This is a genomic window from Sphingobium sp. (assembly GCF_041987595.1).
Taxonomy (GTDB): domain Bacteria; phylum Pseudomonadota; class Alphaproteobacteria; order Sphingomonadales; family Sphingomonadaceae; genus Sphingobium.
Genome location: NZ_JBHIWJ010000004.1, coordinates 1 through 55,568 on the forward strand (window position 1 = coordinate 1; position 55,568 = coordinate 55,568).

Genomic DNA, 55,568 nt, shown 5'->3' on the forward strand with positions numbered 1-55,568 from the left:
AGATTTCAATGTGCCGATGCAGGATAATCTGCTGTGGGTCTATGAAGGGCAGACGCAATTCTGGGGCTATGTGCTGGGCGCCCGATCGGGCCTGTTCACCAAGCAGGAGACGCTGGACGCCTACGCCCATATCGCGGCCAAGCTGGACACCGCGCGCGGCCGCGAATGGCGGCCGATGGAGGACACCACCCACGACCCGATCATCTCCGCCCGCCGCCCCAAGGGCTGGTCGAGCTGGCAGCGGTCGGAGGATTATTATAATGAAGGGCTGATGATCTGGCTGGAGGCGGACGCGATCATCCGCCAGCAGACCAAGGGCGCCAAGGGTCTCGACGATTTCGCCCAGGCGTTTTTCGGCATCAATCCCGGTGATTGGGGCCAGGTCGTCTATAATCGCGGCGACGTCGTCAAGACGCTGAACGCGGTTGCGCCCTATGACTGGGCGGGCTTCTTCCAGAAATATGTCGACAGCACGACCAAGGAAACGCCCAAGGGCGGCTTCACGCTGGGCGGCTACAAACTGGTCTATGGCGATACGCCCGGCGCCATCACCAAGGCGGCCGAGGGGTCGGGCAAGTTCACCGACCAGAGCTTCGGCATCGGCATGATCGTCAAGAATGACGGCGAGATCAGCAACGTCGTCTGGGACAGTCCGGCCTTCAAGGCTGGCCTTGCCACGGGTGCGAAGATCGTCGCGATCAACGGCGACGAATATTCGGGCGATGTGTTCAAGGCCGCGATAAAGAGCGGAAAGCCGCTCCAGATCATCCTGAAGCAGGATAAATACTATCGCACTTTGACCCTCGCTTATTCGGGCGGGCTGCGCTATCCGCGCCTCGAAAAGACAGGAGAGGGTGAAGGCAGCCTCGATCGGCTGCTGAAACCGAAAACATAATCGTTTCAAATGCCAACGCGTAGGTAAAGGCTTTCAAGTCCATGAATATCGAACTGATTCCCGTCGGCGACGATCCGCCCAACAGCCTGAATGTCATCATCGAGGTTCCCGTTGGCGGCGAGCCGGTGAAATATGAGTTCGACAAGGCTTCGGGCGCGCTGTTCGTGGACCGCATCCTGCATACGCCGATGCGCTATCCGGCCAATTACGGCTTCGTGCCGCATACGCTGTCGCCCGACGGCGATCCGCTGGACGCGCTGGTCATCGCCCGTTCGCCCTTCGTGCCCGGTTCGGTCGTGCGCGCCCGACCCATCGCCGTGCTGAATCTGGAAGATGAAGCCGGCGGCGACGAAAAGCTGGTCTGCGTGCCCGACAACAAGACTTTCCCCTATTACCACAATGTGGATGAGAAGGACGATCTGCCCGGCATCGTGATGGAGCAGATCGAGCATTTCTTCACCCACTATAAGGATCTGGAAAAGCAGAAGTGGGTGCGGATCGGCACCTGGGGCGGCGCCGAAGATGCCCGCCGCATCACGCTGGAAGCGATCGACCGCTACAAGGCCGGGAAGCCGGCCGCCTGATTTCTAGACTACGAAGGCCGCGGAGAACACCTCCGCGGCCCTTTTTATATTCCGGTGACGCCCCGCTTGGGTGAAAGCGGTAATCCACTTTCTTTCACCCGTTTGCTCCGCCTCAGGTCCAAAATGACCGATATTGGCCCGGCCAATCGGCATTAAATCAACCGATCCGCCTCCAGCGCAGCAGCCAGCGAATCGCGCCCACGGGGGATTCGGGCATGGAGCCGCGCATCAGCCTCCGCCAGCCGCTCGACGCCCGCCGTCAATTGCTCCTCCGACAGGGTGAAGGGCAGACGCAGGAACCGCTCAAACGCCCCGCTCACGCCGAAGCGCGGCCCCGGAGCGACGCGCACACCATGACTTTCCGCCAGCGCCGCCAGCGCGGTCGCCTCCGCCCGCGGCAGTTCCGCCCAGAGCGACAGCCCCCCCGCAGGCGATTCGACCCGCCAGTGCGGCAGATGCCGCTCGATCAGCCCCAGCAGATGATCCCGCCGACCGCGCAGCATTTCGGCCCGCGCCCCCAGCCCTTCGTCGCTGTCGATGAGTTGCGCCACGGCAAGCTGCTCGATCACCGGACTGGCCATGTCCATCGTCGTACGCAGCCGCCCCAAAGCCGCGATCGTCTGCGCATCGGCGCGGATCCAGCCCACGCGCAAGCCGCCCCAGAAAATCTTGCTTGCAGAACCGAGGCTGATCACCTGCCGCCCCGACGGATCATGCACCGCGACCGGCGGCGGCGGCATATTATCCAACCCCATCTGCGCCATCGTCTCGTCGATGATCAGCGGCGTATGGCTGCGCGTCGCGGCCGCCACCAGCGCGCGGCGGGTCGCCGGGTCCATGCTGCGCCCGGTGGGGTTGTGGAAATCGGCAATGATATAGGCAAAGCGCGGGCTTGTCTGGCGGAAGGCCGCCTCCATCGCGTCGATATCCCAGCCCTGAGCGGGCAGGCCGACCGGCACCGGGACGATATGGGCACGCTGCAACGCCTGAATCGCATTGTGATAGGTGGGATGATCGATCACCGCCCGGTCGCCCGGCCCCGCCAGCCATTGCAACAGCAGCGAAAGCCCCTGTTGCGCGCCATTGGTGACGATGATCTGGTCCGGGCTGGTCGGGCAACCGCGCCGCTCATAATAGGCCGCGATCGACCGGCGCAGCGGCGCGAGGCCCAGCGGATCATAGCCCAGCTCCCCGAGATAGGCGGGCAAGGCCTCCACCGCCGCCTGATAGGCGCGACCCACGCCGGGCGCCGCGGGCAAGGCGGCATGAGTCCAGTTCAGGATATTGCCATGACTGGCCGTATCGATCTCCGGCATGTCCTGCTCGATCCGGCCGGGCGGCAGGCGGGTGACGCTGCCCGATCCCTGCCGGCTTTCGAGATAGCCTTCGTCGCGCAGTCGGTCGAAGGCCGCCGCGATGGTCGTCCGGCTGAGGCCCAGCGCGGCCGCCAGTTCCCGCTCCCCCGGCAGCCGGACATTCAGGCCGATCCGCCCGTCCAGCACCAGCATCCGCAGCGCCTGCGCCAATTGGCGATAGGCAGGCTCGGCGCTGTCCTCGGCGCGCCAGGCGCCGAGCAGGCGAAGCAGAGAGGGGGGCCGGAGGAGAGAAGTGGACATGGCCGTCAGTTCCAATTTTGCAGATATCAAGGCCACTTACCCGGTAATGGCTGTTTTGTAAAAGGCCATTTCGGGGGATTACCCGCACCATGATGATGCACCGCCGCCTGTTTCAGCTCTTCTGGGGCCTTGGCCTCTATGGTTTCGCCATGGCGCTCATGCTGCGCGCCAATCTGGGACTGGACCCCTGGGACGTGCTGCATCAGGGACTGGCGCCGCGTCTGGGCCTCAGCTTCGGCATGACGGTCAATCTGATCGGCGCGTTGGTGCTGCTGCTCTGGTGGCCGCTGCGGCAAAGGCCCGGCATCGGCACCGTCTGCAACATAATGGTGATCGGGACGGCGGTGGACCTGAGCCTCCTGATCCTGCCGACCCCGGAGGGCTACGCAATGCGTTGCGGCTGGCTGGTGGCCGGGATCATTCTCAACGGCGTTGCCGGGGGCGCCTATATCGGCGCGGGGCTGGGGCCGGGGCCGCGCGACGGGCTGATGACGGGATTTTGCCGCCGCAGCGGCCTGCCGGTCAAATGGGTGCGGACCGGGATCGAGATCGCCGTGCTGGCCCTTGGCTGGCTGCTGGGCGGCACGGTTGGTCTTGGGACCCTGCTCTATGCGGCGACGATCGGCTGGATCGTCCACCATGCGCTGCCCTTCTTCACCATCGCCCCGCGAGAAGCGTCCGCGCTCGCCTGAACCGCTTGCCCCCTGACCGGCCGGCACGAAGACCCGCCGGCCGGTCCTTTTATTTCGCCCCGGTATCGACAGCGGCGGCGGCCACCATATCTATGGCATCCTATCGGCACGATATGAGGAGAGCCTGGTGGCCACCGACCTGTATGATCTGACCGTTCCCGCCTTCATCCGGGGTCTGCGCAACCTGTCCGCGATTCTGGACAAGGCCGCCGCCCATGCCGAGGAAAAGGGCATCGATCCGCTGACCCTGACCAGCGCAAGGCTGATCGATGATATGGCGCCCCTCACCGCCCAGGTCCAGTTCGCCAGCGACAGCGCCAAGGGCGCGATCATCCGCATCGGCGAACTTGACCCGCTACCCATGCCCGATACCGAACAGAGCTTTGCGCAGTTGCAGGAGCGGATCGCGAAAACCATCGCTTTCCTCGAATCCGTGCCCCGCGAACGCATTGACGGGCGGGAGGATGCGCAGGTCGTGCTCAAGACCCCGCGCGGCGATTTCTCCTTTACCGGCCGCAGCCATGCGCTGGGCTTTGCGCTGCCCAATTTCTATTTTCATGTGACCACCGCCTATGCCCTGCTGCGGCAGGCGGGCGTACCGATCGGCAAGCTGGATTATCTCGGCGGAATCTAGCGGTCCGCCAAGGCTGGATTGGGCCAGTTCCCGTCATTCCGGCGAAGGCTGGAATCTCGGGAGGGGCGCGCAATCTGGCCAGAGACCCCAGCCTTCGCGGGGGTGACGGATTTGTGGGGCGTGGTTTGAAACCCCCTAACCGGCAATCAGCCTGATCCCCGCGCTCGACACCCAGCCACTGAGGCACGGGCCGTCATAGGACTGCTTGCGGTCCACCGGCTCCGACACGCCGCAATCGGCTGGTTCGGAGGCGTTATCGGAAGAGGGTTCGGCGGCAAGAACCACGCCCAGCCATTTCTGGTCAAGGCTGCGCGTGCACACCCAGGCGCGGCCGCCTTCGCTCATGCGCGCGATTTCCTTCGCATCGGCAAAGGGCGCGGCCCGCACCGGCAACCCCTTGGCTCCCACCCGCACCGCCTGCCCCATCGCGCCGCAGGCGTCGAGGCGAGGGCCGTCCTCCCCGATCGTCACCGGGCGGGCGAGGCTCGATTCCAGCCGGGTTTCGGGCACATCTTCGCGCGCCGCGCCAGCGAGCGAACTGTTCGGCAATTCCTCCAGCACGTCGCTGCTTTTCGAGCAGGCGGCGAGCATCAGGACTGCCAGTGCGATGGAGACGGGAACGGCGCGCATAGAGCCTGATAGACCGTGCTTGGGCCGCGCGGAAGACGGCATGTTTCGCTTTAGTTTCGCGGGCCTTTTCCCTATATGCTCGGGCATGAGCGAGGAAATCCAGAACAGCCCCAACAGCAACGCCTATGGCGCCGACAGCATCAAGGTCCTGAAAGGGCTGGATGCCGTTCGCAAGCGGCCCGGCATGTATATCGGCGACACCGATGATGGCTCTGGCCTGCACCATATGGTGTTCGAGGTCAGCGACAATGCGATCGACGAAGCGCTGGCCGGGCATTGCGACCGCATCCTGATCACGCTCAACCCCGATGGGTCCGTCAGCGTCGAGGATAATGGCCGCGGCATCCCGACGGACATCCACAGGGAAGAAGGCGTGTCTGCGGCCGAGGTCATCATGACCCAGCTCCATGCCGGGGGCAAGTTCGAGAACACCAGCGACGACAATGCCTATAAGGTGTCGGGCGGCCTGCACGGCGTGGGCGTTTCCGTGGTGAACGCGCTCAGCGAATATCTGGACCTCAATATCTGGCGGGACGGCAAGGAGCATTATATGCGCTTTGCCTATGGCGATGCCGTCGCGCCGCTGAAGGTCATCGGCGATGCGCCTGTCAAGGAAGACGGGAGCTTCAAGAAGGGCACGCGCGTCACCTTCCTCCCTTCGACCGAGAAGGTTCCCGGCGATGGCGGCACCTTCAAGAATCACACCGATTTCGATTTCGAGAAGCTGGAGCATCGCTATCGCGAGCTGGCCTTCCTGAACTCGGGCGTGCGGCTGTTTCTGGCCGATGCGCGACATGAGGAGAAGAAAGAGGTCGAGCTGTTCTACGAAGGCGGCATCGCAGCCTTCGTGAAGTGGCTGGACCGCAACAAGCAGCCGCTGATGCCCGATCCCATCGCGATTTCGGGCAGCCGCGACGATGTCACCATCGACGTCGCGCTGGAGTGGAACGACAGCTATTACGAAAACGTCCTCTGTTTCACGAACAATATTCCGCAACGCGACGGCGGCACCCACCTCGCTGCCTTCCGCGCGGCGCTGACGCGGACGCTCAACAATTATGCCGACAAGTCGGGCATGCTGAAGAAGGAAAAGGTGTCGCTGACCGGCGAGGACATGCGCGAAGGCCTGACCGCCATCGTGTCGGTGAAACTGCCCGATCCCAAATTCTCGTCGCAGACCAAGGACAAGCTGGTTTCGTCCGAAGTCCGCCAGCCGCTCGAAAGCCTGATGGCCGACAAGATGGCGGAATGGCTGGAGGAAAATCCCCAGCACGGCAAGATGATCATCCAGAAGGTGATCGACGCCGCCGCCGCCCGCGAGGCCGCGAAGAAGGCGCGTGAACTCACCCGGCGCAAGGGCGTGATGGACATCGCCTCGCTGCCCGGTAAGCTCGCCGACTGTCAGGAGCGCGATCCCGCCAAGTCCGAACTGTTTCTGGTCGAAGGTGACTCGGCCGGCGGATCGGCCAAGCAGGGGCGCAACCGGCACAATCAGGCGATCCTGCCGCTGAAGGGCAAGATCCTGAACGTCGAGCGCGCCCGGTTCGACCGGATGCTGTCGTCCAAGGAAGTCGGCACGCTCATTCAGGCGATGGGCACCGGCATCCGCGACGATTTCAATCTGGAAAAGCTGCGCTACCACAAGATCGTCATCATGACCGACGCCGACGTCGACGGCGCGCATATCCGCACGCTGCTCCTGACCTTCTTCTACCGCCAGATGCCGCAGATCATCGAGGCGGGGCATCTCTATATCGCCCAGCCGCCGCTCTACAAGGCGACGCGGGGCCGGTCGGAGGTCTATCTCAAGAACGAGGCGGCGCTGGAACAATATCTGGTCGACAATGGCGTCGAATCGATGGCGCTGGAAACGACCGGCGGCATGCGATCGGGCGAGGATCTGCGCCACCTGATCGAACATGGCCGGCGGATGCGCGCGGTGATGCGCTATGTGCCGCGCCGCTACAATCCCGCGATCATCGAGGCGCTGGCGATCAACGGCGCGCTCGATCCGGAACTGAGCCATGACGCGCAGGCCGGGCGGCTGGCCGCCACGGTCCAGTGGATGGATGCGCAGGACTCCGAAGGCAAATGGAGCGGACGCATCGCGGAGGAAGGCGGCTTTCATTTCGAGCGGCTATGGCGCGGCGTGACCGATCATCACATGATCGAACATGGCTTCATCGGCTCGGCCGAAGCGCGCAAGCTGCACGCCATCGCCGCCGAAGAGGCGGACAGCTATCGCACCACCAGCCGTCTGGTGACGGCCAAGGCGGCCGCCGCCGCCGAGGAAGCCGGGGACGACGATATGCCCATCGCTTCGAAAGGCGCGGTCAATGTCACGCGGCCCAGCGAATTGCTGGAGGCGATCCTTGCCTCCGGTCGCAAGGGGCTGGCGATCCAGCGCTATAAAGGTCTGGGCGAGATGAACGCGGAACAGCTTTGGGAAACCACGCTGGACCCCGACAATCGTTCGATGCTGCGGGTCGAGGTCGAGCAGGCCGACGTGGCCGACGAAATCTTCACCCGTCTCATGGGCGATGTGGTCGAACCGCGGCGCGAGTTCATTCAGGACAACGCGCTGAACGTCGCCAATCTGGACGTCTGAAGCCATGGAGCGGGTCCGTTGCGGCTGGGCCGGGACCGACCCGCTTTACTGCGCCTATCATGACGAAGAATGGGGCGTGCCGGAGCGCGATTCGCGCATGCTCTGGGAAACGCTGATGCTGGAGGGCTTTCAGGCGGGCCTCAGCTGGATCACCATCTTGCGCAAGCGAGAGGGGTTTCGCGCCGCCTTCGCCGGGTTCGATCCGGACAGGGTGGCCGCCTTCGGCGAGGCGGATGTCGGGCGGCTGATGGCCGATCCCGGCATCGTCCGGGCGCGGGCAAAGATCGAGGCGACGATCCGGGGCGCTCAAATCTTCTGCGCCATGCGGGATCGGGGGGAGGATTTTTCCGCCTATGCCTGGGGCTTTGTGAACGGCAAGCCGATTCGCAACGACGGGGTGACGGTCCCGGCGAAGACTGATCTGTCGGAAACGATTTCCCGCGATCTCAAGCGGCGCGGCTTCAAATTTGTGGGACCCACCATCGTCTATGCCTGGATGCAGGCGGTGGGCATGGTCGACGACCATGCGCAGACCTGCTTCCGGCGTGATCCGATCGCCCCGTGAGACCGTTCTTCCCCCTTGTCCTGGCGCTTACGGTCACGGGATGCGGCAGCGATACGGAGGTCCCGGCCGCCAACATCGCCCAGCCTGACGCCCCTGCGCCGATCGCCCAGCCTGAAAACACAGGCCAAGGGACTGAAAATGTTTCGGAAACGGTTTCACGTGAAACAGGGACCGAACAGACCATCCCTCCCCCGCCTCCTTATCGACCGGCCCCCGATTCCGCTGCCGGAGACCGCTATCGGGCAATCGGAACTGAACCCTTCTGGGCGGTCACGGTAAAAGGATCCGCGCTCACGCTGGAACGGCCGGACAGGGCGCCCGTTCGCTACGCCGTTTCACGCCATGACGACAAGCGTGCGATCCGCTATCTTGGAGAGGGCTTTTCCATGACCGTGACCGAAGGCCCATGCAGCGACGGGATGAGCGATTCGGTCTGGTCGGATCGCGTTGCCGTCGCCTTCGGCGAGGGAACCTTGACCGGATGCGGCGGCGTTCGGGATGATCAGAACGAGCGCTGAGACCGTCGGCTTACGCTCAGGGTTCGCCCTTAGACTCCTGCATCCGCCGTTCGGCGAACCATTGTTCCAGCGCCTTGGCCGCGCAGCCGGTAAAGCCGTTGCTGCCGATCGCCGAACAGCTGCCCGGCAGGGTCTGCCGCTGGACCTGTTCCATGGTCGCGACCTGGCTCCCCCAACCGGGTCCACCCATCGGCTCGGGCTTTTCGCGCAGCTTTTTGGGGATGCGATAGCGTTCGGATTCCGGCCGGTGCGCACAAACCACGATTTCGTCCCCCTCGCCTTTGGGGCAAGGATCATTGCCATATACGACCAGATTGGTGATGCGTTGCGGCGGCTCTGCCCTGGCGGGCGACAGCGGGAGGGCGGGCGAGAGCAGCAGAACTGCCATGGCAAGGCGGGACGGGGGGATGCGCATCGAATCAAATTCCTCGTTGGTCCCTCTTCCCGCCGCCCGGATTGCCCGGTTCCGGCAGCCATTTTGCTGACGCCGCCACGCGGCGATAGCCGTCAGGGTTTGGGCGCGCTTTCCGGCGCAGGGCTGGAGGCAGGCGCCTGATTCTGCGGCTGCGCCGCCTGCGCCTTTTCCTCGGCCACGGCGCGGGCCTCGATCGCCTTGCTGTCGGCATCGATGGTGGACAGGCGCCGGGCGCGCTCCGCTTCAACCAGATCCTTCCAGCTTGCGTTGTCGGCGGCCTGCCGCTCCGCCTTCGCCAGACGGGCCAATTCCGCGAAGCAGCCCGTCGCACCGCCACCCCCCACCGGCGAGCAGCTCTCGGTGCCGGTGCGGCCGACATATTCCATCGACTTGACCCGCTCGCCCCAGGCCTGATGACTGGGCTGGTTCGGATCGCCCCTCAACGGTTCGGGAATGCGATAGCGTTCCTCCTCGCCCTTGCGTGCGCAGACGACGATGTCGCTTCCCTGACTCTGCGGACAAGGATCGTCGCCATAGACGATCACCAGATTGACGCGCTCCGAACCGGATTGGGCGGCAGGCGCCTGTTCACCCGGTTGGGCAGGCCCCTGCTGCGCCAGCGCCGGGGATAGGGTGCCCAGCAAAAGCATGGCTGCGATCATCTTCTTCATCATGCTTCTCCCAAGACCATCCTATATCCGTTTCGACCCTAGATCCGTTTTGACAGGGCAATGGCGGCACGGCATCCCAGCCTTATGGCTCCGGACAAGAGCGGGTAGGCCACCGCCTGCTCTGCGCCGTGCGCAAGAGCGGTATCGCGATGCTCGACTTCCTCCGCCTGAAAATCCGTGATGGCGGTGGCAAGTTCCGGATCATCCTGCCCCAATCGGGCAAGCTGTTCGGAATAATGCCGGTCGATTTCCGTTTCGATGGCGGCGGTGCAGGCCATGGCGGCGCGCGGCCCGATCGCCGCAGTCACCGCGCCCAGAGCAAAGCCCGCCACATTCCAGATCGGCTGCAGCGCCGTCGGCCGCACGCCGCGCCGGGCGATCATCGCGTCGAAATGCTTGCGGTGGCGTTCTTCCTGCGCAGCCATGCCCGCGATGATCCGGGAATCGGGATGGCGGTCGCCCATCACGGCGAGTTGTCCGGCATAGATGCGGGTCGCGCCAAACTCGCCCGCCTGATCGACGCGCAGCATGGACGCGCGCTCACCATCCGTCACGCGCCGGCCGGGTCTGGGAAAATCGGGCCGGGGGAAGTCAGGCCGGGGAAAGTTCTTTGCGCTCACGCCTTGCTCCCTTTTCCGAGCAGCAGCATCAAGATGAGAAGCGCGGCTCCCCCCGACAAGAGGCCATTATAGCCCGCCATCGAAATGCCGAACAGGTGCCACGGCGCCACGTCGCAACGGGTTATGGGCGTCGCCATGATCTGGTTCAATATGTCCGCCGTGCTGCCGCCGGCCGGGCTGGTGGAGCAAGCGGTCAGCCCCTGCCACCAGCCATATTCGACGCCGGCATGGAACAGGCCGATGCCGCCGCTGACGCCGATGGCGATCCCAGCCAAACCGACAAACAATCCGCTGACGCACGCCCGGCCCCGCGCCGCATAGGCGATCAGCGCCAGCGGGATCGCGGCCATATGCGCGTAACGCTGCCACCAGCACATTTCGCAGGGGTGCAGACCGCCGATGAACTGAAAGGCATAGGCGCCCCCCAGCATCAACAACGGCACGGCGAGCGCGAGAGCGCGGGCAAGGGGCAGACTTTTCATATCGCTCGCTTAAACCGCGCAAAGCCTTTCGTCATGCTGAACTTGCGCCCGCTTGACGAAAGGACAGATGTTCACCGCGTCGCAGGCTTGCGCGCAGGCTGGGCCTGGGCGACCGCGCTGCCCGGCCTGGCCGCCAGACGGGAAATGGTCTTCAGCGCATAATCGAGCTGAAAGTCTTCGATCCCCTTCTTCTTCAGCTCCTCCGCCGTCGCGCTGAAGCGGGGATCCTCCTTGTTGTCCTCTTCCAGCGCGGCATTGTCCGTCTTGATCTCGTTGATCAGGTGACGGCGCAGGTCGCTCTCCCTGAATTTCGGCCGATTCTTGTAATCCGGATCGGACAGCTGCGGCACCTTCACGTCGGGTTCGATCCCACCCTCCTGCACGGAGCGGCCCGAAGGCGTGTAATAGCGCGCCGTCGTCAGCTTGAGCGCCGTGGTATTGCTGAGCGGCAGCATGGTCTGCACGCTGCCCTTGCCGAAGCTGCGCTCGCCCATCACCAGCGCGCGATGCTGGTCCTGAAGCGCGCCCGCAACGATTTCAGAGGCCGAGGCGGATCCCGCATCGACCAGCACGATCATCGGCAGGCCCTTCGCATCGTCGCCGGGCTTGGCATAATAACGCTCGACATCGCCCTTGTTGCGGCCGCGCTGCGACACGATTTCGCCGCGCTCCAGGAAGGTGTCGCTGACCGACACGGCTTCGTCCAGCAGGCCGCCCGGATTGGAGCGCAGGTCGAGGATATAGCCGGTCGGCTTGCGGCCGAGCGACTTGTCGATGCTGCGGATCGCCTGCCGGACGTCGGCGCCGGTATTGGCCGAGAAGCTGACGATGTTGATGATCCCGACATCATTCTTCACTTCCCATTTGACGGGCTTGAGCTGAATAATTTCGCGAGTCAGGGTCAGGTCGATCGGCTTGTCGCGGCCGGGCCGGACGATGGTGAGCTTGATCGAGGTGCCGGGCGCGCCGCGCATCTTGTCGACCGCCTCGTCCAGCGTGCCGCCATAGATCAACTGCCCGTCGAGATGGGTGATATAGTCGCCCGCCTTGATCCCGGCGCGCCAGGCCGGCGTGTCCTGCGTGGGGGCGATCACCTTGACCGCGCCATCCTCCTGCGTGACCGAGAGACCCAGACCGCCATAGCTGCCCTCCGTCTGGGTGCGCAGATTCTGGAAATCGCGGGCATCGAGGAAGCTCGAATGCGGGTCGAGGCTGGCCAGCATGCCGTCGATCGCACCCTTGATCAGCTTTTCGTCGTCAACCTTCTCGACATAGTCGCTGCGGACTTTCTGGAACACGTCCATGAACTCGTCGAGCGCCTTGTAGCTGCTGGCCTCCCCGTCGGCGAGCGCGGCGGTGGTGGCGGGAATGAGCGCGAGCGCGCCGAGGGCAATGGCTCCCCGGAAGAAATTGGATTTCATCGCTGTCCTTGAGTCCTGCATCGATGGGTCAGTATAGGCGTATTTCCGGGCGGACGCAAAAGCGCGTGTCGATAAACGGTCAATCGGTCCGCATCGCCTCCGCCACCAGCGCTTCGGCCTCGATCAGCAGTGCGTCCTCCACCTCATGCTGGGCGACCTGTTCGCGGCCGATGAGGATCAAGACGGGCACCGCCAGCGGGCTGACGCGATCCAGATCGATATGCAGCATGGTGGCCGAAGCGCGGTCGATGAGGTCGCCCAGACGCCCCACATCGGTCATCCGCGCGCGGGCATCGGCCCAGGCGGCTTTCAGCAGCAGATGGTCGGGCTGATATTTGCGCAGCACGTCATAGATCAGGTCGGTCGAGAAAGTGACCTGCCGCCCGGTCTTGCGCTTGCCGGGATGCTGGCGTTCGATCAGGCCGGAAATCACCGCCACGTCGCGGAAGGCGCGCTTGAGCAGGCTCGACTGTTCGACCCAGTCGACAAATTCATGGTCGAGAATGTCGGCGGAAAAGAGGCTGGCGGGGTCCGTGACCGGCTTCAGCCCATAGACCGCCAGCGCATAGTCGTTGGACACGAAGCCCATCGGCATCAGCCCCTGCGCGTCCATGCGGCGGGTCAGCAGCATGCCGAGCGACTGGTGCGCATTCCACCCTTCGAAACTGTAGCAGACGAGATAATGCCGCCCCTCATGCGGGAAGGTTTCGATGAGCAGCTGGCCCGGCTCCGGCAGGGCCGAGCGATATTTCTGGACCTCCAACCATTCGCGCACATCTTCGGGAAAGCGCGACCATTGATCGGGTTCGGCCAGGAAATGGCGCACCCGGTCGGCAAGGCGCGTCGACATGGCCATGCGGGTGCCGCCCCAGCTGGGGATGCGCGCGCTTCTGGAGGTGGCGCGCACGATCAGGTCGGTGGTGTCCATCCGCACCACCTCCAGCGCGGTGCCGGAGAAGAAGAAGCAGTCGCCGGGGCTGAGCGTCGCCGCGAACCCCTCCTCCACCGTGCCCAGTTTGCGGCCATTGGCGAAGCGGACGGCGAGCGCGGGCTGGTCGACGATGATGCCGGCGTTCAGGCGATGCTGCTGGATGAAGCGGGGATGGGAGACGCGCCATGTGCCGCCGGAATCGCGGGTCAGCCGCTTGAAGCGGTCATAGGCGCGCAGGGCATAGCCGCCGCCCTCGATGAAATGGAGGACGTTGGCGAACCCCTCTTCGCTGAGCGCGCCATAGGGCATGGAGGAGCGGATTTCGGCCAGCAGCTCCGCCTCGCGGAAGGGCGCGGCGCAGGCGAGTCCCATGACATGCTGGGCAAGGACGTCGAGGCTGCCGGGGCGGAAGTCGTCGGCGTCGCGTTCGCCCGCCTCGACCGCATCGAGGGCGGCGCGGGCTTCGAGATATTCGAAGCGGTTGCCCGGAATGAGGATGGCTTCGCTGGGCGTGTCGAGCCGGTGATTGGCGCGGCCGATGCGCTGGAGCAGACGCGAGCTTCCCTTGGGCGCCCCCATCTGGATCACGCAGTCGACATTGCCCCAGTCGACGCCCAGATCGAGCGAGGCCGTGGCGACCAGAGCGCGCAGCCTGCCCTCCGCCATCGCCGCCTCCACCTTGCGCCGGGCCTCGATCGACAGGCTGCCATGATGGATGGCGATCGGCAGGTTGGCGTCGTTCACCGACCAGAGTTCCTGAAAGATCAGCTCGGCCAGACCCCGCGTGTTGCAGAAGACCAATGTGGTGGCGCGGCGCTCGATCTCCGCCATCACCTGCTTCGCGGCATATTTGCCCGAATGACCGGACCAGGGAATGCGGCCTTCGGGGATCAGGATGGCGACATTGGGATCGGCGCCCTGTTCGCCGATGACCGGCCTGACGGCGTTGATGTCCCCGTCGGGCGCGAGCCAGGCGCGGTAGGCGTCGACATCCGCGACCGTGGCGGACAGCGCCACGCGGCGCAGGCCGGGGTTGATCGCCTGCAGGCGCGACAGCGAGAGGTTGAGCAGGTCGCCGCGCTTCTGGGTGGCGAAGGCGTGGACTTCGTCGACGATGACGGTCTGCAGGCCCGCGAACATCAGGAAGCTGTCGGGATAGCTCAGCAGCAGCGACAGGGATTCCGGCGTCGTGAGCAGAATCTGCGGCGGACGGGCGCGCTGGCGGGCCTTACGGTCGGAAGGCGTGTCGCCCGTCCGCGTCTCGACGCGGATCGTCAGGCCCATTTCCTCGATCGGCGTCAGCAGGTTGCGGCGAACGTCGACCGCCAGCGCCTTGAGCGGCGAGACATAGAGGGTGTGAAGACCCTCGGCCGGACGTTCGATCAGATCGGCGAGGGTCGGCAGGAATCCCGCCAGCGTCTTGCCCGCGCCGGTGGGGGCGACGAGCAGCGCATGCTCGCCCGATCGGGCGGCAGCCAGCATGTCGAGCTGATGGCGGCGGGGCGTCCAGCCGCGCAAGGTGAACCATTGCTCCAGCGGCTCGGGTAGGCGTTGGCTCATGAGGCTGATGTAGGAAGAAGACGGGGGCTTCGACAAGCGCAACGGGAATGGTAATATAAGTTTAGCGTTGAGGAATAAAATTACCTCTTGGCTATGGCCCCCTCCCCTCGAAAGGCGTTACACTCTTCCGATCGGAGCGGCGCAGCAGATGCCGCGAACATGCAGGAGAACAGGAATGACCGGCGAAACCGAAGCCGACCTCACCGGCGCGGAGCCCACGCGCAACCGGCGCCGTCCCAAGCAGCCCATCATGGAAATCGATGGCCGCAAGCTGAAGCCCGCCACCCTGATGATGGGGCACGGCTATGACCCGACCCTGTCCGAAGGCTCGCTCAAGCCGCCCATCTTTCTCACCTCGACCTTCGCCTTTGAAAGCGCGGCGGCGGGCAAGCGGCATTTCGAGGGCGTGACCGGCATCAGGCCCGGCGGCGCCGAAGGTCTCGTCTATTCGCGCTTCAACGGTCCCAATCAGGAGATTGCCGAGGACCGGCTGTCGGTCTGGGAGGAAGCGGAGGACGCCCTGCTCTTTTCCAGCGGCATGTCGGCCATCGCCACGACCCTGCTCGCGCTGGTGCAACCCGGCGACGTGATCGTCCATTCCGCGCCGCTCTATGCCGCGACCGAAGCGCTGATCGGCCGCATCCTGGGGCGTTTCGGCGTCCAGTGGCTGGATTTCCCGGCGGGCGCGACCGAGGAGGAGATCGGCGCGGTCATCGAAAAGGCGAAGACGTTGGGCCGCGTCGCGCTGATCTACCTCGAAAGCCCGGCCAATCCGACCAATGTTCTGGTCGATCTGGAGGCGGTAGTTGCGCGGCGCGACTTTTCCTTCGCAGGCGAAGAATATCGGCCGCCCATCGCCATCGACAACACCTTCCTCGGGCCGCTCTGGCATCATCCGCTCAAGCATGGCGCCGATCTGGTCATCTACAGCCTCACCAAATATGCGGGCGGGCATAGCGATCTGGTAGCGGGCGGCGTGCTGGGACCCAATGGTCTCATCAACACGATCCGCCTGATGCGCAACACTATCGGCACCATCCTCGACCCCCATTCGGCGTGGATGCTGCTGCGGAGTCTGGAGACGCTGGAACTGCGGATGAGCCGGGCGGGCGAGAATGCGGCCAGGGTCTGCGCCTGGCTGAAGGACCAGCCGCAGGTGGAAAAAATCGTCTATCTCGGCTTTCCTGAGACGGAACGGCAGGCGGATATCTACAGGCGCCATTGCACCGGGGCGGGATCGACCTTCTCGCTCTATCTCAAGGGCGGCGAAGAGGAGGCCTTCGCCTTTCTCGACGCGCTCAAGATCGCCAAGCTGGCGGTCAGTCTGGGCGGGACGGAGACGCTGGCGAGCCATCCTGCGGCCATGACGCATCTCTCCGTACCCGCGGAGCGGAAGAAGGCGCTGGCAATCAGCGACAATATGGTGCGCATCTCGATCGGCTGCGAGGATGCGGACGATCTGATCGCCGACTTTGCGCAGGCGCTCAGGGCGGTGGGATGAGCGAGACCCGCCCGCTGATCCTCGTCGCGCAGCCGCATCTGGCGCCGCTGCTGGGGCTGCTCTCGCCCCAATATGACGTCATGCCGCTATGGGAGGACAGCGGGCGGGCGCGGCTCGCCTACGCCGAGATACTGGTGACGGCGGGCGAGTTCCGGCTCGATCCGGCCATGCTGGAACAGATGGCGGCGCTGCGGCTGATCGCCTGCTTCACCGTGGGCTATGACGGGGTGGATCTCGACTGGGCGCGTTCGCGGGGCATCGCCGTCTCCCATGCGGGCGATGCCAATGCGGAGGATGTGGCGGATCATGCCATCGGTCTCATCCTCGCGCATCGGCGGCAGATCGTCACCGGCGATCGCCAGCTGCGATCGGGCGAGTGGACGGCGGGCGCAAAAATGCTCACCCGCTCGATGGCCGGCGCGAAGCTCGGAATCGTCGGCATGGGCAGCATCGGCATGGCTCTGGCCGCCCGCGCCGAAGCGATGCGGATGCGCGTCGGCTGGTGGGGACCGCGGGACAAGCCCGAACTGCGCTGGCCACGGGCTGCCGGACTGGAAGCGCTGGCGCGGGACAGCGACGTCATGGTGGTGGCGGCCAAGGCGACCGAGTCCAATCGCGGCATGATTTCGGCCGCGATCTGCGAGGCGCTGGGACCGCAGGGACTGCTGGTGAATGTCGCGCGCGGCCAGCTGGTGGATGAGGATTCGCTGATCGCCGCCCTGCGCGAAGGGCGGCTGGGCGGCGCGGCGCTCGACGTGTTCGAGAACGAGCCTACCCCTGCGGCGCGCTGGGCCGATGTGCCCAATGTCGTGCTGACGCCCCACACAGGCGGCGCGACGCAGGAGGCCGTGGCGAAAATGGCGCAGATGCTGCTCGCCAACATCGCCGCGCATGTTGCGGGCGAACCGTTGGTCTCTCCAGTGGCCTAGCGCCAGTCCACCCGCGTCCAGCCGCGTTCCGCCGCCAGCTTCGCCAGCGGCTTGTGCGGATTGGAGGCGAAGGGGATATCCGCGAACTCCAGCATCGGCGCGTCCGACACATGGTCCGAATAGGCGCGGACATGCGCCATCGAACGGTCGATGGCCTCGGCCGCCATCCACGCCTTGATCATCCGCAGCTTGCCGGTGTCATAGCAATTTTCGCCCGCGATCCTGGCGCGTACATAACGCAGGTCCTGACTGAGATGATCGGTCGCGATCACCGCGTCGAAGCCCAGCCGCCGGGCGATCGGCTCGACATAGAGGCGATAGGAGGCGGTCGCGAGGACCAGCGTATAGCCGTCCGCCCTGTCCTTCGCGATCTGCGCCAGCGCCCCGCCCCGGACATTGTCCGCCACCACCCTGGCCGCATAGCTTTCGACATGCGGCATCAGCTTCGCCCGCTCGACATTATAGCCGATCATCAGCGCCTGATTGAGTTCCTTGAGCCGCTGGCGGCTGATCAGCTTCAGCACATAGGCCAGCATCAGCAGGATCACGCCCGGAAACAGCACAAGACGCCACGGCGCCATGCGGCGCGCCACGTGAATCAGGAACCCGGTATAGGTGCCTGAAAAGGTCACCGTGCGGTCCATATCGTAAAATGCGATCCTGTGCGTCATGCCGTGTCCGAAACTTTTTGGAAGGTCCCTTCGTTTGATCGTGCGGATGGGCCGTTTCGGCTTGCCGTGCAACCGATAATGGACCACACCACCGCCTTGATGAACAAAGCCGCTGATCTTGCCCAGGAAATGCGCGATGGCAGCGCGGTCATCAGGCTTTCTGGAAACCTTTCGATTGCCTGTCTGAACGACCTGCCCGACCGGCTGGACGCGATTGCCGGTCCCGTCGACGCCATCGACCTGTCGGACGTCGACCATATGGACACGATCGGCGCCTGGGTGCTGTATCGCACGATCAAAAGGCTGGATTGCCGGCTTACGGGCGACCGCTGCGACGCGGAAAGGCTGATCGCGGAGGTCGGCAAGGTCGATGAGCCGGTCAACATTCGCCCGGATCATGTGCAGCCCTGGCAACGCGTGGTCGGCCAGATTGGCGAGGCCGTGGTCAATTCCGGAACCACGCTGCTGGGCCTGCTCGGTTTCTTCGGCGGAACGCTGGTGGCGACATGGAACGTCATCCGCCATCCCAGCCGCTTTCGCGTCAATGCCGTGGTTCAGCGCTTCGAGGTAGTGGGCGTATCGGCGCTCGGCATCATCGGCTTGATGAGCTTTCTGATCGGCATCGTCATCGCCCAGCAGGGTTCGGTCCAGCTCCGCCAGTTCGGCATGGAAATGCTGACGATCAATCTGGTCGGCCGCCTCACCTTCCGCGAACTGGGCGTGCTGATGACCGCCATCATGGTCGCGGGGCGTTCCGGCTCCGCCTTCGCCGCCCAGCTGGGCACGATGAAGCTGACCGAGGAGGTCGACGCCATGCGCACCATCGGCGTGTCGCCGATGGAAGCGCTGGTGCTGCCCCGCACGCTGGCGGTGGTCGTGATGATGCCGTTGCTCGGCTTCTACTCCTCCATCGTCGCAGTGATCGGCGGCGGCTTCCTCTGCGCCGTGTCGCTCGACATTCCGCCGATCACCTTCGTCCAGCGGTTGCGGGAAGTGGTGCCCATCACCGACCTGTGGGTCGGGCTGCTGAAGGCGCCGGTGTTCGGCGTCATCATTGCGCTGGCCGGCTGTTTTCAGGGCATGCAGGTGAAGGCCAATGCCGAGGAGGTCGGGCTGCGCACGACTTCCGCCGTCGTGCAGGCGATCTTTCTGGTGATCGTGCTGGACGCCTTTTTCGCGGTCTTCTTCACCTGGTTGGGCTGGAACTGATGGCGCCGGAGGAAGAAATCGCTGCCGAAGAAGCCCGGGTGGAAAAAGCCGTCGAAAAGGACGGAATCGCCATTTCGGTGCGCAACCTCAAAAACAGCTTCGGCGAGCAGGTGGTGCATGAGGGGCTGGACCTCGACGTGCGCAAGGGCGAGATTCTGGGCGTGGTCGGCGGTTCGGGGACGGGAAAGTCCGTGCTGATGCGATCGATCATCGGCCTCCAGACGCCCGACGAAGGCGAAATTCACGTTTTCGGCGAATCGATGATCGGCCGTCTGGATGACGAGGCGCTGGCGATCCGCAAGCGCTGGGGCGTGCTATTCCAGGGCGGCGCGCTGTTCTCGACCCTGACCGTGGCCGAGAATGTCGAGGTGCCGATCCGCGAATATTATCCCAATATCGGGGCGAAACTGCGCGACGAGATCGCCGCCTACAAGATTCGCATGACGGGCCTTCCGGCCGAGGCCGGTCCCAAATATCCGGCCGAACTGTCTGGCGGCATGAAGAAACGGGCGGGATTGGCACGCGCGCTGGCGCTGGACCCCGACCTATTGTTTCTGGATGAACCGACCGCCGGTCTCGATCCGATCGGCGCGGCCGCCTTTGACGACCAGACGCGCAAATTGCAGCAGACGCTGGGTCTCACCGTGTTCCTGATCACCCATGATCTCGACACGCTCTATTCGATCTGCGACCGGGTGGCGGTGCTGGCCGACAGGAAAGTCACGGCCGTCGGCACCATCGACGAGCTGCTGGCAACCGACCATCCCTGGATTCAGGAATATTTCAACGGCCCGCGCGGACGTGCCGCGACGGCGGCGGTGAGCCGCGAAAAGGACAAGAGGCGATAGGATATGGAAACCCGCTCCAACCATGTGCTGGTGGGCACGGTCACGCTGCTGTTGCTGGCGGCGATCATGATCGCGGCTTTCTGGTTCTCGCGCCTCTCAGATGGCCAGAACATGGAATATGATATCTTCTTCAAGCAGTCGGTGAATGGGCTCGCCAAAGGATCGAGCGTCAACTATTCCGGCGTGCCCTCCGGCCAGGTCGAGAAGATAGAACTCTGGAAGCGCGATCCCAGCTTCGTGAAGGTCCGCATTTCGGTTAAGGAAGGGACGCCGGTCCTGCAGGGCACCACCGCGACCATCGCGGGCGTCGGCTTTACCGGCGTGTCGGAAATCGTGCTGGACGGCGCGGTAAAGGGCGCGCGGCCAATCGTCTGCCCGGCGGAAAACACGCTGGCGGTATGCCCCGACGGCGTCCCGGTGATCCCGACCAAGCCGGGCGCGCTGGGCGAGCTGCTCAACAATGCGCCGCAACTGCTTGAACGGCTGTCGACGCTGACCGAGCGGCTGACCGAATTGCTGAACGACAAGAATCAGCAGTCGATCGCAGGCATCCTCGCCAATGTGGAGCGGATTTCCGGTTCGCTGGCCGATCGCAGTCCGGAAATCTCCGCCACTCTGGCAGAAGCCCGCATCGCCGTGCAGCGGACCGGGATCGCCGCCGAACAGATCGGCAAGCTGGCCGCCACCACCGACGGACTGCTGAACGACGAAGGTCGTCCGCTGATGGCGGACCTGCGCAAGAGCGTGCAGTCCGCCACCCGTAGCATCGACACGCTCGACAAGACGATCGCCGAAGCGCAACCGGGCGTTCACGCCTTCAGCAACCAGACCATGCCCGAAGTGAATCAGCTGGTGCGCGACCTGCGCGAAATGTCGCGTTCCTTCCGCGGCGTGGCAGAAAAACTCGACCAGCAGGGCGCCGGGTCGATCGTCGGATCGCCCAAACTGCCCGACTACAAGCCATGAGAGAGGCTCCGATGATGTTCCACAAGAAACTGGGTCCTGCCCTCCTCTGCACTCTGGCGTTGTCGGCCTGCGTATCCTTCGGTGGCAAGCCGCCGGAAAGACTGTTGTCGCTCGACGCGGCGCAGAAGGTGGCGCCGGGCACGCTCCGCACTGCCAATGCGGGCACGACGATCACCATCGCCGATCCCGAAGCGCCCCGGATGCTCGACACGGTGCGCGTGCCGGTGCGTACCTCCTCCACGTCGGTCGCCTACGTGGCCAAAGTGCAATGGGCTGACACACCCCGCCATCTGTTCCAGAAGCTGCTGGCGGAAACCGTTGCCGCGACGAGCAACCGAATCGTGCTGGACCCCGGCCAATATTCGGCCGACGCGGGGCAGCGCCTGATGGGTGAACTGGTCGATTTCGGACTGGACGCGACGGGAAGTCAGGCAGTGGTGACCTATGACGCGATGCTGGCCGGTCCGGGAGGCCTGGTCATCGCCAAACAGCGCTTTACCGCCAGCGCGCCAGTAAACGGCAAGATCGAGGCAGGCAGCATAGGCGCGCCGCTCAACACCGCCGCGAACAAGGTCGCGGCCGACGTCGCGGCTTGGCTGGCGACTCAAGCACGCTGAACGGAGGAAAGCGCCGGCAGCCGGTCGGCAAGGGCTGCCGGCGTCAGCACCGGACCTGGAGCAGCTTCCGACCCGATTGCATCGGTTTGGCGCTCCAGGCCCTTGTTTTCCGCCTTTTCCGGGCCCGCAGGTGATTCCACCTGCTTGCAAAGGCCCTATTCCAGACTCTTGCTCACCTGCTCGGTGACGTCCTTCGACAGGCCCGGCTCTGCCAGAATGCGCTGCAACTCCGCCCGCATCATCGCCGCCCGCCCGTTGTCGAAGCGCTTCCAGCGGCCCAGCGGCGGCACCAGCCGCGCGGCCGTTTGCGGATTGAGCTTGTCCAGCGCGATGATGCAGTCCGCGACCAGCCGATAGCCCTTGCCCGACTTGTGGTGGAACGCCCACTGGTTGCCCGCAAAGGCGCCGTACAGCGAGCGCACCCGGTTGGGGTTGGACATGGTGAAAGCCTTGTGCTTCCCCAGTTCCTCGACCAGATCGACCGTGCCGGGATGGAAGGCGAAAGCCTGCGTCTGGAACCATTTGTCCAGCGTCAGCGCATCGTCATGATAGCGGTTATAGAAAATGTCCAACGCCGCCTCGCGCTCCGCGCTGGTGCCGTTGGCCAGCGTCGCCAGTGCAGCCTGACGTTCGGTCATGTTGTCGGCGTCGCTGAACTGGCCGAAGGCGACGGCCGGGCCATCCTGCGCGTCCGATGCCACAAGATAGAGCAAGGCCGTATTGCGCAGCTTGCGCGCGCCCTTCGCGGCGGAAGACAGTGCAAAGCCATTGGCCCTGGTCTTCGCGTGGATGTCGCGCCAGAGTGGTTCCAGCTCGGCACCGATCCGTCGTTGCAGGGCATCGCGGGCGGCGTGGATCGCATCAGGATCGACCACCGCCATCTGATCGCCCAGATAGGCTTCGCTCGGCAAACGGATCGCTTCCGCAACGAAGGCGGGATCAAGCAGCGGATCGGTGGCGGTGTCGCGGATCGCCGCGACCACCGCATCCTCGTCGACCTTCTGCCCCGCAATGCGGCCGACCAGCACATTGACCATCAATTGCTGCATCGCCTCGTAGCGGGCGAAAGGATCGTCGTCATGCGCGGACAGGAAGGCAAGATCGGCCTGGCTGCGGTTGGTTTCGACGATCACCGGCGCGGAAAAGCCCCGATTGATCGACAGCACCGGCGCGGTCGGCAGTCCGGTGAACGTGAAGCTCTGCTTGGCCTGTGTCAGCATCAGCAGCTCATCGCCGCGGCTCTTCCCTGACTCCCGGTCGAACAGGGCCGTGCGCAGCGGGATCGCCATGGGTTGCTTGTCCGGCTGGCCGGGCGTCGGCGGAATGCTCTGCTCCAGCAGAAGCTCGGCGGTCTGCGCTTGGGGATCATGGGTCAGCAGCGCCCGGATATGCGGCGTTCCGGCCTGTTCATACCAGCGGCGGAACTGGGCGAGGTCGACCTCGCCCCCCTCCTCCATGGCGCGGACGAAATCCTCGCACGTCGCGGCCTGTCCGTCATGGCGCTCGAAATAGAGGTCGGTTCCTGCCCGGAACCGCTCCGGTCCCAGCATCAGCGCCATCATGCGGATGACCTCCGCGCCCTTATTATAGATGGTGGCGGTGTAGAAGTTGCTGATTTCCATATAGGATTCGGGACGAACCGGATGCGCCAGCGGGCCTGAATCCTCCTGAAACTGGGCGGCGCGCAGGATACGGACATCTTCGATCCGCTTGACGGCATGGCTGCCCATATCGGCGGAGAAATTCTGATCGCGAAAGACGGTGAAGCCTTCCTTGAGGCTCAGCTGAAACCAGTCGCGGCAGGTGACCCTGTTGCCTGACCAGTTATGAAAATATTCATGCGCTACAACGCCCTCGACACCATCATAGTCGATGTCGGTCGCCGTCTCCGGGTCCGCCAATATGTAGCGCGAATTGAAGATGTTGAGACCTTTATTCTCCATCGCGCCAAAATTGAAATCGGCGACGGCGACGATGTTGAACACATCCAGATCATATTCGCGGCCATAGACCCGCTCGTCCCACGCCATGCTGTTCTTGAGCGCCTGCATGGCATGCCCAGTGCGAGGCAGGTCAGCCGCCTTGACCCAGATCCCCAGCTGGACTTCGCGGCCGCTCATGGTGACAAACCGGTCAGCATTACATGCCAGATCGCCGGCCACCAGCGCGAAGAGATAGCAGGGCTTGGGAAAGGGATCGCGCCAGCGCGCCCAATGGCGGCCACCGGGCAAATCGCCCTGCTCGACCGGATCACCATTGGCCAGCAACACCGGATAAAGCGCCTTGTCCGCACTCATTCGCACATCATAGCGCGACAATATGTCCGGCCGATCGGGGAAGAAGGTGATGCGGCGGAACCCTTCCGCCTCGCACTGGGTGCAGAGCAAGCCACCGCTGGCGTAAAGACCCATCAGTTTGCTGTTGCCCTGCGGCGCGATCTCAACCAGCGTTTCGACGACATGCGCCGTTCCCGCGAGCGGGATGCGAAGCGCTCCGGCCTCCAGCGACCACTGATCGTCGGCAAGAAGCTGGCCGTCGACCCTGATTTCCAGCGGGATCAGGCCATCGCCGTCCAGCATGACCGGCCGGTCATGCTCGCCATTGCGCGTGACCGAAAGCGTGGCGCGCACCCGCGTCGCGGCGGCGTCCAGAGCGAAATCCAGCGCAATATCAGGGACAAGCCAGTCGGGCGGGCGGTAATCTTCGCGGCGAATGATGACAGGACCAGCGGCGGGGGAGGATTGCATATCGGCCATTCCCCAAGCCTAAAACATTCTGAGGGCAGCGGGAACAGCGGACTAGTCGCAGAAGGCGGCAAAAGAAAGAAAAAATGGCCCCGCTCCGGACGTGCCGTTCGCTTGGGAGGAGCGGCGGCGCGCTCTGGCACGCCGCCTGAAAGGATCAGATGCGTTCGCCCGAGAGGCGCTGACAAAGCATGTCCAACTGGTCGAGCGTCGAATAATGCAGCGAGAGGATGCCTCCGCCGCCACTGCCATAGCTGATGTCGACCTTCACGCCCAAAATATCGGCCAGATGCTGCTCCAGCGCGGCAATATCGGCGTCATTCTCCTTGGGCGCAGCCTCGCGGCGCGGAGCCGGCGCATCCGTCCCCTTCTTGGCGCGGCGCACCAGCTGCTCCGTATCGCGCACCGACAGCCCCTTGCCCTCGACCGTGCGGGCCAGCGTCTCGCAGTCCGGAGCGCCGATCAGGGCGCGGGCATGACCCATGCTCAGTTTCTGCTCGATGACCTGCTGCTGCACCGATGCGGGCAGTTCCAGCAAACGCATCAGATTGGCGACATGGCTGCGCGACTTCCCGACCAGACGACCCAGCGCTTCCTGGCTATGATGGAATTCGGCGATCAGCTTGCGATAGGCTTCTGCCTCTTCGATCGGATTCAGATCTTCGCGCTGGATATTCTCGATCAGCGCGATTTCCAACGTCTCCGCCTCGTCGAAATCTCGAACGATGGCCGGAATCCGATGGAGCTGCGCCCGTTGCGCAGCACGCCAGCGGCGCTCGCCGGCAACGATCTGAAAACCTCCGCCATGAGGGCGGACGATAATCGGTTGAATCACGCCACGCTTGGCGATGCTCTCGGCCAGTTCCTGCAATGCCCCGTCGTCGAAATGACGGCGCGGCTGCTCCGGATGCGGTTGAATGAGCGCAACTTCAATGCTCTGGATCGCCTTGGTCGACGGCGGAGTTGCTGCTGTCAGCGCGACAGGCTCCTCCCTTGCGACATCGCCCAACAGCGCGGACAGCCCCCGGCCAAGCCCCTGCGGGCGTTTGACGGGCTTCAGCAGATTTTCTTCACTCAAGCAGCGACCTCCTGACGGGGCAGACGCGCGATCAGCTCACGCGCGAGACGCATATAGGCTTCCGACCCCGAGCAGCGGAAATCGTAGATCAAGGCCGGCACGCCATGGCTGGGCGCTTCGGAGAGTCGGACGTTACGGGGTATGACGGTGGAAAAGACCAGATCGCCAAGGCAGGCGCGCACATCGTCCGCCACCTGATCGGTCAACCGATTACGGCGATCATACATGGTGAGCGCTACGCCCATGATCGACAGCCCGGGATTGAAACGACCGCGGATGCGCTCAACAGTCTGAAGCAGTTGAGACAGCCCCTCGAGCGCGAAAAATTCGCACTGCAACGGCACCAACAAGGACTGCGCGGCAACCAGTGCATTAATTGTCAGCAACCCCAGCGATGGCGGACAGTCGATCAGGCAAATGTCCCAGCGGCCCGGTTGCGCTTCCGCCAGCACCCGTTCCAAACGGTGGGTCCGTTCCTCATATTCGATCAGTTCAATTTCCGCGCCCGAGAGATCCTGCGTTGCAGGAACGATGTCGAGCTTGGGCACGCGCGTTGTGATGATGGCATCTTCCAGGGCGCAATTGCCGACCAACAGGTCATAGCTGGACCGGCTGCGCTCCGACTGGTTCACTCCAAGGCCTGTCGAGGCGTTGCCCTGCGGATCAAGATCGACGAGCAGCACGCGCAGACCGGTAGCAGCCAATCCGGTGGCGAGATTGATCGCTGTCGTGGTTTTTCCGACGCCACCCTTTTGGTTGGCTATAGCGATCTGGATCATCCTCGGGCTTTCCTCCTGACCGATCGGACAGCGCGCGCGACGATGATCGCGCTGTCGGCATCGGTCACGCTGCGTTCCACGTGGAACGCACCTTGCCATGATCGACTCGCCGCCTCCAGTTCATTCTGCGCATTTCGTCCCTTTGGGAGCACCCAGATCGTCTTTTCTGTGGACAGATGTACCGCTGACTCAAGAAGCCGCGGCAATGGGGCATAGGCCCGGGCGCTGATGACGGCGGCTGGTGCGGCGGGGACCGTTTCGACCCTGCAGCCAAGCACACGGGCGCGGACCAAGCCCAGCCGTTCGACTATCCCGTTCAGAAATTCGATCCGCTTGCGCCGGGATTCAACCATCTGCACCGGACGGCTCGTCAGAATGGCTGCGACGATGCCGGGCAGGCCGGCGCCTGATCCCAGATCGATCCACGGCCCCTCGTCCGCTCCGGCAGCCAAGGGTATGAGCTGCGCGGAATCCACGATATGCCGCGCCCAGATGTGCGGACGCGTCGACTCCGCGATCAGATTCTGTCGATCCATCTCCGTCAGCAGGATCGCGACATAGTCTTCGAGACGTCCCCATGTTTCACGTGAAACATCAAACTGCCGATTCAGCCACTCCCGCGCTTCCTCCTCAGTCATGCGGCACGCCGCCTTATGCGAACGAGCAGCGCTGCGAGCGCTGCTGGCGTGATGCCCCGGATCCGGCCCGCCGCCGCAAGCGTATCAGGCCGCGCCGTTTCCAGCCGCTCGATCATCTCGGTGGACAGGCCGCCGATGGCAGCGAAGTCGAAATCAGGCGGAATGATGACCCGTTCGTTCCGACGCAACTCGCCGATCTCCGCCTCCTGCCGTTCGAGATAAGGGGCGTAATGAGCATCCTCCAATATTTCAGCACGCAGATCTTCCGAGACCGTCTGGAGCGAAGGTGCCAGATCGAAGAGCAGCGCCCGGTCGACTTCCGGAAAGCGCGCCCAATCGAACAAGGACCGCCGAGCCCCATCCTGACGCACCGCCGCACCTGCCCGCGCCATCTCGGTGGCGGACATGGGACGAGCCAGTTCGGCTTCGACCCGATCCCGCTCCGCCTGCCGCCTGCCATAATAAGCGGCCCGCTCCGGACCCAAAATGCCGTGCGCCTGCGCGACGGGTCCAAGGCGCGTTCCCGCATTATCGGCGCGCAGCCGCAGCCGATATTCGGCGCGGGCGGTCAACATGCGATACGGTTCCGTCACGCCCTGAAGCACCAGATCGTCGATCATCACGCCGATATAGCTACTCGCCCGATCCAGAATGAGCGGCTCCTCGCCCCTTGCCCGCGCCGCGGCATTGACGCCCGCCACCATCCCCTGCGCGGCGGCTTCCTCATAGCCGGTGGTGCCGTTGATCTGCCCGGCACAAAACAGGCCGGGAATCGCGCGGGTCTCCAGCGTGGAGTCCAGGGCACGCGGATCGATATGATCATACTCGACAGCATAGCCAGGCACGACAATCTCGGCGCGCTCCAGACCGGCCATCGACCTTATCATCGCAAACTGAACGTCCGCAGGCAAAGAGGTGCTGATGCCATTGGGATAGACGAGATGATCTTCCAGCCCTTCCGGCTCGAGGAAAATCTGGTGCCCGTCACGGTCGCCGAAGCGGATCACCTTGTCCTCGATGGACGGGCAATAACGCGGACCCCGCCCTTCGATCGCGCCGCTGAACAAGGGGGAGCGGCCCAGCCCCTCACGGATGATAGCGTGGGTCCGCTCGTTGGTCCGCGTGATGGCGCATCGCAGTTGAGGCAAAATTCGGGCCGGGGTCATGGCGGACATCGTCCACTGCCCATCGTCCGAGGACTGTTCCTCCAGCCGCGCCCAATCGATAGTCCGACCGTCGATTCGGGGCGGCGTTCCCGTCTTCAGTCGGCCGATCGGCAAATCAAGCGCGCGCAACTGCACGCCCAGCGCGGTCGCGGCCCGCTCCCCCGTGCGTCCGCCAATGCTGGCTTCCTCGCCGCGAAACAGCTTGCCACCCAAAAAAGTCCCGGTTGCCAGAACCACCGACGCTGCCATCAGGCAGCGGCCATCGGCCAGACGCAGCCCCGCCGCAGCGCCCTGCTTCAGCAACAATTCCACCGCCTCGCCTTCGACGATCTCCAACCCGACTTGCGCGTCGAGCAGACGGTGGATTTCCGCCCGGTACCGTTTACGGTCGGCCTGAACGCGCGGCCCCTGCACCGCCGCGCCCTTGCTGCTGTTGAGCATGCGATAATGGATGGCGGCTGCATCGGCGGCGCGGGCAATCAACCCATCCATCGCGTCCACTTCGCGAACCAGATGCCCCTTGCCCAATCCGCCGATAGCAGGATTGCAGGACATCGCCCCGACAGTCGCCTTTTCAAAAGTCAGCAGCGCGACCGACGCACCCTTGCGCGCCGCCACTGAGGCCGCTTCGCAGCCTGCATGGCCACCGCCGACCACGATCACATCATAGCTTGTCTGCATGGATGGCCCCTTATCAGAAATGGGCCTGCCGGGTCAAAACTGTTCCACGTGGAACATGCTTTCATTTGCCGATGCAGAATCCCGCAAACAGCCGGTCGAGCATGTCCTCGGTGCTGGCCTGACCGGTCAGGGCGTCAATCGCGTTGCGCGCCTGCCGCAGTTCCTCCGCGACGATCAGCAGGTCGTCACTTGTCCCCGCCGCCCGCAAATGGCCCTTCACCAATTCGGCGCTGTGCCGCTGGCGTTGATGCAGCGCATAATCGCCCTCGCCCGGCAGCATCCTCGCCGCCCTCTCCAACAGGGCTGCGACCAGCCGGTCCATCCCCTCCCCCGTTTTGGCCGACAGGCGGAGACCGGGGCGATCATCCCGCTCGCGCCGGTCGGATTGCGCGGCGATCAGCAGCGCGTCTTCCCGTGGCATCTCTGCCGGGTCGCCCAACCAAAGAATGATGTCGGCCGCCTCCAGCGCCATGCGCGCCCGGTCCATTCCGATCGCTTCGATCGCGTCGTCCGCTGCCTTGCGCAGCCCCGCCGTGTCGGTGAGCAGAAAGGCGACGCCGCCGATTGCTGCATGCACCTCTATCCGGTCCCGCGTCGTTCCTGCTACGTCGGATACGATGGCTGCGTCACGACCAACCAGATGATTGAGCAGCGTCGACTTCCCCGCATTGGGCGGCCCGGCCAATACCACACGGATGCCGTCGCGAAGACGCTCCGCCGAAGGAGCCGTCAGAGCGGCATCCACATCCCGGACCAGCGCGACAATGTCATCCCTGATCCGCGCCTCGATCCCGGCATCCGGGACGTCATCTTCATCGGAGAAGTCGAGCGCCGCCTCGGTCATGGCGGACAAGGTCAGCACCGTCTCCCGCCAGCGCTCGACCCGGCGGGAAAAGTGGCCCTCCGCCATCATCAGGGCGGCCCGGCGCTGCTGCTGCGTTTCGGCGGCGAGCAGATCGGACAGACCCTCCACCGCATTCAGATCCATTCGACCATTGGCAAAAGCGCGGCGGGTAAATTCACCAGCTTCGGCTCGTCGCAGGCCTGGCAGAGCGGCCAATGCATCCTCGACGGCCGCAATCACCGCCCGGCCGCCATGACAGTGGAGTTCAGCGAGATCCTCGCCCGTAACGGTGTTTGGGCCAGGGAACCAGAGGATGAGCGCCCGGTCCAGCGGCATTCCATCGCGCGGATCAGCCAGCAACGCCAAGCGGGCACGCCGGGCCTCGGGAAGCGCGCCCGCCAAAGCCTGCAAGGCCATGCCCGCCTGCGGCCCGCTGATCCGGATAATGCCGATCCCCGCCGGCGGCGTACCGCTCGACAGGGCAAAGATCGTGCCGCTCAGGAAAACCATGATAAGAGCCTGTTCAGCGTAACCGCTTAGCCCTTGTCATTTTTGCCGGGCATGCCGGAAAGGCCGATATCCATCATCTGCTTGAACAAACGCATGCCCGCATCCCCCAGCGGCGAGAAACTCTTGAACAGCGTCTCCATCTGCTCGACATTGGCCACCCCGTCAAAGCTGTCGAGCACCGTCTTCACATATTTGTCATGAATGGGGGTCACATCCGGCAGACCAAGGAAAGCCCGAGCCTCGGCGGGGGTGCAGTCGACGTCCACGCTTACCTTCATCTCAAGCCACCTTTGTTGCGGGAAACATATGCTCTCCCTCATGCCGCAATAACGACGGAGAAGGCAAATTTTTTGACGCGAACGGCGGTTGCGCTGGCCGACCCAGCGGTCATTATGCCCCCAGCCATTTTTGGAAATGAAAAGAGGAAAGGATTCTCCATGGCCACATTCACTGCCATTTCCACCCTGGAAGGGGACGCGGAGTTCGATGTCTACATGGCGCGGCCAACGGGCACGCCAAAGGCCGCGATCGTGGTGATTCAGGAAATTTTCGGCGTCAATGAAGGTATCCGGCGGAAATGCGACAGCTGGGCGAAGGCAGGCTATCTGGCGCTATCACCTGACCTGTTCTGGCGCGAAAAGCCGCATGTCGAGCTGGATGCCGATGTGCCGGAGGATTTTCAGGCGGCGATCGGCCATATGCAGAAGTTGAACCAGGATCAGGGTATCCGCGACATCGAGGCGACGATCAAGGCGGCGCGTGCCGAACTGGGCGAAGGCGGCAAGGTGGGTCTGGTGGGCTATTGCCTGGGCGGGCGGCTGGCGTTCATGTCCGCCTGCCGCACCGACGGCGACGCCTTTGTCGGCTATTATGGCGTCGGGATTGACGGCCTGCTGGGGGAACAGCATGCGATCGGCAAGCCCGTGCTGCTGCACATTCCCACCGCCGACGGATTTGTCCCGCCGGAAGTCCAGCAGAAGATGCACGAAGGGCTGAAGGATAATCGTCATGTCACCCTCCATGATTATGAGGGTCTCGATCATGGCTTTGCCGCCGAAATGGGCAATCGCCGTAATGAAGAGGCCGCCCAGCTCGCCGACAGGCGGACGGCCGATTTCTTCGCGGCCAATCTCTGACAGGAAGGAAGAAGATGGTTCAGGCTTGGCGGATGGTGGCCCGGTCCCATGGCGGACCGGAGGTGATTGCGCGGGAGGATTTTGATCCCGGCACGCCCGGCGACGGCGAGATCCTGATCGCGCAGGACGCCGTCGGTCTGAACTTCATCGACACCTATTATCGTTCCGGTCTTTACCCCGCGCCGCTGCCCACCCCGCTGGGATCGGAAGGCGCGGGCCATGTCGCAGCCGTCGGATCCGGCGTCACGACCTTTGCGGTCGGCGACAGGGTTGCGTGCGCCAGCGGCCTTGGCGCCTATGCCACCCATCGCATGGTGGAAGCGGATCGAGCGGTGAAGATCCCGGAGGGCGTCAGCACGGAGGCTGCTGCCGCCATGATGTTGAAGGGCATGACCGCCTGCTATCTGGCCGAGGACAGCATAGCGCTCGAGCCGGGTCAGGTTGCTCTGGTGCATGCGGCAGCGGGCGGCGTGGGATCGGTGCTGGTGCCCTGGCTGCGGGACAGGGGCGTGGTCGTGATCGCTCATAGCGGATCGGCCGAAAAGGCCGCGCGGGTCGCGGCCGACCATAGCCTGCACGGCGCGTTCGACAGCCTCGCCGCGCGGGTGCGGGAGTTGACGGACGGCAAGGGCGTGGATGTCGTCTATGATGGCGTGGGCAAGGATAGTTGGCATGCTTCGCTGGCCAGCCTCAAGCGGCGCGGTTTGATGGTCAGCTACGGCAATGCATCGGGCGCGGTGCCGCCGGTCAGTCTGCTCGACCTCAGCCGGGGCGGATCGCTTTACGTCACCCGGCCGACGCTGTTCGACTATATCTCTACCCCGCAAGAGTTGGCCCATACCGCCCAAAGGCTATTCGACCGCATGGCGCGGGGCGTAGTAAAGGCGGTGATCGGCCAACGCTTTGCTCTGGCTGACGCGGCGGAGGCGCATCGCGCGCTGGAAGCGCGCAATACGGTAGGCAGCACAATATTGCTCCCCGAAACATAGCGGGCTGTTTTATTTCGACATCCTGGTTGATTTTCTCTCGACCCGGATAAAAGGCAATGGCAGGGCGCAAAAAACATGCCCCAATTGACGCCCTTGCTCGCCCCCCTTTGGTTCGCTCAACTGTTCACGGGCGCCAAATCCTTCGTTGATAATCCGCTGATCGGCTCGCCCCGACTGAATGCACTGGGCCTTCATGCCACACGCGTTCGGGCGGCCCATGCGATGACGGCGCGACGCCGCGCAAAGCTGGCGGCTCCTGTCGAGGCTGCGGACCGCGCCGCATTTGACCGCGATGGCGTGGTGGAGATCCGGGACTTTCTTCCTGCCCCGACTTTTCAGGCCCTGCGCGAACAGTTGTTCGCCTATCGCGGGCCCGCCCGCGAGATGGTACAGGGCGATACCATCACCCGACGGCTGGCGATGGATCCTGCCGCCCGGCGCGCCTTGCCTGCCTTTGAGCGCTTCAGCCGCGATGCACGCTGGGCCGCCCTCGCCCGCTATGTCGCAGGGTTCGATATCGAACCCCTGCTCTACATCCAGTCAATCCTGCCGCAGCGCCATTCCGCGCCGCCCGATCCACAGGTGCGCTTTCATGCCGACACCTTCTATCCGGCGATGAAGGCCTGGCTGTTTCTGGAGGACGTGCCGCTGGAAACGGGACCTTTCGCCTATGTGAAGGGGTCCCACAAGCTGACCCCTGCCCGGCTGGCCTGGGAGAAGCAACGCAGCCTTAGCGCCCGGGACGGCGATTGCAGGCTGTCGGCGCGGGGATCGCTGCGGATCGATACCAGCGAGCTGGCCGCACTGGAACTTCCGCAACCAACGGTCTTTGCCGTGCCCGCCAATACGCTGGTGATCGCCGACACGTTCGGCTTCCATGCCCGCACGCAGGCGAGCCTGCCCGCCACCCGCGTCGAAATCTGGGCCTATGGCCGCCGCAATCCCTTCCGGCCGTTCAGAGGATGGGATGTCCTGAGCCTGCCCGGCATTGCCGAGCGGCGCGTTCCTCTGCGCTGGTGGCTGGGGGACAAGGCGGAAAAGCTGATGCCCCAGCCATGGCGACCGGTCGGGTTGAAGGGACCCACGGACGACTGACCTGTCCGCCGGAAACGGACTTGGAGCGGTTTGCGATCCGATTGTGTCGGGTAAACCGCTCTCACTTCCTGTTTTAACGCAATTCGTTAATCGGCGATCATTCCGTTCGCCTGGAATCGCTTTAAACGAAAAGGGTCAGAACGCCGACCTGATGGTCCACTATCCCGTCATAAATCATCTTGATCGCGACATAGATGATGACCGCCAGGCCCAAATAGGCGATCCAGCGGAACCGCTCGATATATTTGGCGATGATGTTGGCGGCGATGCCCATCAGGGCCACCGACAGGATCAGACCGATGATCAGGATGCCGGGATGATCCCGCGCCGCGCCGGCGACGGCCAACACATTGTCGAGGCTCATCGAAACGTCCGCGACCGCAACGGCCCAGGCCGCGCCCGCAAAGCTCTTTGCAGGACGCAGGCCGGAAATATCGTCATCGCTCGTGTCGGGCGTATCCCCGCCCCTTTTCGGGTGCAGTTCGCGCCACATCTTGAACGCAACCCAGAGCAGCAGCAGCCCGCCAGCGAGGATCAGGCCGACAATCTGCATCAGCTGCGTCACCACCAGCGCAAAGCCGATGCGCAGCACCAGCGCAGCGATGATGCCGATCAGGATCACCCTCTTGCGCTGTTCCGTGGGCAGGCCCGCCGCCAATGCGCCGACGACGATCGCGTTGTCCCCTGCCAGCAGCACGTCGATCATCAGCACCTGACCGAAGGCTGCCAGAGCAGCGGGTGAGCCGATATTGCTGAAATCATTGACGATATGCGCCCAGATATCGGCGGGTGAACCAATCCCCTGAGCCGCAGCGGCGGCGGTTGCGAGTAGGTCGATCATGACGGCCTGCTATCCCCTGAAAAATATGGCCCAAAACAAAGGGCCGCCAGACCGGAGTCCGACGGCCCGAAAAATCGCGGCGGCGCGATGGAATCGATGTGCGCCTCCGGCAGAAGCACAACCCATTCCGCGGCTTACTGGTTCATCGAATCGAAGAAATCCTCGTTGGTCTTGGAATCCTTCATCTTGTCGAGCAGGAATTCCATCGCGTCGACCGTGCCCATCTGCATCAGGATGCGGCGCAGCACCCACATCTTGGAAAGCTTGGCCTTGTCGACCAGCAGCTCTTCCTTGCGGGTGCCCGACTTGCCGACGTCCAGCGCCGGGAAGATGCGCTTGTCCGCCACCTTACGGTCGAGCACGATTTCCGAGTTGCCGGTGCCCTTGAACTCTTCGAAAATGACTTCGTCCATACGGCTGCCGGTATCGATCAGCGCGGTGGCGATGATGGAGAGCGAACCGCCCTCCTCGATATTGCGCGCAGCGCCGAAGAAGCGCTTGGGGCGCTGGAGCGCATTGGCGTCGACACCGCCGGTCAGCACCTTCCCCGACGAAGGTACGACAGTGTTGTAGGCACGACCCAGACGCGTGATCGAATCGAGCAGGATCACCACATCCTTCTTGTGTTCCACGAGACGCTTGGCCTTTTCGATCACCATTTCGGCAACCTGCACATGGCGCTGCGCCGGTTCGTCGAAGGTCGAGGAGACGACCTCGCCCTTCACGCTGCGCTGCATGTCGGTCACTTCTTCCGGGCGCTCGTCGATCAGCAGCACGATTAGGAAGACTTCCGGATGATTGTCGGTGATCGCCTTGGCGATGTTTTGGAGCAGCACGGTCTTGCCGGTGCGCGGCGGCGCGACGATCAGCGCGCGCTGTCCCTTGCCCTGCGGCGAGACGATGTCGATGACGCGGGCCGATTTATCCTTCACAGTGGGGTCCAGCGTGTCGAGCGTCAGCTTCTGCGTCGGATAAAGCGGCGTCAGGTTATCGAAATTGACGCGGTGACGAACGACTTCAGGATCGTCGAAATTGACCGAGATCAGCTTGGTAAGGGCAAAGTAGCGCTCGCCATCCTTGGGTGCGCGGATTTCGCCTTCCACCGTATCGCCGGTGCGCAGGCCGAATTTGCGGACCTGATTGGGCGAAACATAGATGTCGTCCGGACCGGCGAGGAAATTCGCTTCCGGGCTGCGCAGGAAGCCGAAGCCGTCGGGCAGCACTTCGATCGTGCCCTCGCCCATGATCTGCTCGCCATTATCGGCTTCGACCTTGAGGATCGCGAACATCAGATCCTGCTTGCGCAGGGTCGACGCGCCTTCGACGCCCAGCTCCTCCGCCATGGTCACGAGTTCGGCGGGCGCTTTTTTCTTGAGATCCTTGAGGTGCATTCGCGTGAAGTCCGATGGATTGAGAGAAATGAGGAACAGATGGGGAAGAGTGGCCCGGTAAAGACTCGGGGAAATCCGCTCCGGACGGGCGGGATAGAATGTCTGGCGTTTAGCGATCCGACCCCGGCCAAGTCAAGGCGGCTAAACGGTGCGAGCCGACAGAAAATTGCCGCCATGCGCTCTGCCGCGAATGAAATGGGATGGGCGGAAGCTCTGCGCTCATGCTATACGGGTATAAAATATCGGAGGATCGGGAGATGGGACGCTGGCGTGCCGCTCTGAGCATCGCGATCGCGATCGCCAGCCCGCCCCTCGCGGCGCAGGATCGTCCCTCGCTCGATCCCGATGACCCGCCGGCCGTCGTCCGAACTGTCCCCACGTCCGACGCACGCATCACCATCCCCATCCGGATCGATGGCAAAGGGCCGTGGAACTTCGTCGTCGACACCGGGTCACAACGGACGGTCATTTCCCGCGATCTGGCCGAGCGGCTGGCGCTGCCGGTACGCGACCGGGTGACGGTCATCAGCATGACCGGCCGGGCGGAGGTGGACACGGTCGCAGTGCCGCGGCTGGGCTTTGGCAAGACGGTGGTCGACGATATCGAAGCGCCGGTACTGGAGGGCGAGAATATCGGCGCACCGGGATTGCTGGGTCTGGACGGGCTGCACGCCAAGCGGCTGTTGCTCAATTTCCGCACCGGGCGGATGGAGATCAGCACCAGCAAGCAGAGCTGGCGCGATCCCAATGCGATCATCGTCGAAGCGCGGCGGCGCAAAGGCCAGCTGATCCTGCTCGATTCCGACGTCAACGGCACGAAGGTCAACATCATCCTGGACACCGGCACCTCTATTAGCGTCGGCAATCTGGCGCTGATGAACAAGCTGGTTCGCAAGAAGAAGGCGCCGGCTCTGAGTCTGGTGGAACTGACCAGCGTGACCGGCGAGACGCTGGCCGGTCAGCTGGGGGTAATCGGCCGGGTGCGGATGGGCCGGGTGACGCTGATCGACACGCCGGTCATGTTCGCCGATGCCCAGCCCTTCGCCGAACTGGACCTGCAGGACAAACCTGCCCTGCTGCTCGGCATCAATGCGCTCAGGATATTCGATCGGGTGGCGATCGATTTCGGGCGGGGGAAGGTGGATTTCCTCCTGCCCGATACCGGCCTGCTGGATCGCGCCCGCTTCGCCGCAACAAGACGGGCAGCTGGCTAGAGCCGCTTCCGATCCGGTCACATCGGATCAGCCGCTCCATGCTTTTTTAAGCGCGTTTCCAGGAGCCAACAGATGATTCCATCCGCTTGAAAAACGCTCTGGCTCAATGTTGCGGCTGTTGTTGCTGGCGATTGCGGCCCAGCACATTGTCGATCCACTGCTGATCGAGACGGGGCGGCTGCGGCCGGTCCGCAGGATTAGGAGCGGCCTGCTCGCTGTCGTCCGGCTGCTGCTGATCGCCTTCGCCCTCCTGCCGCTGACCGCGATCGATCGGCAGGCCGTTCTCATCGACCATCATGCCTCCATCCGGCCCGCCGTCGGGCTGGCCGTAATAGGCCTCCTCATCGGGTTCCAGCTGCCATTCGGGCAGGGTCACCTGCGTCTCGAACTGCTCGACCGGCCGATTGGCGACGGCAACCTTCATATAATCGGCAAAGGCGCGTGCCGGGGCGCGGCCGCCGTAAAGCGCAGGCACCGGCCTGGCGTCGTCGCGTCCGACCCATACGCCGGTCGTGATGCCGCTGGAAAAGCCGAGGAACCAGCCATCCTTGCCGCTGTTGGTGGTGCCGGTCTTGCCCGCGACCGGGCGTCCGATCTGCGCCGCCTTGCCTGTGCCGGTGCTGACCGCCGTCTGCATGAGGTCTGTCATGCCCGCCGCCACCCAGGGCGCGACCAGCACGCGGCTGGTGTCGTCCTGATGCTCGTAAAGGACGCGGCCCTCAGCGGTCGTGACCTTGGTGATGCCATAGGGCGTGACCGCCACCCCCTTGCGCGCGATCGAGGCGAAGGCGCGTGTCATGTCGATCAGGCGCACATCGGACGTGCCCAGCACCATCGAGGGATGGGTGTTGATCGGCGTGGTGATGCCGAAACGCCGCGCCATGTCCGCGATGGTCGGGAAACCGACCTCCACGCCCAGCTTGGCCGCCACGGTGTTGACCGAATAGGCGAAAGCGGTGCGGATATCGATGTCGCCGGAGTAGCGACCATTGCTGTTGCGCGGTTTCCACCCGTTGATGTCGACCGCGCTGTCGGTCACGCCGGTATCGGGGGTATAGCCCGCCTCCAGCGCCGCCATATAGACGAAGATCTTCCACGCCGAGCCGGGCTGGCGGGTGGCCGTGGTGGCGCGGTTATAGTTGGACGTCACATAGTCGAGACCGCCGACCATCGCCCGCACCGCGCCATCGCGATCGAGCGACACCAAAGCACCCTGCATGCCGTTCGACACATTGGCCTGCACTGCGGCGGTCGCCGCCTTCTGCATGCCAAGGTCGATGGTTGTATAGACTTCCAGAGGCTCATTCGGCTCATCGACCAGCGTGTCGAGCTGCGGCAGCGCCCAGTCGGTGAAATAGCGCACGCTGTTCTGCGGCGGCTCGGGCGCCATCTTCACGTCCCCAAGATGGGCGCTCGCCCGTTCCGAGGCGCTGATCTTGCCATTTTCCTCCATCAGCTCCAGCACCACGCCCGCGCGGCCGATGGCAGCGTCGGCGTCGGCGGTGGGGGAATAGCTGGACGGCGCCTTCACCAGACCCGCGATGATTGCCGCTTCGGGCAGGTCAAGACTGGTCGCGGGATGGCCGAAAAATTTGCGGCTGGCGGCATCGATGCCATAGGCACCGCCACCGAAATAGACCTTGTTCAAATAGAGTTCGAGGATCTGCCGCTTGGAAAATTTCCGCTCCAGCGCCAGCGCCAGCACCATTTCCCGGACCTTGCGGCCCCAGCTGTAGCTGTTGTTGAGAAAGATGTTGCGCGTCACCTGCTGGGTGATGGTGGAGGCGCCCTGCCAGCGACGCCCGCTGCCGCGCCGCTCCAGCGCGACCCAGGCGGCGCGGGCCATGCCGATGGGATCGACGCCGGGGTGGAGATAATAGCGCTTGTCCTCGGTGGAGACCATCGCGTCGACCATCACCGTGGGTATCTGATCATAGCTCAGCCAGCGGCCGAAGCTGGGACCCAGCGAAACGATAACGCTGCCGTCCGCCGCATGAACGCGGATCATCTGCCCGTTGGGCGAGGATTTCAGCGATTCATAATCGGGCAGCGACTGATAGGCGATCACCACCGCCACCACGACCGCGATGATGGCGCTGACCGCGCCGACCAGGCCTGTTTTCAGGCCCCGCACCAGCCATTTTTTCACCCTGCCTCGCGGCTCGCTGCTCGATTTTGCCATGGTTCGCCCGGATATGCGCTAAACGGATAAGCGGCCAGTGGAAAAGCCGTGCAGGCCGCGCAGACTCTCAAGGGGTTCTCAAGAGAAGGGACGCTTTACAGGCGATGAACGATTATTCAACGTCGTCGCGCGGCTTGAAATCCAGCGACGCGCTGTTCATGCAATAGCGCAGGCCGTTCAGACCGGGACCATCGGGAAAGACATGGCCCAGATGGCCTTCGCACTTGGCGCAGCGAACTTCGGTGCGCATCATGCCATGGCTGTTGTCGCGGATCTCGTCGACCGCATCGATGTCGATCGGGGCGGTGAAGCTGGGCCAGCCCGATCCGCTGTCATATTTTTCCTCGGCGTCGAACAGCTCGGCGCCGCAGCCCGCGCAATAATAGACGCCATCGGCCTTGTTGCTGTTATATTTGCCGGTAAACGCCCGCTCCGTCCCCGCTTCGCGCAGAATATGATATTGTTCGGGTGAAAGGCGCTCACGCCATTCCTCGTCGGTCAGGTCCAGCTTGTCCATGCGCCGCAATATGGCGATGGCACGGCATGCGATCAAGCGCTTACCGCTCGCGGGCGGCCTGTCGGGCGATGGCCAGCAATTCATGCCGGACCATCAGGTCGCCCAGCCCCCTGCCGGATCGGCTGGCACGTTCGGCCTGCGCCAGACGCTGGATCACGCGCGCGATCCCGGTCGCGTCCCAAAGCCGCACCTGTCGGGTGACGACGCCCTTCTCCTTCCAGAACACCGCCTTACCCGCCGCCTCGACCGCGCCCTCCAGCCTGCCGCTCTCATCGAAATCGGCGCGGATACTGGCCAGCAGCATGGCACGGGTCAGCAACGGCCGCAGCACCGCCGCCATCGCCGTCCCCGCCTCCGCCAGCCGCCCCAGTTCCCGGTGCATGCCGCGCAGGTCGCCGCCCAGCACCGCATTCACCAACGGCGCGGCGTCGCTGTCGGGATTGTCGGCGGACAGCGCATCCAGCGCCTCCTCGGTCGCCTCACGCGGCCGGTCGGGCGCCGCGTCGAGATAGAGGATCAGCTTTTCGACCTCCCCCGCCATCAGCGTCCGATCGCCATGGGCGAGGTCGGCGATGCGGCGCCCCAGATCGGAGGAGAGCCGCAGCCCCCCTTCCCGCGCAATGGCGACGGCGATCTGTTCCGCCTCCCGCGCGTCGGGCTGATAGGAAGCAAAAGCCAACGTCTGCTTGTGATCGAGCGCGAGCTTGAGCAACTTCGACGCGGGCTTGAGCGCCCCCGCCATGGCGACGACCGGATTGCCCGCCGCCTCCGCCTCCAGCAACGCGGTCAGCGCAGGCAGCGACTCCTCGCCCATGCCGTTGACGCGAATCCAGCGCTTGTCCCCGAACATGGAGAAGGAAGCCGCCTCGTCGGCCAGCCGCGCCGGATCGTCGCGCAGCGTGGAGCCGTCAAGGTCGATCCGCTCCGCCTCCGGCCCCATGGCGCGTTCCAGACGCTTGGCAAGCGTGACGCTGCCTGCATCATCGGGACCGTAAAGCAGGAAAAAGCGGCAATCGGCGGCCGACCCCTGACCTGCTGCGTCGAGCGCCTTTTCGATCTGGCCGCGATTGGCCTTCAACGCGCCCCGCCCTGGGCACGGTCCCGCGCCGCGAACCGGGCGAGCCGGGAAATGATCTGGTCAGCGATGGTCTGCGACAGGCGTTCGAGCGCCGTGTCTTCCGCCGCGATCGTCGCATATTCGCTGGAAACGACGTCGATGCCGACATCCGATCCGGCGGTGTCGTCGATGATCTGCGCGCCGGTGGCGGCGTCGATCAGCTGATAGCGGGCGCGCAGGGTCCGCCGCTCACGCGTGACGGCGGCGTCCGACCGCAGACCGAAACCGCTGATATTGTCGTCCAGCTTCACCACCAGCTTGTAGCCCGGCCCGGTGCCGCTCATCGCCGCCAGCCGGTCGTTGAGCGCATTGCGCACCAGCCAGCCGCCCTTGCCCTCGATCGGCTGCACTTCGACATTGCCAAGCGCCTGGGCGACTGGGCCATGGCTGCCCCCGCTGTAGACGGGACGCAGCCCGCAGGCGGAGAGCAGGACGGTGAGGCCGAGCAGTGGCAGAATAGGCTTCATGGGGGGGACCTTAACCGTTCACGATCAGATGACCAAGTTCACCAGACGATCGGGCACCACAATCACCTTCTTGGGGCTGACGCCGTCCAGCGTCCGCACCACATTGGGCGCGGCAAGGGCAAGGCGTTCCAGCTCGTCCTTCGGCGTGCCCTTGGGCACGGTGATGGTGTCGCGCAGCTTGCCCATCACCTGACAGGCGATGGTCACTTCATCCTCGACCAGCATCGCCGGGTCGACTGCGGGCCATCCGGCCTCGGCGATCAGCCCTTCCTCACCCATGTCCGCCCATGCCTCTTCGGCGAGATGCGGGGTCATCGGCGCGACCAGCAGCGCCAGCGCCCGGATCGCCGCGCTGCGGCTGGCGGACGGCTTGGCCTTTTCGACGGCATTGGTGAGTTCGTAGATCTTCGCCACCGCCTTGTTGAAGGACAGCGCCTCGATATCCTTCGCCACGCCGTCGATCGTCTGGTGCAGCTTGCGGTCGAGCGCCTTGTCAGTGCCTTCGGCAGCCTTGTCGGCCTCCCCGAACAGCCTCCACAGGCGATTGACGAAGCGCCACGAGCCTTCGATGCCCGCTTCCGTCCAGGGCAGGTCGCGTTCCGGCGGGCTGTCGGACAGCATGAACCAGCGTACCGCGTCCGCGCCATATTGGGCGATGATGTCATCGGGATCGACGACATTCTTCTTCGACTTGGACATTTTCTCGACGCGGCCGACCGTGACCGGCGCGCCGCTGGCGAGCATCACCACCCTGTCGCCCTGCCGCTCCACATCCTGCGGCGCGAGCCAGGCGCCTTCGGGCGACTTGTAGGTTTCATGCGTCACCATGCCCTGCGTGAACAGGCCGGTGAACGGCTCGGCAAAGCCCAGCTGCCCCATATGCTGGAGCGCGCGGGTCCAGAAACGGGCGTAGAGCAGGTGCAGGATCGCATGTTCCACGCCGCCGATATATTGCCCGACGGGCAGCCATTTCTCCACCGTCTCGCGGTCGAAAGGCCTGTCCTTGGGCTGGCTGGCGAAGCGGATGAAATACCAGCTGGAGTCCGCGAACGTGTCCAGCGTGTCCGTCTCGCGCCGCGCCGCCTTGCCGCACTTGGGGCAATCGACATGTTTCCAGGTCGGATGGCGATCGAGCGGATTGCCCGGAATGTCGAAGCTGACATCCTCCGGCAGCACCACGGGCAGCTGGTCCTTGGGCACGCCCACGGCCCCGCAATCCTCGCAATGGATGACCGGGATCGGCGTCCCCCAGTAACGCTGGCGCGACACGCCCCAATCCCTCAACCGGAAGACGGTGGTGCCGGTGCCCCAGCCTTCGTTCTCGGCGCGGCGGATCACTTCGGCCTTCGCCTCCTCGACGCCCATGCCGTTGAGGAAGTCGGAGTTCACAAGGCGGCCCGGACCCGTATAGGCCTCATCGCCAATGCCCTTGTCCTCATCGCCCTCGGCGGCGACGACGCGCTCGACCGGCAGCATATATTTGCGCGCAAAGTCGAGGTCGCGCTGGTCGTGGCCCGGAACCGCCATCACGGCGCCGGTGCCATAATCCATCAGCACGAAGTTTGCGACGAACAGGGGGAGCTTCCGCCCGGTAAAGGGATGGATCACCGACAGGCCGGTGTCATAGCCCTTCTTTTCCTGCGTCTCGACCTCGGCGGCGGCGGTGCCGGTGTGGCGGCATTCCTCGGCAAAGGCGGCCAGCGCCGGATTCTTCGCTTCCAGCGCGAGGGCCAGCGGATGATCCGCCGCGATCGCCGCAAAGCTCGCCCCGAAAATCGTGTCGGGCCGGGTGGAAAAGACCTCGACCTCACCAATGCCGTCCACGACTTCGTCCAGCTTGAAGCGGAACGCCAGACCGACCGACTTGCCGATCCAGTTTTCCTGCATCAGCCGCACCTTTTCGGGCCACTGGTCGAGCGTTTTGAGGCCGCTCAGCAGATCGTCGGCAAATTGCGTGATCCTGAGGAACCACTGGCTGAGCTTCCGCTTCTCGACCGGCGCGCCAGAGCGCCAGCCCTTGCCGTCGATCACCTGCTCATTGGCCAGCACGGTCATGTCGACCGGGTCCCAGTTGACCGCCGATTCCTTGCGATAGACAAGGCCCGCTTCCATCATGTCGAGGAACAGCGCCTGTTCCTGCCCATAATAATCCGGCTCGCAGGTGGCGAGTTCGCGGCTCCAGTCCAGCGCAAAGCCCAGCTTTTTGAGCTGCGCCCGCATCGTCGCGATGTTTTCGCGCGTCCAGCTGCCCGGATGCACCTTCTTTTCCATCGCGGCGTTCTCGGCGGGCATGCCGAAGGCGTCCCAGCCCATCGGATGCAGCACTTCATGCCCCGTCATCCGGCGGAAACGCGCCAGCACGTCGCCCATCGAATAGTTGCGCACATGGCCGATATGGATGCGCCCGGAGGGGTAAGGGAACATCTCCAGCACGTAGGAACGCGGCTTGTCGCTGCTGTCCGACGCCTTGAACGTCTGCTTCTCGTCCCAGACGGCCTGCCAGCGGGCATCGGCCTCAAGCGGGTTGAAGCGCCTTTGCATGAATATGTCCTCAAAATGCGTTCGGGCTGAGCTTTGTCCAAGCCCAGCCCCGTGGTTCTACAACAATCGACGGAAAAGGGCTTTAGCCCGCAATCGCCATGCGGCGCAGGTCGCGGGCCTTGGTAAGGATGATCTCTTCCAGCTTCTGCACGGTCGCGGCCTGCACCGGCGCGTCGATCCACTGGCCATTCTGGCTGACCTGACGGCTGGCCGCCACGCGCAGCGCGTCGGCCCGCAGATCCTGATCCAGAATCGATACGGTCAGCTTCATCCGTTCATTCGGGCTGTTCGGATTGGCGTACCAGTCGGTGACGATCACGCCGCCGTTCGAGTCCGTCTGCACCATCGGCATGAAGGACAGGGTGTCGAGGCTTGCGCGCCAGAGATAGGCATTGACGCCGATGGTCGTCACCTTCGACGCAGCGAGGTCCGCCTTCGGGCGATCCTTCGACCCGCCCCCGCAGGCGGCGAGCGGCAGGATGGCGGCCAGCAGCAGACCGGCAGAAAAAGGTGAAGAAAAGCGGCGGACCATCAATTCATGTCCCATCATTCAGGAAAACGCCCCGCTTCTATAGTCGACCCGCACCAATCGGCAAGGGGTTGGGCGCGGGGAGCGTGGCCGACGCGTCACGGCCCGCCGCAGGACGGGAAAGAATCCTGTGTGTTCCGTGCAACAGGCCGGACAAAAAACTGGTAGCGCTCTACCAATTGCGGAGTCTTGCGTGTAGAAAGACTCACAGAAAATTAGTCGGCGGGGAAGAGAATCGTATCATGCGCCTGAAAAGGGGACATATTGCATTGGCAGGCTCGGCGATCGCCGCAGCCGGCTTCATGCTGTCTCCGGCTCTCGGCGCGGCGACCGATCTCGTGCGGCTGCGCAGCGAAGTGCCCGTTTCGCTCGGCGCGCTGGGCAGCATCTCTTCCTTCACCCCCACGACCAAGGACCCGCGTCTGGCGGCGGCCTATGCGAAGATCGCGGCCTCGGCGGGCCGTCAGAATTTCCGATTCACGCCCACCAGCGGTTCGATGAGCGGCCAGCGCTCCGTCACCGTCATGGTCCGGGCCGCGGACCTCAACGATCGCGTGGCGGTGAACCGCACGCTCGATCCGATCGGCATCGCTCCGGTCGCGTTCAGCCTGAACAGCGCCCACAACTGGCGCAAGTTCGCCCTGCCCGAAGCGGTGGGCCGAAAGGAGCTTGATCCGGTTCCGGTCGAAATGGCCGGCGCCAAGAACTTTTCGCTGGACAGGGATAAGGACGGCAAGGATCGCTTCAGCACCAAGGTGCTGATCGAAAGCCGCCGCGAACCGGCGGCCACCGTTCGCAACCCCAGCGCGGACAAGGATTATTCGCTGGATCTGGCCAGTTCCTATTCGCTGACGCGCAATCTGAACGTCACGGCGGGCATTCGCTACAATAACAGCTTTGCCGGCCGCCTCACCCCGATGACCGACGATCGTCAGGATGCGCAGGCCGTCTATCTGGGTACGGTCTTCAAATTCTAAAATCGCCAGCTGTTTCCCGTCTTCCTGCTGCATGATCTCATCAGGCAGCAGCCTGCGCTTATCTGCAAGCGGGCGGCAGCAGGGACAGCTGCCTCATTGTCATCCCAGCCAGGGGCGAGGTCTGATGGGGTCATCTCCTGCACCGGCGGTAGAGATGCCAGCCGTCAATGATATGGGATTCCCTTTTGCTCACGAACAGAGAAGCCTTTTTGCGCTGCCATCACAGATCCTCGAACATGGCCGGCCCATCCAGCCTCGTTTAGAGCATCGTGCAGAAAGCGGGAGCCGATCCGCTTAACCGGATGCGGCAACAAAAGTTGAAGCGCGCGGCCTGCGCCTGATTTAACGCAACGCGCTCTGAATAGGAAATTTTCGCAAAGGCGCCGTATTTCCGGCGCCGGATGCTGCCACCTATGTCAACCACGCCTCCGCCCACCGCTCTCGTCGCTTGCAGCCCGCACCCTTCAGTCGGACAGCCCGTCGATGGCGGCCCAGCCCGAGGCTCCGATGCCTTTCAGCGTCGTCCGATGCTCCCGGCGAACCCCACCCAGCGCCATCACCGGCACTTGCGCCTGACCTGCCAGAGCCGCGAAGCGCGCCCGCCCCAGCCACCGGCCACCGGGATGCGACCGCGTCGGGAACAAGGGCGACAGGAAAATGCAATCCGCCCCTGCCTGCGCTGCCAGGCGCATCTCCCTCGCATCATGCACCGGCACGCTATGGAGCATCGGCCGCCCCGCCCGGCGGACCTCCCGCCCATGCCAGCCATCCGCGCCCCAGGCCGCAGCCTGATGCGCCGTGCCGCCCAGCATCAGCACCAGCCGCCGGCGGCGGGCAATATCCGCCAGCCGGTCGAACAAAGCCCTGCGTTCCCGTCCCGGCGTGCGATAATGGCGCAGGACGATGCCCGCCCTGCCTTTGGGCAAGCGGGCCGCTACCGCCAGCAACCTCGCTTCCGCCACACGCTCATCGGTCATCAGCCAGAGGCTGGGCAATTTTTTGCGGTGGCGGCATTTCATGGCCCTGCCTATAGCAGCGCCCATGACGACCGACACCATCGAAGCGGCCGAACGCCTGACCGCCATCCGCGATTCCATGGACCGCGCCGCACGCCTCACGGGCCGCACCGCTGACGACATCACCCTGATCGCGGTGTCCAAGATGCAGGGATCAGACGCCATCCGCCCGTTGATCGACGCGGGCCAGCGGATCTTTGGCGAAAATCGCGTGCAGGAAGCGCAGGGCAAATGGCCCGCCCTGCGCGAGGAGTTTCCCGATATCGCCCTGCATCTGGTCGGCCAGCTTCAGTCCAACAAGGCCGTCGACGCCGTTGCCTTGTTCGACGTCATTCATTCGCTTGACCGCCCCTCCCTGCTGACGGCGCTTGCCAGGGCGATGGATGCGGCGGACCGGCGCATCCCCTGCTATGTTCAGGTCAATATCGGTGCGGAGGAGCAGAAGGGCGGCTGCACCATCGCGGAGGTCCCGGCGCTCATCAAGACGGCCCGCGCTGCCGAAATTCCTTTGCTCGGACTCATGTGCGTCCCACCCGCCGGCATCGAACCGACGCCCTTTTTCGCGCTGCTTGCAAAAATGGCGCGGGAGGAAGGCCTCCAGCGCCTCTCCATGGGCATGTCAGGGGATTATGAAACGGCGATCATGCTGGGCGCGACGGACATCCGCGTCGGAACCGCGCTGTTCGGTGAACGCCCGTCCCCCGCTCGCCCGATACCGGCGAGCGGGAGAGGCATGATCAGAAACTCCCGCGCAGGGTGATGCCGTAGGTACGCGGTTCGGCCAGATAGGCCGATATCAGCTGGTTCGCCATCGGCGCGCCGGGAAACTGGCCGACGGTCGAGGTTGACGGACTGCTCGATTGCAGCGGGCTGCTGAAGGCGACCTGCGTATAATCCTGGTTGAAGATATTCTGGCCCCAGAATTCGATCGCCCACCGCTGCTGCGGACCGCGAATACCGACGCGGGCGTTGAACACCGCATAGCCGTCCTGCTTCTTTTCAGGGAACAGATCCGAGCCGGTGTTGAAGTCGCTGCTCATACGGCCATCAACATAGAACAGCGCCGACAGGCCGCCGGTTCCCAGTTTTGGCGTCCATGACGCGCTCATTGTCGTCACCACTTCGGGCGCCTGCGAATTGATCGAGCCGGGCAGCAGGAACAGCGCCGGGTCGAGCGGCACGGAGCCGCTGCTGCTGCCGACCAGCCGGTTGGCGAATTTGGCGCGTGCATAGGTGAAACCGCCGGCAAAACGGACATTGCGCACCGGCGTCGCCGACAGTTCCAACTCCACGCCCTGACTGATCAGGCCGGGACCGACATCGCCGCTGGCGCAGGTTCGCGCCGCCGTCAGTGCGCTGTCGCAGCCGTTGATGTTCTGGACCACGAAGCTGGTGCCGTTGAAGGTATTGAGCTGGAAATTCTTGAACTCCTGCCGGAATGCAGCGATGTTCGCGCTCCATTTGGGCTGGGTATATTTCAGGCCCACTTCAAAGGCGTCGACCTTCTCAGCGGCAAAGCGCAGGCTGGTCACATCCGCATTGGTGCGCGGGGCAAACACGGCCGGGACCGGATTCAGACCCGTCGACCCCAACTGGAAGCGATCCAGATTATAGCCGCCCGCCTTATAGCCCTTCGAGTAGCTGCCATAGACCAGCAATTCATCGACCGGCTTCCACGACAGGACGGCTGTGCCGGAAAATTCCCCGTCGCTGATCCTGTCGTTGAGGTCGAGCGCGTTGAGACCGCTCGAACTGTTGCCCAGGCAGCCCAGCGTCAGGATCCCGCCCGCCAGTGCAGCCGCCGACCCCAGCGCCGGATTGGTGGCCAGACTTGGCAGACTTGACCCCTGCAATGCCGCGCAGGTCGCGTTGTTATTGTTGAAATCCGCTGAGAAACGCTTGCTTTCATGGGTGTAACGCAGCCCCAGCGTCAGGTCGATCTGGCTGGTGATATGCACGATATTGTGCGTGAACAGCGCCCAGTTCTCGCTTTTCTGGTGGTAGAGCGAAGCGACGTCACCCGTTCCCGAAGGGATCGCCGCCAGCGCGCGCAGCCCGTTGCCCAGACCCGTGGAAATCGCGCCCGCCTGCAAAGCCGGAACCCCGGCACCGATCAGCCCCGCATTAAGCTGCGCCTGGGTGCCGGCAATGAGCAACTGCGTCGCCGTGCCATTACCGCAGGCCGCAAGCTGCCCCGCGGTGAGATTGCTGTTGACGCTGGCTCCCGCCATCAGGCGGCAAGCCGCGAACCGGCCATAATCCGCGCCGAAACGGATATTATCCTCCAGCGTCAGCTTTTCATGAGCGTAATAACCGCCCACCAGCCAGTCGAGCACATTATTGAAGGCTGACCCCTGCGCCCTCAGCTCCTGGGTGAAGGTTCTGAACTGGCGATAGGTGTTGGAATCGCGATAGAGCAGATCGGCGCCGCTATAGTCATAATCGCCATAATCCTGGCTCTTATAGTCGCGATAGGCGGTGATGCTGGTCAGCTTGGCGCCGCCCAGATCATAGTTCACCTCGCCCGAAACGCCCCAATCCTCAAGCTTGCTGACATAATCACGGCCCGCCGTGATATGCAGGTCGCGATCGTAGGGATCGGCCGCAAAGGTGCTGCCCTGCCCGGCCAGTATCGCGGCAATACGGTTGAACGGCGCGGTGCTGTAGCCGCCGCCGGCCACGGGCCGTCGCTCGCGCGTTTCGACATAAGCCGCGCCGCAGCAGCTTTCATCGCGGTTGGTGTAGTCGCCGATCAGTCGGATCGACAACGCGTCGTTCGGCTCGAACAGCGCCTGCCCGCGCAGGAAATAGCGATCGCGGTCATTGGTATCGCCGACCTTGGCGCCACTAGCGTCGACCAGATCGAAGAAGCCGTCGCGCTTCGACCAGACGCCGTCCAGACTGAGCGCAAGGCTGTCCGTGACGGGTCCGGTGATCCGACCGGCGAGGCGCCAATAATCATAATTGCCGTAGGTCACCTCCGCCTTGCCAGCCAGCTTGAACTCGGGCGCCTTGCTGATGATGTTGATCAGACCTGCCGAAGCGTTGCGGCCGAACAGCGTACCCTGCGGCCCGCGCAGCACCTCGACGCGCTCGATCTCACCCAGTTCGTTCAGGCCCGCACCCGTACGCGAGCGGTAGACGCCGTCGATAAACACCGCGACCGAGCTTTCCAGGCCGGGATTGTCGCCGACCGTGCCGATCCCGCGAATACGCGCCGAAGCATTGGCTTCCGTGCCCGTGGAGGAAAGCAGCAGCGACGGCGCCAACTGGTTCAGCGAACGGATATCGGTGGCGCCGCTGTTCTGCATCGCCTGCGCCGTCACGGCCGACACGGCTATCGGCACGTCCGACAGGGGGCTGGCGCGTCGCGTAGCGGTAACGATGATGTTGACGCCGTCCGGATCGACCGCTGAACTGCCGTCTTGCGCCCACGCGACGGGAACGCTGCTGCCCAGTGCGACGGCACCGGCAGAAATCAGCCAAAGGCTCTTTTTATGCATGATGATGCTCCCTCTCTTCACGCCGCACGACTTTCCGCCGTGTCAATTGTCTCCTGCAACTATGCGGACACAGCAGGATAAAGGCAAGATGGCCCTGATTTTCCGCGCTTTTTGCGGTCGCCGATAACAGGATTTTCATCTGCTGTTGCCTAGCAGCAACAGCTTAAATTAGCGTTTCCCTAGCGTCATTATGAACCAAGCGGAAATCGCAGAAGCCGGTCGGCAACCGGGACCAAGGCCATGGCTTCGGGGCCCATGACACGAAGGATCTCGCAATGCCCCGCATCCAGCCCGCCGGTCAGCGCCCCCAGAGCAGGCAGAATCAATTTGGTGCGAGATTCTACGAAGCACCGGCGCGATATATGCCGCCCACGCAGTGACAGACGCAATTTGGGGTGGAAATGACCGGATATCTCCGGTCGCGGGTCCGTGGGTTCGGCTTCATGCCGCAACCAGATGCCGTCAACCTGCAACTCGGCACAGCACTGGCCGCCAGGCGATTCGGTCATGGCGACATCATGATTGCCGGTGATCCAAACCCAGTCCAGCCGGTCGGTCAGCGCCCGCAGCCGATGCCGCGTCCGAACATCGAGCCGCGCAGCGCCATCGGCATCATGAAAGCTGTCGCCCAGCGACCAGACCGCCTGCGCCCCTGTCCGATCGACCAGTGTTTCGATCATGTCCAGCGTCGCCTGACTGTCATGCGGGGGAAGGAACTGACCGAAACGGGCAAACCAGCTCGCCTTTTCGAAATGCAGATCCGCCACCAGCAAAGCCGAGCGCGCTGGCCAGAACAACGCAGCCTCCGGCAAGGCGAGAAACTCGTGACCTGCGAACGAAAGGGGAACCATGATCTGGCTATGCCCCCTTGCCCCCCGGCTTTCAAGAGGGCGTGCCATGCCGATTCCCATGCTCGCGCCGCGCTCGCGCAAAAGCGGTTCCCAGTAGGGTATGCGATGCTTTATGGGGCGGTGCATGGATCACCCCTTCACCATTGCCGCGCTCTACCGTTTCGCAACCTTTTCTGATCCCAAATCGATTGCCGCGGATTTGCGCATCCTTTGCGCCAAACTCCAGACCTGCGGCACGCTGATCGTCGCAGGCGAAGGGATCAACGGCACGGTCGCTGGCGGGGAAGCGGCGATAGCGGCCCTGGTCGCACATATCCGCAGTCTGCCGGGTTGCGCCGATCTTGACGTCAAATATGCCAGCGCGCCAGCAGCCCCCTTCGCGCGGATGAAGGTGAAGGTGAAGGCGGAGATCGTGACGCTGGGCGCGGGCGATCTCGATCCGGCGAACCAGGCGGGCACCTATCTCGACCCCGCCCAATGGAACGACCTGATCGCTGATCCCGACACTGTCATCATCGACACGCGCAACGCCTATGAAGTGTCTGTGGGCAGCTTTGAAGGCGCGGTCGACCCGGGCACGCGGGCCTTCCGGGACTTTCCCGCCTGGTTCGACCGCTTTGCGGAGGATTTGCGCGAACAGGGGCGAAGCCCGCGCATCGCCATGTTCTGCACCGGCGGCATTCGCTGCGAAAAGTCCACAGCGCTGGCGAAGGCGCGCGGCTTTGACGAGGTCTATCATCTGCGCGGCGGCATATTGCGCTATCTGGAGGAAATGCCGGAAGCGCAAAGCCGCTGGCAGGGTGACTGCTATGTGTTCGATGAAAGGGTGGCGGTGGGGCATGGTTTGAAGGCCGGCGACTACACCACCTGCCGCGCCTGCGGTCTGCCCTACCAGCGTGATTCGGCGCATGACTGTTCGGCGGATGCGTCGGGAGCATGGCCGCACAGAGGCTAGAGCGATTTCCAGGCGATCGGAACCGGTCGCTGGTCAAGAAATCGTGGAAAACAGGGAAAGCAGAGCGGCGATCTGATTCAATCCGATTGGAACAGCTCTAGAGGGGCGTTTCGAGCAGTTCCGCAATCTCGAATGCATAGCTTTTCCAGCCGCGCATCCTTGCCCCCTCCTGCGCGGCGGTCCTCTTCTTCTTCGCTTCGGCCAGCGAACGGGTGTGACCCCAGAAAACCTCCGTCTTGCCATTCTCCAGTTCGGCGACGATCCGCCAATAATGGGTGAAGGGGTCGGTCGTCGGCCCGATCGTCTTCACATAACCATCGGGCATGGTGGCCGTCAGATAGCGCTTCTTGCGGGCCATGCTTATCCCACGAAGCGATGCAGCGCCGCCCCATGGACCCGCAACCAGGCGCGGGCGGGCCGGGGATCGCAGCCCAAAATCCGCTTATGGGCCGCGTGGAAGGCCGCGCTATGATCCATGTGCAGCAGATGCGCCAGCTCATGCGCGACGGTGGCGCGGCGGACCTCCGGCGGGCAAAGAATAAGCCGCCAGCTGTAGCGGATCGATCCGTCCGACGCGCAGCTTCCCCAACGGCTGCGCGGATCCCCCACGCCGACAGATGCCACGATCAGGCCATTGTCGCGCGCCATTGCGTGACTTTCGGTTTCCAGCACCGCCCTTGCCCGCAGCTTCAGCCAACGCAGCACGCGTGGGCCCACGGATTCCACCGCGCCGCCCAGCATCAGACGGTCGCCCTCGATCCGGATCGTGCGGGACGCCCCTTCAATCCAGCAGATTTGCAACTGCCGCCCCTCCAACGGAAACACCGCACCGTCGCCCAGCATGGTCAGCGCGGGCTGCTTTGCCATTTGCGAGCGGACCCAGCCTTCATGCTCCTGCGCCCATCCCAGGGCGCGCTTCAGATTGGCGCGAACCGGCAGCGAGAGTCGCAACTCCCCACGCGTATGATCCAGCGACAGCCGATATGCCCTGGCCCGTGCCGAACGGCGAACCCGCACCGGGACGGCAACGCCGTCAATCAGAATCTCTGCGTCACAGTTCCCGGTCGACAAGATGATTTTCCCAGTCCCCGGCGTCGGCTTCGGCCACCGTCCAGCCGCGCACGGATTCCTGCGCGCGATGCACCGCCTCGCGATCGCCGCAGATCAGATAATGCCATTCGGGCAGCGGCTTGCCTTCGCCGCGCAGGCGATAGGCGCAGGTGCGCGGCAGCCAGCTGATCGTCTTCACCTTCTGCGGGGTCAGGCGCACGCAATCAGGCACGAAGCGGCGGCGGTCCTTGTAATTGGTGCATTGCCCGCTGTGCCTGTCGAGCAGGCGGCAGGCGACATTGGTAGGATAGATATGCCCCGTATCCTCATCCTCCGCCTTGTGCAGGCAGCATTTGCCGCAACCATCGCACAGGGCTTCCCATTCGGCGCGGTCCAGCTTGTCGAGAGGCTTTTCCCAGAAATCCAACCGTCACTTCACCCATTTTTCGAGGAAGGCGGTCACCTTTTGCGGCTCGCCCTCATCCTCGCCCGGCGTTCCCGGATCGTCCACCGGCACCAGCGCGACCGGTGCGCCATCAGTCCCGAACAGATAGGGCGTGCGGCTATGGCTGACCAGATAGCCGCTCGCGCCCTGCGCCTTTTCCCTGTTATAAAGCACGACGAAATCCTTGGCCACCTTGGCGATCTCGTCCGGCGTGCCGGTCAGGCCGATCAGCCGCGGGTGGAATGCCGCGACGTAGCTTTTGAGCACTGCGGGTGTGTCCCGATCCGGATCGACGCTGATAAAGATCGGCTCGACCTTCGCGGCCAGTGCAGGCCTGTCCCTTTCGAACTTCGCGAAGCCCTGCATGATGCGTTGCAGATCAAGCGGGCAGACATCGGGACAGAAGGTGTAACCGAAATAGACCAGCCGGTATTTTCCTCTGAAATCGTCCCAGCGGACCTTCCTGCCGGTCTGATCGGTAAGGGTGAAGGGCGCACCGATCCGCGCCCCATGCAGATCGCCAGGGGCGCTTTCCATGCTGCTTGATGCGTTGCCGCCTGCCCCCATATTACAGGCGGCCAGCAGAGCGGCGAGCGGCAGGGCGAGCGAAATCAGCGCTTTGTTCATGGCGCCGCCAGCCATGCCCTGCTATGGCCCGATTTGCAAATCCCAACGGGGCTTTCGACGACCATGACGAGACGTTTTCCGGCCTTGGCCGCTTTGGCGCTGGCATTGCTGCCGGTCGCGGCGCAGGCGCAATTTTCGGACAATTACAACTTTCTGAAGGCGGTGAAGGACGCCGACGGCCAGAAAGTGACCGACCTGATCCAGAAGCCCGGATCGACCGTGATCAACAGCCGCGATGTGACCTCGGGAGACACGGCCCTGCATCTGGTCGTCGCGCGGCGGGACAACACATGGCTGACCTTTCTGCTGGCCAAGGGCGCCAATCCCAACCTGACCGACAATGACGGCAACACGCCGCTCATGGACGCGGTGCAGGCGCGGTTCGAGGAAGGCGTGCGCAGCCTGCTGAGCTATAATGCACAGATCGACAAGCCGAACGGCAGCGGCGAAACCCCGTTGATCCGCGCCGTGCAGCTTCGTGACGTAGGGCTTGTCCGTCTGCTGGTGGCGCAGGGCGCCAATGCCGACAAGCGCGACACCATCGCGGGCATGTCGGCGCGGGACTATGCGCAGCGCGACTCCCGGACGCCGGGACTGGTGGAGGCGTTGAGCGCTGCGAAAACGACCACTGCGCCCAAGGGACCGGTGCAGGGACCGGTGTTCTGATTCAGGCTCGGGCGATTTGTCCGCAGTGACGTCATCCGGCGAAGGCTGTGATCGCAGGGGCTAAAACCTCTTGATATACTGGCCTCCGCCGGACTGACCGCAATTCTACCATCCCAGTTCCGCCGCATGATCGGGGTCCGCCAGCGCCGTCAGCCGTCGGGCGGCACGCCGGGCAAAGCGCAGCGTTTCTGCCTTGCGCCGGGCCGCCGCCAGTGGCTCCATCGGCGCGGGGCGGACCAATTCGGCGTCATATTGATCCGCGACGATCAGGCCCGTTCTGCCCGGCCATAAAGCTTCGCTGTCAAACAGCGACAGGTCGAAACCTGGCGGCACTGCCCAGAAATAGCGATCGCAATAGTCGAAATAATCCGGCCATTTCATGTCGCCCAAAAGGTCTGCCCGGCTGCACTTGATCTCGACGATCGTGATCCGCCCTGCCCCGTCCAGCGCCATGATATCAGCACGGCGGCCATTGGGCAGCGGCACTTCCAAAATACCGCTCATGTCATGCCGGAAAAACAGGCGCAGCGTGCCGCGCGCGACGGCCAGCGCAGTGCCGTCAGTCAGCGGCGAACAACTGTGGGAAAGATCGGATGTCATGCGCGGCATTTTAGAACAAGTCGGGAACAAAAAGAAAGAGCCGATGAGGCATGTCCCCATCGGCTCTTCACCTGGCGATCCCCGCCGCGCGCTACGCAGCAGGCAAAGGATCAGCGATAGAAGATATGATTGTCGATCGCGGCGAGCTGACGCTTGCCCCAGCCCGGCGAGACGCGGCGCGCATGGAAATAGAGCGCGCCTTCCGCCTTGCTGTCCCAGCTGTCGTCCAGCGCGATCCGGGCGATGGCGACAGCTTCACGCCAGCTTTCGCTGCCGGTGCGGATCGAGGGCATCCCCCCGCCGCGCACGAAGCTGAACTGACCCGGCTGATAGACGACGCCGCACAGGCTGCTGGCGAACCGGCCGGACCTGGCCCGGTTGATGATGACGCGGGCAACGGCCAGTTGGCCTTCCAGGCTTTCGCCCTTCGATTCGAAATAAACGGCGCCGGCCAGGCACTTCATGTCGCCGGAAACATCATCGGCCACGCTTTGCGCGTCCACAAGGGCAGCGAGATTATCGGCCTTCACATCGTCGGAGCCGGAAAGAGGAGCCAGCGGCTGCACGATCTCGCGCGGCGCGGCAAAAGTGACGGCGGGCTTCGCACCAGCCGGAGCTGCATTGAGCTCTGTGGTCCCCGGAAGGGACAGAACCGACGGAGCGGCTTCGGAAGCGCTCGACATGTCGGCCGCGGTAACCGCCGCGGTGGCGGACAGGGCAAATGCTGCGATGATCGCAGCCTTCAGACGAAAACTCATTACAGCTCAAAATCGTGCGGTTCTTGGCCGGGGACGTCATCAAACCCCAAAATACACCGACGTCCGGCCGCCCCCCGT

General features: G+C 64.0%; 53 protein-coding genes and 1 pseudogene. 21 read left to right on the forward strand and 33 right to left on the reverse strand.

The features are described from left to right. Nucleotides 1-895: pseudogene (locus ACFC3J_RS01800) on the forward strand (peptidase M61); the annotation flags it as partial. Between the two features lie 41 nt (nt 896-936). Next, nucleotides 937-1,479 carry an inorganic diphosphatase gene (gene ppa / locus ACFC3J_RS01805; RefSeq protein ID WP_375194503.1) on the forward strand — a complete coding sequence of 181 codons (543 nt, stop codon included), beginning with the start codon at nt 937-939 and terminating at the stop codon, nt 1,477-1,479. A gap of 152 nt (nt 1,480-1,631) precedes the next feature. Here ppa and ACFC3J_RS01810 read toward each other — a convergent pair whose 3' ends face one another. Beyond that, the gene (locus ACFC3J_RS01810) at nt 1,632-3,095 is read right to left on the reverse strand and encodes a PLP-dependent aminotransferase family protein (protein WP_375194504.1); all 1,464 of its coding nucleotides are present in this window, start codon (nt 3,093-3,095) and stop codon (nt 1,632-1,634) included. An 89-nt stretch (nt 3,096-3,184) separates the two neighbouring features. Between ACFC3J_RS01810 and ACFC3J_RS01815 the strand changes: the two genes are divergently transcribed. Beyond that, a complete protein-coding gene (locus tag ACFC3J_RS01815) occupies nt 3,185-3,787 on the forward strand; it encodes a YitT family protein (protein WP_375194505.1) in 603 nt (200 codons plus the stop codon). Nucleotides 3,788-3,914: 127 nt separating this feature from the next. Further along, nucleotides 3,915-4,421 carry a DUF1993 family protein gene (locus ACFC3J_RS01820; protein ID WP_375194506.1) on the forward strand — a complete coding sequence of 169 codons (507 nt, stop codon included), beginning with the start codon at nt 3,915-3,917 and terminating at the stop codon, nt 4,419-4,421. A 135-nt stretch (nt 4,422-4,556) separates the two neighbouring features. On the opposite strand, the gene ACFC3J_RS01825 is transcribed toward ACFC3J_RS01820, so the two are convergent. Next, nucleotides 4,557-5,051 carry a hypothetical protein gene (locus ACFC3J_RS01825; RefSeq protein ID WP_375194507.1) on the reverse strand — a complete coding sequence of 165 codons (495 nt, stop codon included), beginning with the start codon at nt 5,049-5,051 and terminating at the stop codon, nt 4,557-4,559. An 85-nt stretch (nt 5,052-5,136) separates the two neighbouring features. On the opposite strand from ACFC3J_RS01825, the gene gyrB reads away from it, so the two are divergent. From gyrB to ACFC3J_RS01840, 3 genes are read left to right on the forward strand one after another with little or no spacing between them, the layout of a single operon-like run. Next, on the forward strand, nt 5,137-7,659 hold the full coding sequence (gene gyrB, locus ACFC3J_RS01830; protein ID WP_375194508.1) for a DNA topoisomerase (ATP-hydrolyzing) subunit B: 2,523 nt from the start codon (nt 5,137-5,139) through the stop codon (nt 7,657-7,659). Nucleotides 7,660-7,663: 4 nt separating this feature from the next. Then, nucleotides 7,664-8,224 carry a DNA-3-methyladenine glycosylase I gene (locus ACFC3J_RS01835; protein WP_375194509.1) on the forward strand — a complete coding sequence of 187 codons (561 nt, stop codon included), beginning with the start codon at nt 7,664-7,666 and terminating at the stop codon, nt 8,222-8,224. 20 nt (nt 8,225-8,244) lie between these two features. Next, nucleotides 8,245-8,742 carry a membrane-like protein gene (locus ACFC3J_RS01840; protein WP_375194593.1) on the forward strand — a complete coding sequence of 166 codons (498 nt, stop codon included), beginning with the start codon at nt 8,245-8,247 and terminating at the stop codon, nt 8,740-8,742. A gap of 16 nt (nt 8,743-8,758) precedes the next feature. On the opposite strand, the gene ACFC3J_RS01845 is transcribed toward ACFC3J_RS01840, so the two are convergent. The 6 genes from ACFC3J_RS01845 to ACFC3J_RS01870 all read right to left on the reverse strand — a co-directional run bounded on the left by ACFC3J_RS01845 (nt 8,759) and on the right by ACFC3J_RS01870 (nt 14,842). Next, nucleotides 8,759-9,157: a hypothetical protein gene (locus ACFC3J_RS01845; RefSeq protein ID WP_375194510.1), complete on the reverse strand. Its 399-nt coding sequence runs from the start codon at nt 9,155-9,157 to the stop codon at nt 8,759-8,761. A 92-nt stretch (nt 9,158-9,249) separates the two neighbouring features. After that, nucleotides 9,250-9,831: a hypothetical protein gene (locus ACFC3J_RS01850; protein WP_375194511.1), complete on the reverse strand. Its 582-nt coding sequence runs from the start codon at nt 9,829-9,831 to the stop codon at nt 9,250-9,252. A 35-nt stretch (nt 9,832-9,866) separates the two neighbouring features. Beyond that, a complete protein-coding gene (locus ACFC3J_RS01855) occupies nt 9,867-10,358 on the reverse strand; it encodes a demethoxyubiquinone hydroxylase family protein (protein WP_375194594.1) in 492 nt (163 codons plus the stop codon). Nucleotides 10,359-10,444: 86 nt separating this feature from the next. Further along, nucleotides 10,445-10,930, reverse strand: coding sequence for a disulfide bond formation protein B (locus ACFC3J_RS01860; protein WP_375194512.1), 486 nt, complete (start codon nt 10,928-10,930; stop codon nt 10,445-10,447). A 71-nt stretch (nt 10,931-11,001) separates the two neighbouring features. Next, nucleotides 11,002-12,351 (reverse strand): S41 family peptidase, encoded by a 1,350-nt coding sequence (locus tag ACFC3J_RS01865; protein WP_375194513.1) that lies wholly within the window; start codon nt 12,349-12,351, stop codon nt 11,002-11,004. A gap of 79 nt (nt 12,352-12,430) precedes the next feature. Beyond that, the gene (locus tag ACFC3J_RS01870; protein WP_375194514.1) at nt 12,431-14,842 is read right to left on the reverse strand and encodes a ligase-associated DNA damage response DEXH box helicase; all 2,412 of its coding nucleotides are present in this window, start codon (nt 14,840-14,842) and stop codon (nt 12,431-12,433) included. A 175-nt stretch (nt 14,843-15,017) separates the two neighbouring features. Here ACFC3J_RS01870 and ACFC3J_RS01875 point away from each other — a divergent pair, with 175 nt between their 5' ends. After that, complete coding sequence (locus ACFC3J_RS01875) at nt 15,018-16,343, forward strand: cystathionine gamma-synthase family protein (RefSeq protein WP_375194515.1); 1,326 nt, start codon at nt 15,018-15,020, stop codon at nt 16,341-16,343. Then, the gene (locus ACFC3J_RS01880) at nt 16,340-17,272 is read left to right on the forward strand and encodes a 2-hydroxyacid dehydrogenase (protein WP_375194516.1); all 933 of its coding nucleotides are present in this window, start codon (nt 16,340-16,342) and stop codon (nt 17,270-17,272) included. The genes ACFC3J_RS01875 and ACFC3J_RS01880 overlap by 4 nt, the downstream gene beginning before the upstream one ends. Here ACFC3J_RS01880 and ACFC3J_RS01885 read toward each other — a convergent pair. Continuing rightward, nucleotides 17,269-17,943 carry an HAD family hydrolase gene (locus ACFC3J_RS01885; protein WP_375194517.1) on the reverse strand — a complete coding sequence of 225 codons (675 nt, stop codon included), beginning with the start codon at nt 17,941-17,943 and terminating at the stop codon, nt 17,269-17,271. The two genes, ACFC3J_RS01880 and ACFC3J_RS01885, sit on opposite strands and share 4 nt — an antisense overlap. A 99-nt stretch (nt 17,944-18,042) precedes the next feature. Here ACFC3J_RS01885 and ACFC3J_RS01890 point away from each other — a divergent pair, with 99 nt between their 5' ends. Genes ACFC3J_RS01890 through ACFC3J_RS01905 form a run of 4 tightly spaced genes read left to right on the forward strand, consistent with a single transcriptional unit; the run spans nt 18,043 to nt 21,583 of the window. Then, nucleotides 18,043-19,152: an MlaE family lipid ABC transporter permease subunit gene (locus ACFC3J_RS01890; protein ID WP_375194518.1), complete on the forward strand. Its 1,110-nt coding sequence runs from the start codon at nt 18,043-18,045 to the stop codon at nt 19,150-19,152. Beyond that, nucleotides 19,152-20,000, forward strand: a complete 849-nt coding sequence (locus ACFC3J_RS01895) for an ABC transporter ATP-binding protein (RefSeq protein ID WP_375194519.1) — start codon at nt 19,152-19,154, stop codon at nt 19,998-20,000. Before ACFC3J_RS01890 ends, ACFC3J_RS01895 begins: the two co-directional genes overlap by 1 nt. Before the next feature lie 3 nt (nt 20,001-20,003). After that, complete coding sequence (locus ACFC3J_RS01900) at nt 20,004-20,966, forward strand: MlaD family protein (RefSeq protein WP_375194520.1); 963 nt, start codon at nt 20,004-20,006, stop codon at nt 20,964-20,966. A gap of 11 nt (nt 20,967-20,977) precedes the next feature. Next, entirely contained in the window at nt 20,978-21,583 is a 606-nt protein-coding gene (locus ACFC3J_RS01905) for an ABC-type transport auxiliary lipoprotein family protein (protein WP_375194521.1), read from the forward strand. A 155-nt stretch (nt 21,584-21,738) separates the two neighbouring features. Here ACFC3J_RS01905 and pepN read toward each other — a convergent pair whose 3' ends face one another. From pepN to ACFC3J_RS01940, 7 genes are all read right to left on the reverse strand, one after another. Further along, a complete protein-coding gene (gene pepN, locus ACFC3J_RS01910) occupies nt 21,739-24,339 on the reverse strand; it encodes an aminopeptidase N (RefSeq protein WP_375194522.1) in 2,601 nt (866 codons plus the stop codon). A 145-nt stretch (nt 24,340-24,484) separates the two neighbouring features. After that, complete coding sequence (locus tag ACFC3J_RS01915) at nt 24,485-25,405, reverse strand: ParB/RepB/Spo0J family partition protein (protein WP_375194523.1); 921 nt, start codon at nt 25,403-25,405, stop codon at nt 24,485-24,487. After that, nucleotides 25,402-26,184, reverse strand: coding sequence for a ParA family protein (locus tag ACFC3J_RS01920; protein WP_375194524.1), 783 nt, complete (start codon nt 26,182-26,184; stop codon nt 25,402-25,404). Before ACFC3J_RS01920 ends, ACFC3J_RS01915 begins: the two co-directional genes overlap by 4 nt. Then, complete coding sequence (gene rsmG / locus ACFC3J_RS01925; RefSeq protein ID WP_375194525.1) at nt 26,181-26,822, reverse strand: 16S rRNA (guanine(527)-N(7))-methyltransferase RsmG; 642 nt, start codon at nt 26,820-26,822, stop codon at nt 26,181-26,183. Before rsmG ends, ACFC3J_RS01920 begins: the two co-directional genes overlap by 4 nt. Next, nucleotides 26,819-28,669 carry a tRNA uridine-5-carboxymethylaminomethyl(34) synthesis enzyme MnmG gene (mnmG, locus tag ACFC3J_RS01930; protein WP_375194526.1) on the reverse strand — a complete coding sequence of 617 codons (1,851 nt, stop codon included), beginning with the start codon at nt 28,667-28,669 and terminating at the stop codon, nt 26,819-26,821. The genes rsmG and mnmG overlap by 4 nt, the downstream gene beginning before the upstream one ends. A gap of 61 nt (nt 28,670-28,730) precedes the next feature. Beyond that, on the reverse strand, nt 28,731-30,014 hold the full coding sequence (gene mnmE / locus ACFC3J_RS01935) for a tRNA uridine-5-carboxymethylaminomethyl(34) synthesis GTPase MnmE (protein WP_375194595.1): 1,284 nt from the start codon (nt 30,012-30,014) through the stop codon (nt 28,731-28,733). Nucleotides 30,015-30,049: 35 nt separating this feature from the next. Next, nucleotides 30,050-30,301 carry a DUF6489 family protein gene (locus ACFC3J_RS01940; protein ID WP_375194527.1) on the reverse strand — a complete coding sequence of 84 codons (252 nt, stop codon included), beginning with the start codon at nt 30,299-30,301 and terminating at the stop codon, nt 30,050-30,052. Between the two features lie 159 nt (nt 30,302-30,460). Here ACFC3J_RS01940 and ACFC3J_RS01945 point away from each other — a divergent pair, with 159 nt between their 5' ends. From ACFC3J_RS01945 to ACFC3J_RS01955, 3 genes are all read left to right on the forward strand, one after another. Then, a complete protein-coding gene (locus ACFC3J_RS01945) occupies nt 30,461-31,159 on the forward strand; it encodes a dienelactone hydrolase family protein (RefSeq protein ID WP_375194528.1) in 699 nt (232 codons plus the stop codon). A gap of 14 nt (nt 31,160-31,173) precedes the next feature. Continuing rightward, nucleotides 31,174-32,148, forward strand: a complete 975-nt coding sequence (locus tag ACFC3J_RS01950) for a quinone oxidoreductase (RefSeq protein WP_375194529.1) — start codon at nt 31,174-31,176, stop codon at nt 32,146-32,148. A 75-nt stretch (nt 32,149-32,223) separates the two neighbouring features. Further along, a complete protein-coding gene (locus ACFC3J_RS01955) occupies nt 32,224-33,243 on the forward strand; it encodes a phytanoyl-CoA dioxygenase family protein (RefSeq protein ID WP_375194530.1) in 1,020 nt (339 codons plus the stop codon). A gap of 121 nt (nt 33,244-33,364) precedes the next feature. Here ACFC3J_RS01955 and ACFC3J_RS01960 read toward each other — a convergent pair whose 3' ends face one another. After that, on the reverse strand, nt 33,365-34,084 hold the full coding sequence (locus tag ACFC3J_RS01960) for a YjbE family putative metal transport protein (protein WP_375194531.1): 720 nt from the start codon (nt 34,082-34,084) through the stop codon (nt 33,365-33,367). A 134-nt stretch (nt 34,085-34,218) separates the two neighbouring features. Continuing rightward, complete coding sequence (gene rho, locus ACFC3J_RS01965; RefSeq protein ID WP_375194532.1) at nt 34,219-35,475, reverse strand: transcription termination factor Rho; 1,257 nt, start codon at nt 35,473-35,475, stop codon at nt 34,219-34,221. A 257-nt stretch (nt 35,476-35,732) separates the two neighbouring features. Here rho and ACFC3J_RS01970 point away from each other — a divergent pair, with 257 nt between their 5' ends. Next, nucleotides 35,733-36,689, forward strand: coding sequence for an aspartyl protease family protein (locus ACFC3J_RS01970; RefSeq protein WP_375194533.1), 957 nt, complete (start codon nt 35,733-35,735; stop codon nt 36,687-36,689). 103 nt (nt 36,690-36,792) lie between these two features. Here ACFC3J_RS01970 and ACFC3J_RS01975 read toward each other — a convergent pair whose 3' ends face one another. The 6 genes from ACFC3J_RS01975 to ACFC3J_RS02000 form a co-directional block, all read right to left on the reverse strand. Beyond that, nucleotides 36,793-38,871, reverse strand: a complete 2,079-nt coding sequence (locus tag ACFC3J_RS01975) for a transglycosylase domain-containing protein (protein ID WP_375194534.1) — start codon at nt 38,869-38,871, stop codon at nt 36,793-36,795. A 112-nt stretch (nt 38,872-38,983) separates the two neighbouring features. Then, entirely contained in the window at nt 38,984-39,388 is a 405-nt protein-coding gene (msrB, locus tag ACFC3J_RS01980; protein ID WP_375194596.1) for a peptide-methionine (R)-S-oxide reductase MsrB, read from the reverse strand. Between the two features lie 40 nt (nt 39,389-39,428). Further along, nucleotides 39,429-40,466, reverse strand: coding sequence for a DNA polymerase III subunit delta (holA, locus tag ACFC3J_RS01985; protein ID WP_375194535.1), 1,038 nt, complete (start codon nt 40,464-40,466; stop codon nt 39,429-39,431). Further along, nucleotides 40,463-40,972, reverse strand: coding sequence for an LPS assembly lipoprotein LptE (gene lptE / locus ACFC3J_RS01990; protein WP_375194536.1), 510 nt, complete (start codon nt 40,970-40,972; stop codon nt 40,463-40,465). The genes holA and lptE overlap by 4 nt, the downstream gene beginning before the upstream one ends. Nucleotides 40,973-40,996: 24 nt before the next feature. Next, nucleotides 40,997-43,513, reverse strand: a complete 2,517-nt coding sequence (gene leuS / locus ACFC3J_RS01995) for a leucine--tRNA ligase (RefSeq protein WP_375194537.1) — start codon at nt 43,511-43,513, stop codon at nt 40,997-40,999. Between the two features lie 82 nt (nt 43,514-43,595). Next, the gene (locus tag ACFC3J_RS02000) at nt 43,596-44,045 is read right to left on the reverse strand and encodes a DUF3576 domain-containing protein (RefSeq protein WP_375194597.1); all 450 of its coding nucleotides are present in this window, start codon (nt 44,043-44,045) and stop codon (nt 43,596-43,598) included. Between the two features lie 239 nt (nt 44,046-44,284). Here ACFC3J_RS02000 and ACFC3J_RS02005 point away from each other — a divergent pair, with 239 nt between their 5' ends. After that, on the forward strand, nt 44,285-45,019 hold the full coding sequence (locus ACFC3J_RS02005) for a hypothetical protein (protein WP_375194538.1): 735 nt from the start codon (nt 44,285-44,287) through the stop codon (nt 45,017-45,019). 464 nt (nt 45,020-45,483) lie between these two features. Here ACFC3J_RS02005 and ACFC3J_RS02010 read toward each other — a convergent pair whose 3' ends face one another. After that, on the reverse strand, nt 45,484-46,038 hold the full coding sequence (locus ACFC3J_RS02010) for a thiamine phosphate synthase (RefSeq protein ID WP_375194539.1): 555 nt from the start codon (nt 46,036-46,038) through the stop codon (nt 45,484-45,486). A 22-nt stretch (nt 46,039-46,060) separates the two neighbouring features. On the opposite strand from ACFC3J_RS02010, the gene ACFC3J_RS02015 reads away from it, so the two are divergent. Continuing rightward, entirely contained in the window at nt 46,061-46,795 is a 735-nt protein-coding gene (locus ACFC3J_RS02015) for a YggS family pyridoxal phosphate-dependent enzyme (RefSeq protein WP_375194540.1), read from the forward strand. On the opposite strand, the gene ACFC3J_RS02020 is transcribed toward ACFC3J_RS02015, so the two are convergent. Next, nucleotides 46,773-49,538: a TonB-dependent receptor gene (locus ACFC3J_RS02020; protein ID WP_375194541.1), complete on the reverse strand. Its 2,766-nt coding sequence runs from the start codon at nt 49,536-49,538 to the stop codon at nt 46,773-46,775. The two genes, ACFC3J_RS02015 and ACFC3J_RS02020, sit on opposite strands and share 23 nt — an antisense overlap. A 188-nt stretch (nt 49,539-49,726) precedes the next feature. Then, entirely contained in the window at nt 49,727-50,389 is a 663-nt protein-coding gene (pdeM, locus tag ACFC3J_RS02025) for a ligase-associated DNA damage response endonuclease PdeM (protein WP_375194598.1), read from the reverse strand. Nucleotides 50,390-50,513: 124 nt separating this feature from the next. On the opposite strand from pdeM, the gene ACFC3J_RS02030 reads away from it, so the two are divergent. After that, entirely contained in the window at nt 50,514-51,344 is an 831-nt protein-coding gene (locus ACFC3J_RS02030; RefSeq protein ID WP_375194542.1) for a rhodanese-related sulfurtransferase, read from the forward strand. Nucleotides 51,345-51,441: 97 nt separating this feature from the next. Here ACFC3J_RS02030 and ACFC3J_RS02035 read toward each other — a convergent pair whose 3' ends face one another. Genes ACFC3J_RS02035 through ACFC3J_RS02050 form a run of 4 tightly spaced genes read right to left on the reverse strand, consistent with a single transcriptional unit; the run spans nt 51,442 to nt 53,481 of the window. Beyond that, nucleotides 51,442-51,702 (reverse strand): hypothetical protein, encoded by a 261-nt coding sequence (locus tag ACFC3J_RS02035; RefSeq protein ID WP_375194543.1) that lies wholly within the window; start codon nt 51,700-51,702, stop codon nt 51,442-51,444. Between the two features lie 2 nt (nt 51,703-51,704). After that, nucleotides 51,705-52,415: a M48 family metallopeptidase gene (locus ACFC3J_RS02040; RefSeq protein ID WP_375194544.1), complete on the reverse strand. Its 711-nt coding sequence runs from the start codon at nt 52,413-52,415 to the stop codon at nt 51,705-51,707. Further along, nucleotides 52,396-52,821 (reverse strand): YcgN family cysteine cluster protein, encoded by a 426-nt coding sequence (locus ACFC3J_RS02045; protein ID WP_375194545.1) that lies wholly within the window; start codon nt 52,819-52,821, stop codon nt 52,396-52,398. Before ACFC3J_RS02045 ends, ACFC3J_RS02040 begins: the two co-directional genes overlap by 20 nt. Nucleotides 52,822-52,824: 3 nt before the next feature. Next, complete coding sequence (locus ACFC3J_RS02050) at nt 52,825-53,481, reverse strand: SCO family protein (RefSeq protein ID WP_375194546.1); 657 nt, start codon at nt 53,479-53,481, stop codon at nt 52,825-52,827. 48 nt (nt 53,482-53,529) lie between these two features. Between ACFC3J_RS02050 and ACFC3J_RS02055 the strand changes: the two genes are divergently transcribed. Beyond that, entirely contained in the window at nt 53,530-54,132 is a 603-nt protein-coding gene (locus tag ACFC3J_RS02055) for an ankyrin repeat domain-containing protein (protein ID WP_375194547.1), read from the forward strand. A gap of 105 nt (nt 54,133-54,237) precedes the next feature. On the opposite strand, the gene ACFC3J_RS02060 is transcribed toward ACFC3J_RS02055, so the two are convergent. Further along, the gene (locus ACFC3J_RS02060) at nt 54,238-54,732 is read right to left on the reverse strand and encodes an MmcB family DNA repair protein (protein ID WP_375194548.1); all 495 of its coding nucleotides are present in this window, start codon (nt 54,730-54,732) and stop codon (nt 54,238-54,240) included. Nucleotides 54,733-54,842: 110 nt separating this feature from the next. Then, a complete protein-coding gene (locus ACFC3J_RS02065; protein WP_375194549.1) occupies nt 54,843-55,490 on the reverse strand; it encodes a cell wall hydrolase in 648 nt (215 codons plus the stop codon). Nucleotides 55,491-55,568 lie beyond the last annotated feature (78 nt).

Bases quoted from the DNA above. Each gene is read 5' to 3' on its own strand.
- ACFC3J_RS01860 (WP_375194512.1), bottom strand. From the start codon at position 10,930: ATGAAAAGTCTGCCCCTTGCCCGCGCTCTCGCGCTCGCCGTGCCGTTG.
- ACFC3J_RS01940 (WP_375194527.1), bottom strand. From the start codon at position 30,301: ATGAAGGTAAGCGTGGACGTCGACTGCACCCCCGCCGAGGCTCGGGCT.
- ACFC3J_RS01850 (WP_375194511.1), bottom strand. From the start codon at position 9,831: ATGATGAAGAAGATGATCGCAGCCATGCTTTTGCTGGGCACCCTATCC.
- ACFC3J_RS02055 (WP_375194547.1), top strand. From the start codon at position 53,530: ATGACGAGACGTTTTCCGGCCTTGGCCGCTTTGGCGCTGGCATTGCTG.
- ACFC3J_RS01855 (WP_375194594.1), bottom strand. From the start codon at position 10,358: ATGCTGCGCGTCGATCAGGCGGGCGAGTTTGGCGCGACCCGCATCTAT.
- leuS (WP_375194537.1), bottom strand. From the start codon at position 43,513: ATGCAAAGGCGCTTCAACCCGCTTGAGGCCGATGCCCGCTGGCAGGCC.
- ACFC3J_RS01975 (WP_375194534.1), bottom strand. From the start codon at position 38,871: ATGGCAAAATCGAGCAGCGAGCCGCGAGGCAGGGTGAAAAAATGGCTG.
- ACFC3J_RS02030 (WP_375194542.1), top strand. From the start codon at position 50,514: ATGGATCACCCCTTCACCATTGCCGCGCTCTACCGTTTCGCAACCTTT.
- ACFC3J_RS02000 (WP_375194597.1), bottom strand. From the start codon at position 44,045: ATGGTCCGCCGCTTTTCTTCACCTTTTTCTGCCGGTCTGCTGCTGGCC.
- ACFC3J_RS01945 (WP_375194528.1), top strand. From the start codon at position 30,461: ATGGCCACATTCACTGCCATTTCCACCCTGGAAGGGGACGCGGAGTTC.
- ACFC3J_RS01810 (WP_375194504.1), bottom strand. From the start codon at position 3,095: ATGTCCACTTCTCTCCTCCGGCCCCCCTCTCTGCTTCGCCTGCTCGGC.
- ACFC3J_RS01950 (WP_375194529.1), top strand. From the start codon at position 31,174: ATGGTTCAGGCTTGGCGGATGGTGGCCCGGTCCCATGGCGGACCGGAG.
- ACFC3J_RS02005 (WP_375194538.1), top strand. From the start codon at position 44,285: ATGCGCCTGAAAAGGGGACATATTGCATTGGCAGGCTCGGCGATCGCC.
- ACFC3J_RS02020 (WP_375194541.1), bottom strand. From the start codon at position 49,538: ATGCATAAAAAGAGCCTTTGGCTGATTTCTGCCGGTGCCGTCGCACTG.
- ACFC3J_RS01825 (WP_375194507.1), bottom strand. From the start codon at position 5,051: ATGCGCGCCGTTCCCGTCTCCATCGCACTGGCAGTCCTGATGCTCGCC.
- ACFC3J_RS01880 (WP_375194516.1), top strand. From the start codon at position 16,340: ATGAGCGAGACCCGCCCGCTGATCCTCGTCGCGCAGCCGCATCTGGCG.
- ACFC3J_RS01885 (WP_375194517.1), bottom strand. From the start codon at position 17,943: ATGACGCACAGGATCGCATTTTACGATATGGACCGCACGGTGACCTTT.
- ACFC3J_RS02065 (WP_375194549.1), bottom strand. From the start codon at position 55,490: ATGAGTTTTCGTCTGAAGGCTGCGATCATCGCAGCATTTGCCCTGTCC.
- ACFC3J_RS01920 (WP_375194524.1), bottom strand. From the start codon at position 26,184: ATGATCCAGATCGCTATAGCCAACCAAAAGGGTGGCGTCGGAAAAACC.
- ACFC3J_RS02015 (WP_375194540.1), top strand. From the start codon at position 46,061: ATGACGACCGACACCATCGAAGCGGCCGAACGCCTGACCGCCATCCGC.
- lptE (WP_375194536.1), bottom strand. From the start codon at position 40,972: ATGAAGCCTATTCTGCCACTGCTCGGCCTCACCGTCCTGCTCTCCGCC.
- pepN (WP_375194522.1), bottom strand. From the start codon at position 24,339: ATGGCCGATATGCAATCCTCCCCCGCCGCTGGTCCTGTCATCATTCGC.
- ACFC3J_RS01865 (WP_375194513.1), bottom strand. From the start codon at position 12,351: ATGAAATCCAATTTCTTCCGGGGAGCCATTGCCCTCGGCGCGCTCGCG.
- ACFC3J_RS02050 (WP_375194546.1), bottom strand. From the start codon at position 53,481: ATGGCTGGCGGCGCCATGAACAAAGCGCTGATTTCGCTCGCCCTGCCG.
- msrB (WP_375194596.1), bottom strand. From the start codon at position 39,388: ATGGACAAGCTGGACCTGACCGACGAGGAATGGCGTGAGCGCCTTTCA.
- ACFC3J_RS01870 (WP_375194514.1), bottom strand. From the start codon at position 14,842: ATGAGCCAACGCCTACCCGAGCCGCTGGAGCAATGGTTCACCTTGCGC.
- pdeM (WP_375194598.1), bottom strand. From the start codon at position 50,389: ATGGTTCCCCTTTCGTTCGCAGGTCACGAGTTTCTCGCCTTGCCGGAG.
- ACFC3J_RS01815 (WP_375194505.1), top strand. From the start codon at position 3,185: ATGATGATGCACCGCCGCCTGTTTCAGCTCTTCTGGGGCCTTGGCCTC.
- ACFC3J_RS01890 (WP_375194518.1), top strand. From the start codon at position 18,043: ATGAACAAAGCCGCTGATCTTGCCCAGGAAATGCGCGATGGCAGCGCG.
- rsmG (WP_375194525.1), bottom strand. From the start codon at position 26,822: ATGACTGAGGAGGAAGCGCGGGAGTGGCTGAATCGGCAGTTTGATGTT.
- ACFC3J_RS01895 (WP_375194519.1), top strand. From the start codon at position 19,152: ATGGCGCCGGAGGAAGAAATCGCTGCCGAAGAAGCCCGGGTGGAAAAA.
- ACFC3J_RS02010 (WP_375194539.1), bottom strand. From the start codon at position 46,038: ATGAAATGCCGCCACCGCAAAAAATTGCCCAGCCTCTGGCTGATGACC.
- ACFC3J_RS01905 (WP_375194521.1), top strand. From the start codon at position 20,978: ATGATGTTCCACAAGAAACTGGGTCCTGCCCTCCTCTGCACTCTGGCG.
- ACFC3J_RS01845 (WP_375194510.1), bottom strand. From the start codon at position 9,157: ATGCGCATCCCCCCGTCCCGCCTTGCCATGGCAGTTCTGCTGCTCTCG.
- rho (WP_375194532.1), bottom strand. From the start codon at position 35,475: ATGCACCTCAAGGATCTCAAGAAAAAAGCGCCCGCCGAACTCGTGACC.
- ACFC3J_RS01835 (WP_375194509.1), top strand. From the start codon at position 7,664: ATGGAGCGGGTCCGTTGCGGCTGGGCCGGGACCGACCCGCTTTACTGC.
- ACFC3J_RS01955 (WP_375194530.1), top strand. From the start codon at position 32,224: ATGCCCCAATTGACGCCCTTGCTCGCCCCCCTTTGGTTCGCTCAACTG.
- ACFC3J_RS02035 (WP_375194543.1), bottom strand. From the start codon at position 51,702: ATGGCCCGCAAGAAGCGCTATCTGACGGCCACCATGCCCGATGGTTAT.
- ACFC3J_RS01875 (WP_375194515.1), top strand. From the start codon at position 15,018: ATGACCGGCGAAACCGAAGCCGACCTCACCGGCGCGGAGCCCACGCGC.
- ACFC3J_RS02060 (WP_375194548.1), bottom strand. From the start codon at position 54,732: ATGACATCCGATCTTTCCCACAGTTGTTCGCCGCTGACTGACGGCACT.
- mnmG (WP_375194526.1), bottom strand. From the start codon at position 28,669: ATGCAGACAAGCTATGATGTGATCGTGGTCGGCGGTGGCCATGCAGGC.
- ACFC3J_RS01960 (WP_375194531.1), bottom strand. From the start codon at position 34,084: ATGATCGACCTACTCGCAACCGCCGCCGCTGCGGCTCAGGGGATTGGT.
- ACFC3J_RS01970 (WP_375194533.1), top strand. From the start codon at position 35,733: ATGGGACGCTGGCGTGCCGCTCTGAGCATCGCGATCGCGATCGCCAGC.
- ppa (WP_375194503.1), top strand. From the start codon at position 937: ATGAATATCGAACTGATTCCCGTCGGCGACGATCCGCCCAACAGCCTG.
- ACFC3J_RS01900 (WP_375194520.1), top strand. From the start codon at position 20,004: ATGGAAACCCGCTCCAACCATGTGCTGGTGGGCACGGTCACGCTGCTG.
- gyrB (WP_375194508.1), top strand. From the start codon at position 5,137: ATGAGCGAGGAAATCCAGAACAGCCCCAACAGCAACGCCTATGGCGCC.